Genomic DNA, 54,976 nt, shown 5'->3' with positions numbered 1-54,976 from the left:
GGCCCCCCCGCCACCCGGCGAAAATCACCTCACATACCGATCTTAACCGGCATCCCCGACCGACGTTCCAGCTCCGCTCCCGCGCCCTCGTTAATCAACTGTGTCCGCTGCGCGGCCGAAATGGGCAGAGGCACTTTTCGGGTTGACTCGAATTCCGCCCGATTGCGTGATAGCGGTTCGTGAACCTCCACCCACCGGCTACCGTCCGGCTCTGTCGTCACTTTAACGGGGCGATCGATAATCTGCACACGGGTGCCCACGGGAACATTATCGAAAAGATATTTGATATCGGCGTTACGCAGACGAATACATCCCTGGCTAACCCGTAGCCCGATACCGAAATTCGAGTTGGTGCCGTGAATCGCATACAGCCTGCCGATATATATCGCATACAGGCCCATCGGGTTATCCGGCCCGGCGGGCACGAAGGCCGGAAGCGTTTTCCCCTCTGCCGCATAGGCGCGCCGCGTATTCGGCGTCGGAGACCAGGTGGGGCCTTCCTGCTTACGCTCAACGGCCGTTACCCAGTTTCGCGGAGTTTCACGCCCGGCCTGACCGATGCCGATGGGCAATACGTCAACGGTATTACTGCCCGGTGGATAATAGTAGAGACGCATTTCCGCCACGTTAACGACAATCCCCTCGCGGACGGTGTCGGGCAAAATCAGTTGCTGGGGGATCACCAGCCGGGTGCCGGACTTAGGCAGAAAAGGATCCACGCCCGGGTTTGCTTCCAGCATATTGCTTAGGCCCTGTCCGTAGCGCGCGGCAAACGCCTCCAGCGGTAGCGTATTGCGATCCGGCACGATGATGACCTGCGAGCTGCCCACCAGACGACTGCCCGTCGGTGGTAAGGGATAACTCACCGCCTGCACGCTGTGGCCGATCAGTAATGCAGCAAGACAACCCAACACCTCTGTACGACGCATCTTCCCTTCCTCAGTCGCTTCGCTATTTGTTAAGCATAGCGTAGCCGTTTTGCATTACCCATCAGGAGATAAAATCAGTTTGCACAGGCTGCCTGTCGCGGTAGTCTCATAGGTTCCGTTTATATGACGGCTGCTATGTGAGTGACCTTTTCTTATACCAATAATTAAAATCAGTATGGACAGGACAACTATGGACTCCACCCTCATCTCCGAACGTCCCGGCGAGGAGACCCCTTCGCTCAATCGTGCCCGTCGCGCCGCCCTCGGCAGCTTCGCGGGCGCCGTCGTCGACTGGTATGATTTTCTGCTCTACGGTATCACCGCCGCGCTGGTGTTTAACCGTGAATTCTTCCCCCAGGTCAGCCCCACGATGGGCACCCTCGCCGCATTTGCCACCTTCGGCGTCGGGTTCCTGTTTCGTCCGCTTGGTGGGGTGATCTTCGGCCACTTCGGCGACCGGCTGGGCCGCAAACGCATGCTAATGCTTACCGTCTGGATGATGGGGATTGCCACTGCGCTGATTGGCATTCTCCCTTCGTTTTCCGCCATTGGCTGGTGGGCACCGGTATTGCTGGTGACACTGCGCGCCATCCAGGGCTTCGCCGTAGGCGGCGAATGGGGCGGTGCGGCGCTGTTATCCGTTGAGAGCGCACCGAAAAACCGGAAAGCGTTCTACAGCAGCGGCGTACAGGTGGGATATGGCGTGGGGCTGCTGCTGTCGACCGGGCTGGTGTCACTCATCAGCCATTACACCACCGACGAGCAGTTCCTGAGCTGGGGCTGGCGCATTCCGTTTATCTTCAGCATCGTGCTGGTCATTGCCGCGCTGTGGATCCGTAACGGGATGGAGGAGTCGGCAGAATTCGAAAAGCAGCAGGAAAAGCCTTCCGTCAAAAAACGCCTTCCGGTTATGGAAGCCCTCGTCCGGCACCCTGGCGCTTTTCTGAAAATTATCGCCCTGCGCCTGTGTGAGCTGCTGACGATGTACATCGTCACCGCGTTTGCCCTGAACTACTCGACGCAAAATCTCGGTCTGCCGCGTGAGCTATTCCTGAATATTGGTCTGGTGGTCGGCGGGATCAGCTGCCTGACTATCCCCTGTTTCGCCTGGCTGGCGGACAGATTTGGCCGCCGTCGCGTCTATATCACCGGCGCGCTGATTGGTACCCTCAGCGCCTGGCCGTTCTTTATGGCGCTGGAGGCGCAGTCTGTGTTCTGGATTGTCTTCTTCGCCATTATGCTCGCGAACATCGCTCACGATATGGTGGTCTGCGTACAACAGCCGATGTTTACCGAACTGTTTGGTGCGAGCTATCGCTACAGCGGCGCGGGTGTGGGCTACCAGGTTGCCAGCGTGGTCGGCGGCGGTTTCACGCCGTTTATTGCCGCCGCGCTGGTGACCTTCTCCGGGGGAAACTGGCACAGCGTGGCGATTTATCTGCTGGCTGGATGCCTGCTGTCAGCGGCGACGGCGCTACTGATGAAAGAGACGCGCCACAGCTGATCTCCCTTTTGTTTCACAGGCGTGTGACATACTATCGGGTAGAGTCGCACACCTGTGGAACAAGGAGACAGAGATGAATAATAAGGGCTCCAGCCTGACCCCGGCTCAGGCGCTGGAAAAACTCGACGCACTGTACGAACAGTCCGTCAACGCGCTGCGCAGCGCCATCAGCGAATATATCGAAACAGGGAAACTTCCCGACGAAAAGGCCAGAAGTGAGGGCCTTTTTGTTTATCCATCGCTCTCTGTGACCTGGGATGGCAGCGCCAGCACGACGCCAAAAACCCGCGCCTATGCCCGTTTTACCCACTCCGGCTGCTACAGCACCACCGTCACCCGCCCTGCACTGTTCCGCCCTTATCTTGAAGAGCAACTCACGCTGTTATACCAGGATTACGGCGCACACATTGCCGTAGAACCTTCACAGCATGAGATCCCGTATCCTTACGTGATTGACGGTTCGGCGCTAACCCTTGATCGTTCCATGAGCGCGGGACTGACCCGCCATTTCCCAACCACCGAGCTTTCACAGATTGGCGATGAAACGGCAGACGGGATTTATCACCCGGCAGAATTTTCTCCCCTCTCGCACTTTGATGCCCGCCGGGTGGATTTCTCGCTGGCACGCCTGCGCCACTACACCGGCACGCCCGCCGAGCATTTCCAGCCGTTCGTGCTGTTTACCAACTACACCCGTTACGTCGATGAGTTTGTCCGCTGGGGCTGCAGCCAGATCCTTGACCCGGAAAGCCCGTACATCGCGCTCTCCTGTGCGGGCGGGATCTGGATCACCGCAGAGACCGAAGCGCCCGAGCAAGCCATTTCCGACCTGGCATGGAAAAAGCACCAGATGCCTGCCTGGCACCTGATCACCGCCGACGGCCAGGGCATCACGCTGATCAACATCGGCGTGGGGCCGTCGAATGCCAAAACCATCTGCGACCATCTGGCGGTACTGCGCCCGGACGTCTGGCTGATGATCGGCCATTGCGGCGGCCTGCGCGAAAGCCAGCTGATTGGCGATTACGTGCTGGCCCACGCCTACTTACGCGACGACCACGTTCTCGACGCCGTGCTGCCGCCAGACATTCCGATTCCGAGCATCGCTGAAGTGCAGCGCGCGCTGTATGACGCCACCAAAGAGGTGAGCGGCATGCCCGGTGAAGAGGTTAAGCAGCGCCTGCGCACCGGTACGGTGGTCACTACCGATGACCGTAACTGGGAGCTGCGTTACTCCGCCTCCGCGCTGCGGTTCAACCTGAGCCGTGCGGTGGCGATTGATATGGAGAGCGCCACCATTGCCGCGCAGGGGTATCGCTTCCGCGTGCCTTACGGCACCTTGCTCTGCGTGTCCGATAAGCCGCTGCATGGCGAAATCAAGCTGCCGGGTCAGGCCAACCGCTTCTATGAAGGGGCGATATCCGAACATCTGCAAATTGGCATTCGCGCCATTGATTTGCTGCGGGCGGAAGGTGACAAACTGCATTCCCGTAAGTTGCGTACCTTCAACGAGCCACCGTTCCGCTGATAACAATTAAGGAAAATGCATGTCCACCTCATCACCCTTAGCGGCCCTGCGCCGGTGGCTTCAGGAAAACCATCTCGACGGGATGATCGTCCCGCGCGCGGATGCCTGGCAGAGTGAATACTGCGCGCCGTATGATGAAAAACTGGCCTGGCTGACGGGCTTTGACGGCTCGGCTGGCCTGGCGCTGGTTCTGAAAGACAAGGCGTTGCTGTTCGTCGACGGGCGCTATCAGGTGCAGGCCCGCGTTCAGGTCAACCTGGATGAGATTGAAATTCATCATCTGCACAATGAACCGCTGGCAGCATGGCTGGCGGCAAACGTTGAGCCCGCCACGCGCATCGGTTTTGATCCACTGCTGATGACAAATACCGAGTTTACGCAACTTTCTGCCACGCCGTGTGAGCTCGTCCCGCTGAATGCCTCACCGTTTGACACGCTCTGGATCGATCGTCCTGCCGCACCGGCGGGGCCGATCCGTGAAATGCCGGTTGCGGTAAGCGGTGAAAGCAGCGAAGACAAACGTCAGCGCGTTGCCGCCGTGCTGGCCGCGAACAATGCTGATTATCTGGCGGTTACGCTGCCGGATAACATTGCCTGGCTGCTCAACGTACGCGGGTCAGATATCCCCACCAGCCCGGTACCGCTCTCTTTTGCCCTGTTGCGTCGCGACGGTCACGTGGAGTGGTTTGTTAACGACATTAAGCTCAGCGCCCTGCCCGAAGCCGTGCGTAACACGCTCGCCACTGCGCCACAGGACACCTTTATCGAACGCTGCCGAGAAATTGCGGAAGGTAAACGAGTGATGGTCGATGCCGATTCCGCACCGGTAGCCCTGCGCTTCGCCATTGAACCCCAGGGGGAGATCGTCTGGCAGACCGATCCGATCACCCTGCTGAAAGCCACCAAAAACCCGGTCGAGCTGGCAGGATATCGTGAATGTCATCACCAGGACGGCGCCGCGTGGGTCAACTTCCTGGCCTGGCTGAGCCGTGAAGTGCCGCGACGTGAAGCGGCTGGAAATCCGTTAACCGAGCTCGAAGTACAGGCGCAACAGCTTGCGTTCCGTAAACAGCAGCCCGGCTTTATCGAGCAGAGCTTTGCGACCATTTCCGCCTCTTCGAGCAACGCGGCGATGTGCCACTATCACTCCAGCGAGGCCAGCAACAAACCCATCGGCCACGATCATTTTTACCTGAATGATTCTGGCGGTCAGTACACTAACGGCACCACTGACGCCACGCGCACGCTTGCCTGGGGTCATGTTCCCCCGCAGCAGCGTATGCATTATACCGCCGTACTGAGAGGCTTCCTGTCGCTGATAACCCTGCAGTTCCCATCCGGCACACACGGGCATCAGCTGGACGCTTTCGCGCGACGTCCGCTGTGGGAAATGGGGCTGGATTACGATCACGGCACGGGACATGGCGTGGGGCATCAGCTTCTTATCCATGAAAACCCACACCGCATCGCCAAAAAGGTTAACCCCTGGCCACTGGTGGCGGGCAATATCATGACCATTGAACCGGGGTATTATCTGGGCGGCAGCCACGGTATCCGCATTGAAAACCAGGTGGAAATTGTTGAAAGCCGCCCGGGGTTCTGCACGTTTTCTTCGCTAACGCTGATCCCGATTGATTTAAGCCAGGTGGAATTGCAGCTGTTGACCGGGCAGGAAAAGCAGTGGCTGGATGAATATCATCAGCAGGTTCGCGAGGCGCTGTCACCGCTGGTGAATAGCGAGGCGCGTCCGTGGCTGATTGAGGCGACAGCGCCGATTAATTTGGCTCGATAGTGCGGCTTTTGCCGGGTGGCGGCTTTGCCTAACCCGGCCTACGGAACAAGTAGGCCCGGTAAGCGCAGCGCCACCGGGCAATACTTCCAGAGATTAAAAAGCAAAAAGCCTGCTTTAAAAGCAGGCTTTTTAAATTTGGCTCCTCTGACTGGACTCGAACCAGTGACATACGGATTAACAGTCCGCCGTTCTACCGACTGAACTACAGAGGAATCGTGTGAACGGGGCGCATATTATCGACGTCAGCCGCGCTTGTCAAAGGGTGGATCAACGCCTTTTGATCGTTTGCTGACAAAATCGGCAATGTGATGTTTTTGACAGCGTAATGCACCGCTTTGGTGCGTATATACCTCTAATGGGGCAGATCATAAACTGCTGTTTCAGTAATAAAACCCCCCTCCATGATTAGGTTTCCTTATTTTCAGGCGCTTAGCGAGGAATTCAGACCGCCCGGTAAAAGTGGCATTCATATTGCAAAACCTGTTCAACAACGATAGCCAGTACCGGCAAAGCATTTCGAACAGGGGGCAAAATGAACTTAAGACGACTGAAATACTTCGTAAAAATCGTCGATATCGGCAGCCTGACTCAAGCGGCAGAAGTGCTGCATATCGCGCAGCCTGCGCTGAGCCAGCAGGTGGCTACTCTGGAAGGCGAGATGGATCAGCAATTATTGATTCGTACCAAACGCGGCGTCACGCCAACGGAAGCCGGAAAAATTCTTTATACCCATGCCCGCACTATTCTGCGCCAGTGCGAACAGGCGCAACTGGCGGTCAACAACGTCGGCCAGACCCTCAGCGGGCACGTTTCCATTGGTCTTGCGCCGGGCACTGCGGCGTCTTCTATCACCATGCCGCTGCTGCAGGCCGTTCGTGCTGAGCTGCCGGAAGTGCTGGTCTATCTGCACGAGAACAGCGGTTCGGTACTCAATGACAAACTGCTCAATGGCCAGCTGGATATGGCGGTCCTTTACGATCGTTCTCCGGTCGCCGGGATCACCAGCCAGCCGCTGCTGAAAGAAGATCTCTACCTCGTGGGCACCCGCGACTGTCCTGGGCAGAGCGTCGATCTTACCGCCGTGGCAGAAATGAACCTCTATCTGCCGCGTGATTACAGCGCCGTGCGTGTGCGCGTGGATGAAGCATTCTCCCTGCGTCGCCTGACGGCCAAAATCATCGGCGAGATCGACTCACTCTCCACGCTGACCGCGGCCATTGCCAGCGGAATGGGCGTCACCGTGTTGCCAGAATCCGCAGCGCGCTCGCTCTGCAGTGCGGCAAATGGCTGGATGGCACGGATCACCACGCCTTCGATGAGCCTGCCGCTGTCGCTCAACATGTCCGCACGCGGCTCGCTGACGCCACAGGCGCAGGCGGTAAAAGAGATTTTGATGTCGCTGGTCAGCAAGCCATCGCTTGAGAACCGTGAACTCCAGCTCGTGAGCTGATATTCCATAAAAGCATAAGTTGCGGGTTTTTATTATTTGTTCTGCAGTGCGGCTGACTCTAACAATAGCGTTATGTCAGATGCGCCGGAGTGAATCGTGAATTTCCAGCAACTTAAAATTATCCGTGAGGCGGCCAGGCGGGATTACAACCTGACCGAGGTCGCCAATATGCTTTATACCTCTCAGTCCGGCGTCAGTCGCCATATCCGCGAGCTGGAAGAAGAACTGGGGATAGAGATTTTTATCCGTCGCGGCAAACGTCTTCTTGGCATGACGGAGCCGGGCAAAGCCTTGCTGACCATTGCGGAGAGGATCCTCAACGAAGCCAGCAATGTGCGCCGCCTGGCGGATCTCTTCACGAATGACGCCTCGGGCGTCCTCACCATCGCCACCACCCACACCCAGGCGCGTTACAGCCTGCCGCCGGTGATTAAAGCCTTCCGTGAACTTTTTCCTGACGTCCGCCTGGAGCTTATCCAGGGGACGCCGCAGGAAATTGAAGTGCTGCTGCAAAACGGTGGGGCAGATATCGGCATTGCCAGTGAACGCCTGAGCAACGACCCGCTGCTGGTGGCTTTTCCCTGGTTCCGCTGGTATCACAGTTTGTTGCTCCCCGCCGATCATCCGTTGAATCAGGTTTCGCCCCTGACGCTGGAAGACATTGCCAAATGGCCGCTGATTACCTATCGCCAGGGCATTACCGGACGCTCGCGCATTGATGAAGCCTTCAACCGCAAAGGGCTCACGCCGGACGTGGTGCTGAGCGCACAGGACTCTGATGTAATCAAAACCTACGTCGAGCTCGGGCTGGGCATAGGTCTGGTGGCAGAACAGTCCAGTGGCGAACGCGAGGGGGGAGATCTGGTGCGTCTTGATACACGTCATCTGTTTGATGCCAATACCGTATGGCTCGGCCTGAAGCGTGGACAGCTGCAGCGCAACTATGTGTGGCGTTTTATCGAACTTTGCAACGCCGGGCTGTCCGTTGATGAGATTAAACGTCAGGTGATGGAGCCAGAAGAAGTGGCGATTGATTATCAGATTTAAGCCCTTTATAGCACCGTCTCCGTCGACAAGAAGCACAAGCCTGCAATTAAAGCAGGCTTTTTTATTGAAACCGTTTAATTTCCTGACCACTTATTCTTAAGAATACCCTGATTAACAACGATACCCTGTGACGTCATAAGGTTGTCTTATATTTAAATATTTCTCATATTTTCCATTGGGTTACATATAAGAATAAATAAAGAAATATGATTCTGGTAATATTTGCGTGCGGTAAAAACTCGCGGTTAAATAAAAGAGTCATTATTTTAATACTCAACTCATTTAATTGCCGTTATCTGCGGGAAATTTTCTGCCTTATTTATCATTTAATTTTATTAATTTAGATATTGATTTGTTAGCTGTGCTTACAGCTTATCCAGGAAATGCTTACTTAATTACCTGCTAAATTTCAGGTCAATTTTTTGTTATTTTTTCTGGACAAATTTGATTGGGTTGTAATATGTTTGTTTCACCCTGTGATGAAAGGCATGACATTGTGGAATCAAAAAGACTTATTACTTCCGGCAGCAGCTGGGAGGAGGCTTTCGGTTTCTCGCGAGCGGTAGAAGCAGACGGTTGGCTATATATTTCGAAAACGGGACCTCTTAATTCTTGTGGTGAGATTGAATCTGATGACATCTCACTGCAAACGGAATGCGTTCTGAATAAGATCAAGGGGATACTTGAATCCAGTGGTTATGCAATAGACGATGTAATACAAAGCAGGCTGTATCTGACTGAAATTGAAGAATGGCAGCAGGTAGCGCGTATCCATGGGCACTATTTCCGTGATACCCGACCTGCATTTACGTTATTGCATGTCTTACCGTTTCCCGAGAAAAAAATGAAAGTAGCAATTGATATTGTGGCAAAAAAAAGACAGGGGGCGATTAATGAGTGATATCGCGCAAGAAAATCCGGTTTCGCCGTTATTTATCTGGTTCGCCAGCATCGCGGCGGGTACGGCTATGGCAAATAACTATATTCTTCAGCCCGTATTGCCCGCTATCGCGGCATCTTTGCAGTTGCCTCTGTTTTATACCGGCTTCATTGCGGCGAGCATGCAAATAGGTTATATGCTGGGAATACTGTTTCTTGTTCCGCTTGGAGACAGCGTTAACCGTAAGAAACTGATTATTTCTCAGTTTATTCTCCTCTCACTTGCGCTCTTCGCCGCTTCCCTGACCCGTCAGCCGTTGCTCCTTTTTAGCGCGGGAATAGTGACAGGCGCCATGGCGACAAGCGCAGTGCAACTGAATGCGCTTGGATTTCACATTACGCCAAAAGGCGCTACGGTCGGACTGATCACCATGGGCATTTCGGCAGGAATATTGCTCGCGAGGCTCGTGGGCGGCAGTCTGGCCGATGCGCTTGGCTGGCGAGGGATGCTAGCCATCGTCGCAGCCGTTATGGCCTCCATGGCGCTACTGGCCATCAGATGCCTGCCTGATGTTAAACCCGCAAGGGAGACGGGGTATCTGAGCGTCATGGCGCAATTGCCGAGCTTGCTGCGTAACGTGCGGCTTATTGAATCTGCCGTCACCGGAGGGGCATGGTTTTTCGTCTTTAGCCTGTTATGGGTGACCATCATGCTTCATCTGCAAAGACCGCCACTCCATCTGCCAGCGGGAACAGCCGGATTATTTGGCCTGGCGGGTATCGTCGGTCTTGTACTGGCGAACTATGCGGGGAAACTGGCTGACCGCTTCGGGTGTCGCAGCGTGATTTTTGGCGGAATGGTATTTGTGGTTGCGGGAATATCCATACTGTTTCTTTTTCCTGCGTCCTTACCGGGAATTACGCTGGGCATTATATTATTCGATTTAGGGTGTTTTGCCGCGCAGGTGGCTAACCAGACGCGTGTTCTCGGATTACATCCGGATAAAAGAAGCAGCCTCTATGCGCTTTATATGTTCTTTTATTATGCATTGGGCGCAGCCGGATCCGTTACCGGTCCGTGGGTTTATGAAAGGTGGGACTGGCAGGGCATCTGTTTGCTGAGCCTCGTTATGGTGATGGTAGCGATGATAACCACCGCGATGGGGTATTTTAACGAGAACAGCGTCGCCCACGTTTCGAACTAAACACTTTTAATATCAATAAACTCAACGCTAGCATTGGCGGGGATACCCATGTTTATTATTCAGCTTTCGGTCATTGTTTTTGCCTGCTATGTCGTCGGCAAACTTATGGAGCAAATAGGTCAAACACAGGTTATTGGCCATATTGCTGCAGGCGTTTTATTGGGACCGACTTTCTTTCCCGGAATAATGTCTCTGTTCTCATTTCAAACGTCTTTATTTAGCCAGGAGTCGCTGATCACCATAGATAAGCTGGCGAATCTGGGCATGATTCTGCTCATGTTCGATATTGGGTTGTCGCATTTTCATGGTCATAATCATGGCCGTCGAAAGCAGACTATCGCTGCATTGAAAATAGCGTTCCTGGGCATGCTGCTGCCGTTTATCGGTGGCATGTTAGCGGGAAATTCGGTACATGCCGAACTGGCGCCACAAACCGATCGTCTTTTATTTAATATCTTTATGGGGACGGCGCTGGCGGTATCCGCTCTGCCGGTCATTGTGCGAATCATTGAAGATTTAAAAATGCTTCACCTGGCCATCATTCCTCCCGTCATTACCGCTGCCATTCTTACCGATGTGACAGGCTGGGGGATTTTGGCTTTGGACAGCGTATTTGCCGCGGTTGAAGGAAAATCTGATTTGCTGTGGTCGTATTTAGCGGTCGTGACGGCTGCACTGGTACTTTATGGGTTGGTGACCGGCAAAGTCGTGGTCCCCCTGCTTATACGGTATGCGCACAGGCCGGAGATGAGATTTCCGGCGATCATTTTTTGGATTTTGGTCAGCGCGTGGGGAGCGGAGTATCTTCACCTGCACAGTGGTTTCGGTGCCTTGCTGGCTGGCAGCATGTTCGCGCGGATCCCCGGGTTAGCGAAGCAATGGCATGCGAGTATGAACGGTTTCATGCACTATCTTTTACTTCCCGTGTTGTTTGTCAGCGCCGGTCTGAAAACGCATTTCGACTTCAGTATGGCAACGCAGGACATTGCCTGGATAATTGGGTTCACCTTACTGGCATTTATAACCAAATTCAGTGGTGCTCTGCTCGGGGCGCGTATTTCAGGATATTCCCTTCGTGAAGCCTCCATGATTGGCGCGCTCATGAATACGCGTGGTCTGATGGAGCTGGTTGTGCTGTCTATCGGGCTCGAATTGCATCTTATTTCACAACGAGTCTACTCCATTATGGTCATCGTGGCGCTCGTGGTAACGGCAACCACACCGCCAATATTACGTTGGTTAAATAAAGAATCATCTTCCGCTGTAGTAAATAAAACACTTGAAAACATTAAAGGGTAAAATTATGAAACTGGATACGCCTGTAATTGTCGATCGTATTAAAGAAATCATCGCTGAACGTATTGGTCTGGATGTCGAGCGCGAAGATATTGCTGACGAGACCGGTCTCGCCTCAATGGTAGGAATGGATTCTATTGGATTTGTAGAATTACGCTTCCAGTGTGAGGAAGAGTTTAATATTAAAGTTGAAGATAAAGAGTTTTCGCCCGCGAATTTTTATTCGTGCCAAACCCTTTCGCGTTTCATTATGAATAAGCTTGGAGCCTGAGAATGTTAACGCGAGCAGAAGAATGTGCCGCATTTTTTCCCTATGAGCCTGCCGGTTTATTTTCTCCGGTGCAGGCAACGTCTGCGGTGGGGACCAGCGGCACTGAAGGAGAGAGTTATCAATACTTTGTCGATTACTGGCAGCGGCAGAGTCTGGAACCCGGTCGGGTGGTGCTGATAGCGATGCCGAACTGCCCGGACTTGATGTATATGTTCTTTGCTGTCCTCAACAGTGGCTTTGTGCCTGCGCTGATCCCGCCGCTCACGCCAGCAGAACGCATCCTGCAGATGCTTGAGGACTTTGCGGCGGGGGCGCTGGTGCGTACGCCGGTTCAGCCAGGACGATGGCAGGAGCTGGGCGTAAGCGCAGCTGAACCCCTCGGGCGCTGGCAGGTGGGAAAATGCCGTGATGGCGGACCCGTACAGACACAGCCGGGGCAGGTCGTGATAGCCACGTCCGGCACGTCGTCGTCGTTCAGCAGCGGCTGTGTCCATCATTTTGATTCGCTGCGGCGTAACGCGCTGCGTCATGCCAAAAGTATCGGCATGAGCGCCAGCGACAGGGTATTGATCAGTTTGCCGATGTGCTATTCCACCGCGCTGGTTGCCCAGATGATTGCTGCCCTGGAGACGGGCTGCGAAATTGTTATCAGTGGACCTCCGTTTTCTGTACCCCATTATCTGGATGATTTACAGCGATACGGCGTGACCCTCAGTTCGCTCACGCCCGTATTGCTGCGACAGTTGAACGCCTGGGAAACAACGCTTCCGCCGGGGTTAAACAAACTGACGATTGGGGGCGATTTGGCTGCGCCGAATGAGGTGGAAGCCTTTTTACTCCGACAGCCATGGCTTGAGTTATATCTGACTTATGGCATCAGTGAGGCCGGACCGCGGGTGTCGACATGCCCGGTTCATCTGCTGGGGAGAGGATATTATGCGTCAGCCGGACGTCCTATTGACCAGACGGACGTTCGTATCCTGCCCGGTGCAGACGGCCAGAACGGGCAGGGGGAGTTGCTAATTAGTTCTGATACGTTGCTCGTCAAGCGCATTGGGCGCGGTAACCGACAAACGTTCATTGAGCTTGATGGCAAACGCTGGCTTCGTACCGGAGACATCTTCTTCCAGGACGCTGATGGGTTCCTGTTTTTCAAAGGCAGAATCAGTGATTTTATCGTTATCAGGGATGAGAAAGTCAATATCGGCGCCGTTAAGCAGCTGTGCCGGGAAATTAAAGGGGTGATGACCTGCAAGACCCAAATTGTCAATGAAGGGGATCAAATTGCGGGATTCGATATTGTTTTGACCTGCGATGAATCAGTGATCAATGAAACCAATTGCCAGCAGCACAGTGCCAGCCTGCTGAAAAAGCTCAAACGCCACGAACGGCCACGTAATATAAACTTTGTTTATTGTGGCGCGGCCTCTTTAACACAATATAAGTAAGGTGATGTTATGAATGATGAACTTCGGGAACTGGCACGGGCAGTCATTGAAAAATATCACCTGGCGAGCCTTGATGATATTCTACGTGAAGTTCCAAAAACAATGTGCCATGTCCTTCAGGAATCAGATGTGTTTGAAACATGGCCGGCAGACATCGTTCGCCTCAAATTTCCTGAGGAGCATTGGGATTATTATATTTCACGTTACGAGCATTTTCGCGACGAGGTCATACGTAACCTGACACCTCAGGATTATCTTCGTGAAATGCTGGGTCAAACACAGCGCTTGCCCTGCTTCTGTTCGGAAATGGCCGATGTCTCGGCAATACTGTATAGCCAGATAATCAACAAGCCAGTGTATTCTCTTCGGAATATTTTTGTGAATTATCTTTATTTGCCCCGCCCCTGGCATTGTATTAATGCAGTAGTGGAAGATGATCGCATTCGATATTTTGATATTTCTGCTTATGCACAGGTTTTGGACCGTAAAAGAAGGAAAGTGGTTAAGCCTGCCGAGCTCGAAGGATTTGATGCGACAGACATCGCATTTGATTTTATTGAAAGTCCACGCTGGCTACAAAAAGAACCTTATCAACGAAAGATAGAATTAACGGCAGGCGAGATTAAAGATAATTTTTCTCCTTCTCCGCTTGAAGATAAACCTTCAAACGAATTTTTGCGCGCGTTCCACTGATATATCGTTAATTCACTTTAACCAGCTTACCGTACTATTTTGCGGTAAAGGAAAAAATGATGACTACTACAACGTATGTCGCCAATGTTGTCGGCATGGCATGGACAACTGCGTCTGGCGATCGTATCGAGGATGTTTTCCAGACTTTACTGGAAAAACAAACCGGTATTGCGCCTGCGCCATCGGATCGAAGCTTGCGTACCGATCTGGCCGCCATGCTGCCGGGTGAATGGCCTGCCGAAATGCGCGAAAAATTGATCGCTCTGACGAAACGCACGGCCCGCCAGGCGCTAGAGGATTCGGGTGCAGCAGAACCTGTGCCGGAGGAGCGACGCTTTTTGATTGTCGGAACCAGTCTGGGATTCCGCCTCGACAGCGAGGCGTTTTGCCGGGAGCCGCTCGACGGCTGGGTCAACGAGGTGGCGGAGTCGCTGGGAATGGAAGGGATAGCCCTTTCTACCGCCTGCTCCTCGGGCTCGGATGCTCTTCTTCTGGGGGCGCATTTAATTGCAACGGGGCAAGCCGATCTGTGCGTGTGCGGCGGCGCCGATATTCTTACTGATTCAAAACGTCTGGCCCATAGCGCATTAGGCACGCTCTCACTTTCTACCCTGAAATCGTTCGATGCTACACACGAAGGAACCATTCTCGGAGAAGGGGCCGGTTTTCTGGTGCTGCAACGAGAAGGCGGCTCTGCACCACGCGTGCTGGCAAGGCTTGTCGGTGCTGGGGCGTCTAACGATGCGGCAGGCTTGACCGCGCCGGATGAGCAAGGCAATGGCATCCGCCTGGCATTGCAGCGTGCCCTGACGCAGGCGGGACTTGAACCTGGCGATATTGCGCTTATTAATGCGCACGGTTCGGGTACCCTGACCAACGATCGGGTTGAAAGCAATGCCTATAACCAGTTTTTCACACATGGTCCCTGGGTCTTCGCAACGAAGGGCAATTTTGGCCATACGCTGGGGGCGACAGGGGCGCTGGAAGCCATCGCGCTCATTCATAGCCTCAATGCGGGCACGATCCCCCCGGTGTATGAACTGAAAAAGCCAATTGATGGCCTGCGTTTTAATTTACCTGCCGCGCAGCCTCAGCCCTTAACGGGAAAGACCGGATTAAGCATGACGATTGGGTTTGGTGGTTTTAACACCTGCCTGATATTTACCGTAATGTAAAAGGTGGGGCAGATAATGAAGATCGTTTCTACGAGTACCGCACGCTCATTAATCTGGTCAGATTTAGATGAGACCTTGCGCCGGGGGCTAAAAACAGCCGACCCATTGTCTTTAAATGTGCTGTTTACTGTCGATGAACTTTATCAACAGCACCAGGCATTGCTGGATAATCATCTTGAAAGCGTCGGGGTTATTCAGTTTGGCACGGCATTCCCGGTGAATACCAGTGAGAAAATTATTCATGACATGGCAATAAAATCGCGTGTCTCTCCGGTCGATTTTATTAATGCCAATGTTGGGGCACCTATTTCCATTTGCTGTACGCGCTATCGCTTTCAGGGACCCACCATGGTACTGACAATGCCGCAGCGCACCGGCAAAGAAATTGCCCTGTCTCTGGCGAGAGAATGGTTAACACAACAGGCAACATATCTTTTTCTGATTCAGGCAGATCACACGCGTGAACATGAAATCGAAATAACAACTCAGTTAGTCACTCAGTAATATTATTAAGGGTAAAGCAATGAAACAAAGTCATTATGATGTGGCCATCATCGGGAGCGGTATTGCAGGAACCATGCTCGGCGCTATTCTGGCAAAACAGAAATTAAACGTGGTAATTATTGACGCCGGTACCCATCCTCGCTTTGCCGTCGGGGAATCGATGGTGCCGGAAAGTGCTGTACTGTTGAAAATTCTGGCGCGTCAGTACAATATTCCTGAGCTGGCGTGGCCGGGGGAAATTCACGCGCTGATGGAAAATATTGGTACGTCGAGCGCCGGTATTAAACTGGCGTTCAGCTTTGCATGGAACGGTAAGAATAAAGCGCATAATCCCCAGGACGTTGTGTCGACACCGGTATTGTCGCCGGAAGCGCATCTGTTCCGTCAGGATATTGATGCCTATTATTTGGCGCTGGCCGCACGTCTGGGGGCCGATATTCGCCAGCAAACCCGCATCCAGTCGATTGAAGAAACCGGCGACGGGATGCTGCTGGATCTGGGAAAAGAGCAGATAAAAGCCAGGTACGTCGTGGATGCAGCAGGCTATCGTTCACCGGTTGCCGATAAGTTTGGCCTGCGCGAGGGTGCACGTGAGATGCAGAGCCGTACGCGTTCGTTGTTCACCCATATGACAGGGGTCAAACTGTATGAAGACGTCATCGCCTCAACGGACGTGACCGGTTCGCCGACCCCGCTCTCACAGAGCACGCTGCACCACATGTTTGAAGGCGGATGGCTGTGGATTATTCCGTTCAACAACCACCCCTATTCGACCAATACCTTATGCAGCGTCGGCCTGCAGTTCGATATTGATAAACATGGTCCCGCAGGCGATCCGGAAGAAGAGTTTACCCGTTTTCTCGATGAGCACCCCTCCGTTGCCCGTCACTTTGAGAGCGCGGCACGGGTACGCGAATGGACCGTTGCACCTCGTCTGAATTACACCAGCCGCGAAAGCGTAGGGGAGCGTTATTGCCTTTTAGGCCATGCAGTGGGCTTTGTCGATCCGCTGTTCTCACGCGGGTTGGTGAATACGTTCGAATCGATTCTGCGCGTCGCGCCTAAAATTGTTCGTGCCGTCAGACAGGATGACTGGTCAGCAGCGAATTTCGCCAGCTATCAGGATTACAGCCTGGAAGTGGTGAAGGTAAACGACAGGCTGGTGGCAAATTCATTCACCGCATTTGATAGCTTCCCTCTGTGGAATGCGTGGTTCCGTATCTGGATTAGCGGCAGTTACATCGGCGTGTTGCGTCTGCGTAAAATCCTCAGCGACTATCAGCAGCACGGTGATGACGAGCGGCTTGAGAAGGAATTTGAAAGCGCAACCTATCCGGGACATCTTTCCATTGAGAGCCCTTACTATGAGGCTATTTTCGATAAGGCCTGCGAAACAATGGAAGCCTATCGCGCCGGTAACCTTCCAGAAAAAGAGGTAATCGCTACGCTTCATTCGCTTTTTGCTGACAACCGCGAGCATTTCCCCATCGATTTCTCTGATTTCACCAATCGTTACCTGTCCCGGGCAACGGAGGAATTTGCCGATTCTCTGTTCTACTGGGCTCATAACGCGCCTGGCGGAATCGGGCACTTGTTCGACCGCGGAGATAAACCGGTCCGTTTCGATTTCCTCGATCCTTACCGCTATGGCGATCGTCAGCAGTTAAACCAGCATGCAGATTCCATGTTGCAACAGGCGCGTCATCAATAACCTGACGGGCGGTTGTTCCGACCGCCCCCTGAGGAGAGCGTTATGGATACTGTAGTCGAGCAGCTTTTGCAGCGACGGGAGGGTGCCGTCGCCCGTGGTATTAACCAGATGCATCCGGTTTATATTCAACGAGCGGAAAATGCGGTGATGTATGACGTCAACAACCGTCGCTACATTGATTTTTCCGGCGGCATTGCCGCGCTCAATACCGGCCATCTTCACCCCAACGTCATCGCGGCCGTTGAACGCCAGCTGCACCAGTTTACTCACAGCTGTTTTGCCGCCACCCCTTATGAATCGTATATCGCGGTGTGTGAACGTATTAACGCCTTAATGCCGGGAGATTTTGACCGACGGAGTTTTCTCCTGACGACGGGGTCCGAAGCGGTGGAAAGCGCGCTTAAGGTTGCCCGCGTGGCCACGCGGCGAAGCGGTGTGATTGTTTTCAGCGGTGCCTATCACGGGCGTACGTTTATGACCCTCGCGATGAACGGCAAAATTGCGCCCTACAGCCAGGGGATGGGGATCATGCCCGGCCCGGTCTTCCGGGCACCCTTCCCGCAGGGAGAGACGGAGCGTGATATTGCTCAGGCGCTGGCGGGCCTCAAGACGATATTAACGAGCGACATTGCCCCCCAGGATGTGGCCGCCATCGTCATTGAGCCCGTTCAGGGAGAGGGCGGGTTTTACGTCGTGCCGCCTGCGTTTATGCGTGCTCTGCGTGAACTTTGTGACCGGGAAGGCATCGTGTTAATCGCGGATGAAGTTCAGTCTGGCGCGGGGCGCACGGGGACGTTCTTTGCTATGGAACAAACCGGTGTTGACGCCGATTTAATTGTGTTCGGTAAATCCGTTGCCGGCGGGCTTCCGTTGTCTGGCGTGGTGGGCCGTGAGTCGCTTATCAACCAGGTGGCACCGGGCGGTCTTGGTGGAACCTGGGCAGGCAACCCGCTTTCCTGCGCGGCGGCGCTGGCGGTACTTAAGCTCTTTGAAGAGACGGACCTGCTGGGCGCAGCCCGGCGTCTGGGTCAACGTCTGCGCTCCGCCTTAGTATCCATTGTCAGCCCTCTGTCGATTGGCTATGAGATACGCGGGACTGGCGCCATGATTGCGCTGGAGCTTTTTTCTCTGGAGCATGGAGAGCGAACGCCGGCGACCGGGCTTATCGATCGGTTAGTCAAAAGCTGTGCCCGTGAGGGGCTTATTCTTCTTAAATGCGGCAAACAGGCAAATGCTATCCGCTTTTTAATGCCGCTAACGATTGAAGACAGCGTTCTGGATGAAGGGCTGACAATTTTTGCCGGCGCGCTGCAGCAGCAGGTCGCGTCTTCAGGCTTAGCAGAGGTGAAATAAAATGGCGCAGTTTGATAGCCGAACATTACGGAACGTATTTGGTCAATTCGCAACTGGCGTGTGTGTCGTGACCATGATGGATAAAGATAACAATTTCCATGGGCTAACCATCAGCAGCTTTAACACCGTCTCCCTGGAACCCCCGCTGGTGCTCTGGAGCCTGCGCAAGCAATCCTGGTACGCTCAGCATTTTCTGGAGGCGGACGCCTTTGCGATAAATGTCCTGTCGGGCCAACAGCATCAGGTTAGCGATATTTTTGCCAGCGCGGGGAGCGACAAATTTCATCGCGTAGACCACCGGGTCAGCGGCTTTAAACTGCCTTTGATTGACGGGGCACTCGCGCATCTTGAATGCAAAATGTGGCGTCAGGTAGACGGTGGCGATCACTGGATATTCATCGGTGAGGTGGTGGATTCGTTACATACTGAAGGTGAACCGCTCATCTTTTTCAACGGTCGCTATGCCACCACCGCGGGTCTGTCGATTCCTGCCTAAAAAAAAAGGGGCTGAAAAGCCCCATAACACGCCGAGCGAAGCGTTAACTAAAAGGGTATTTTTTAAATGCCGCCTGGTTTTCGAAAACGTCGGCAACCGCCTGAATCTTTTTAAAATCCCCGGCGTTAACGACGTGAGGGATCATTGACTGAATAAATGTCCAGATAACCGTACTGGTGACAGCAACCTGATCGGCCACCGCATTTTCCGGACGGGCTTCCAGCAGCGCGTTCCATTCCCGACAGGCAGCCAGCAGCTGGACGGTAATACGTTCTATCCACGGATTATGTTGTTTCTCCGCCGGGCGCAGGTTGTGTTCGTACACATTTTGCACAGCTTTCTCCGCGGCGGCGAGGATAAAGCCCAGCGTCTGGAGATCGTTCGCCAGTGCATCCGGCGTCACGGGCAGGAGTCTCCGTTCAGGCGCGGCCTGAGCCTCAAAATAATTCAGTATGAGAGACGAGTCCATCAGACGTGTTCCATTCTCCAGAACCAGCGTTGGCGCTTTTACCGCAGGGTTAATCCGGGAAAATTCCTCAAATGTGCTGAATACGGACAACGGCTGGCTTTCAAACGCAACGCCATAAAGTTCCAGGGAGGCCGCCACGCGGCGTACATAAGGAGAATCCATCATGCCAATCAGCTTTATCATGATTCCAGTTTTCCTGTCTGTGTGAAAAAACGCTTCATTGAAGATGATAAACAGACATTACAATAAATTCGTTATGGCGAATATCATCAGTATCTTACGGCCTGAGTTAGTATTACTGACAGATTGGCCGGTTAGCGTTTATCAGATTCAGTCTATGAGGGAGTGGTTTCATGTCGGATTTTCCACCTATCGCAAGTTTGCGTAGTTTTGAAGCTGTGGCTCGCCTTGGCAGCGTAACGCTTGCGGCGAAAGAGCTTCACGTTACCCATTCCGCCATCAGCCAGCAGATTAAAGTGCTGGAGGAAATGGTGGGGGTGAAGCTGTTTATCCGTCATGGGCGAGGGGTGCAGATCAACGAAGAGGGGCGTCTCTACGCGTTACAGGTGCGCGAAGCGCTGAATCATATCGCAGATGCTACCCGGTTAGTGCAGGTGAAACCGAGAATACTGGAACTGACGCTGGCGATGGTGCCGTCTTTTGGTTGTCACTGGTTGTTGCCGCGTCTGGAGCGGTTTCGGGAAAAATATCCACACATCACGCTGCGGATCCAGGCCAGTCTGACGATCACCAGCATGCAGCAGGAAGGGATAGATGTGGCGATACGCATGGGGAAAGGTAACTGGGAAGGAAGCGACTGCCATTATCTGTTTTCAGATGAACTGATTGTGGTTGCAGCACCCGGTTATAACGGCGGCATCCTCCCGGCAACGCCAGCAGAGGTGGCAAAGAGTAAAATCATATTCTCCATGGAGTCGTGGAAAACCTGGTGTTTCAATGCGGGACTGGAAAAAGATATTGTGCCCGGCGGGTTATGCATTAACGACTCAAATTTAGTCCTTGAGGCTGTCAGACTCGGTAAAGGTATCGCGCTGGAACGTCGCTCTCTGGTACAGGATGCCATCACCCGGGGCGAACTGGTCCAGCTTACCCCTTTCACTGCACCTTATCCCTGGCCTTACTGGCTGGTGACATCGCAGTTAACGGAAGCGAAACCGGAGGTGGCTCTCTTTAGTGAGTGGCTGGATGAGGAAGTGGCGGCCTGGCGTCAGTTGACAGGGGCAGTGGAAAGTAACGGCTAACAGAAAAGCAAAAAGCCTGCTCTAAAAGCAGGCTTTTCAAATTTGGCTCCTCTGACTGGACTCGAACCAGTGACATACGGATTAACAGTCCGCCGTTCTACCGACTGAACTACAGAGGAATCGTGTGAACGAGGCGAATAGTAGCGACCTCAGTTCGTCTTGTCAAAGGGGGAAAACGTACTTTTCGTTCGTTTGCCGACAATTTCAGCAAATCGCTGATTTTATAGCAAATTCGTGCTGAAATTACGCAGCAAATTGCGCCGCCCGCAGGCGGCGCACAGGATTAGAACAGTACGGAGTAGTTCAGACCAAACGTACGGCCACGGCCTTTATAGGTATACAGACCTGGCGCACCGTAGGTTGGGCTATACAGCCCCGGCGCGCGCTGGCCCCAGGCGGTGGTGTAGTCTTTGTCCAGCACGTTTTCCACGCTGAAGCTCACTTTACCCACCGGCAGGGCGTAGCTGCCCAGGAAGTCGACCGTGTTATAGCCATCGATCTTCTTGCCGTCCGCATCTGACACGTCAAAGGTCTGCGTGCTCTGCACGCGCAGGGTCCAGTCGCCCGGCGCCCAGTTGACCCATGCGCTGGCTTTAGACGGGCTGGCGCTGTCTACCGTCAGCTTCTCCCATTTGCCGTTTTCGCGGGTTTCAGACTTAATGGCGTTAAAGTTCGCGCCCGTGCTCCAGTCGCTGTCGGTGAAGAAATAGTCCACCTGGCCTTCAATCCCGTAGATACGACGCTTGTCGTCTTCGAGGTTGATGGTCATGTCCGTCTTGTTGATGGTGATCGTTTTGTCCGAGAGCGAGTAATACGCCGCGACCTGGGTACGCAGGTTATCGCCGGTGTAGCGCCAGCCCAGCTCGTATGCGTTGACCTTGATGCCGTCAAGCGTCGAGTCGTTCACGTTCACGCTATTCAGCAGGCGATAGTGACCGTTGCTGAGCTGATAAGTCCCGGAACCGTAGTACTTCGCCAGATCCGGAATTTCAAAGCCCTGGGAGAAGTTAAACCACAGCTGCTGCTGTTCGGTCAGACGACCGAGGATCCCGGCGTTGAACAGGAAGTTATTGTAATCGGTTTTCCCGCCCGGCACCGCGTCTGCGGAGGTGGCTTTCCCGGTTGCAATGGCCTGCTGCTGGGCGTAACCCACAAAATCGTCCACCTTGTTTTCGGTGTACTGGTAGCGCACGCCGCCGCTCAGGGTGATGGCGTCAATGTCGTAGCTGGCCTGCAGGAACGGGGCGAGGTTGGTAATGCTGTAACCCGGGTAGCGGCCCACGTTATAGGCGTTATCAAGCTCCATGCCGCCGCTCGCCGCTGCTTTGCTCAGATCAAAGAACTGCTGATTGGCATCGAAGGTTTCATGGTCGGCATCCACACCCCAGGTCAGGGTTAAATCATCCATCGGTTTGCTGTTCAGCGTCAGCTTGCCGCCGTAAAAATCGGTTTTCTGCTGCGACGCACCGATGCTGCTCACGACGCCTTTGGTCAGGGTCGGGAAGGGGTAGTAGGTCAGGCTTTCGTCACGATAGTAAATCTGCGCAACCAGATCCTGGCCCCAGAAGTCGGTATTGGAGTATTGCAGGTTAATCAGATGACGCTCGGTACCCGGTATACGGTCAGAATCGAGATTACCTTTGTTATAGGCAGTCGCATCGCCCGTGACCGCCGAGAAGTTTTTCCCGAGGTACAGGCCATGCTTGCCGTCGGACTCGCTCTTATAGTACTGCGTCGTGAGCTGAAGCTGCTGGTGTTCATCAATGTTGAGGGTGCCGGTCCCCATCACATCAATACGGTCGGAATACTGTAAGCCGGTCTGGGTGTTATCAATGATCACCTCGTCGCCGTTGCCGTCATACCAGCCGCCGTAACGCTGATACGACACCGACAGACGACCCGAGGCGTTGTCGTTGCCGCCGCTGACCGCCGCCGACACGTTCTCATCGTGGTCGTTGTGGCTGTTAAAGCCGCTTTTTGCTCCGGTCTGGAACTCAACTTCGGTCTCCGGCTGGCCTTTTTTGGTGACGATGTTCACCAGGCCGCCGGTGCTGCCGCCGCCGTAGAGGGACGTGGCGCCGGAGATCACTTCGATACGGTCAATGTTGAACGGATCGATGGAGTCGAGCTGGCGGCTGTCGCTGCGGGAGGAGTTCAGGCGCACGCCGTCCACCATCACCATCATCGAGCGGCCGCGCAGGTTCATACCGTAGTTGGTACGCCCCTGGCTGCTGACGTCCATGCCCGGGATCAGCTGCGCCAGGACTTCTTTAATCTCCTTTCCGCCCTGAACCTGCTGCTCAATTTCAGACCGTTCAATAACCCACGTGGTCTGCGCCATCTCGGCCACGCTGCGGTGTGCACGGCTGGCGGAGACCACGATATTTTCTTCCTTTTGTTCTTCCGCCCACGCAGAGGTAGAAAGCATTGCAAGCAAGCAAGGATTTAAAACCCAAAGATGAGAACGTTTCATTGTTATGTTGATCCTGATTGTGTGTGTCAGTACTCGGTCGTTTTCTCTAACGCGTTAAAAACCGGGCTGCTGTCCTGGCTGGCGGTGGTGCGCCAGTGGATAACGCCGGGTGTGGTAGCCAGCTCAAATGGCTCGTCAGGATGCGCGCGGTTAAGAATGCGTGCGGCACGCCAGGCCATCAGGCTGAGCTGGGGTTCAGCAATGCCGAGACGGTGCATCCCGGCATTGACGGCAAACAGGCGGTTGCTCTGCGGGCCGTCCCATTCGAGGGTGAAATCGTTGTTGATGCAGAAGGCTTCGTCCGTATCCAGATGCAGGCGGTGAGACAGCGGGGCAAGGAACGCAGGCTGCACGGCGCGGTAACCGGTGGCAAAGATCACCACGTCGGTATCCAGCTGTTCGCGACCGCCGTCGAGATGATGCTGTATGCTCAGACGCTGACCGTTTTCCTGACGCGCCAGTGACGTCACCGAGCGGGACGGCAGAAGGTGCGCCCACGGTTTTTCGCGCAGCACCTCAAAGCGGTGATACATGGCGCGGTAAATTGCCAGCAGGGACTCGGTGGTAATGCCGTCAGAGGTCATCTTCTGCTCGTGCAGCATCTGACGACGGGCCTCTTCGCCGAGCGTGGAGAAGCTGTCCACATACTCCGGCGTGAAGTACTCGTTGGCGAAGGCGGCTTCATCCAGCGCGTTATAATTGTTACGGCGCGACACCCAGTTCAGGCTTAGCGGCTGGCCCCATTCCCCGCGGAAGATATTTAAGAACAGGTCGGCACCGCTCTGGCCGCCACCGACGACGGTCACGCGCTTGCCCGCTAAATTTGGCGTGCGCAGCATCATCTCGCTGGCGTGGAAACAGGTGTCGTCCTGCACCGTCACGCAATCCGGGAGGTTAATCTGTTTGCCAATCCCCACGCAGACGTGGCGGGCAAAGAACCGATCCCGCTGGGTCACGACCTCAAACAGACCGCTTGTCTCATCAAAGCTCACCTGTTGCACCTGCTGGCTGAAGGCGAGATTGGTGAGGTTTTCTGCCGCCCAGCACAGGTAATCGGCAAACTCTTCGCGAGACACCGTGCGCTGTTCGGTGGTCAGGAAGCGGTAGAACTTTTTACGCTGCACCAGGTAGTTCAGGAAGCTGTGGCGGTTGGTCGGCTCCACGGCGCTGACCAGATCCTTCAGGAAGCTGGTCTGCATGTGGCAGTCCGGCACCATCATCCCCGGGTGCCAGGAGAAGTGCGGCTTGCGCTCAAGGAACAGCGAGCTAAAACCGTCCAGCCCTTCTGCCAGGGCGGCGATGCTGAGGTTAAACGGGCCAATACCAATGCCGATGAAATCATAGGTTTTCATTGCGCTGACTCCCGGGAGGCCAGAAAAAGAGGGTTATCAAGGTCGGTAATGTAGTTCGGCAGCATGCGGCTGCCGCCGTCATGCTCGGAGAAGGTCAGTTTGACCGGGTTGAGGATCACGCGAATAATTTGCGGCTTAAACAGGTCGAACATCGCGAAACGTTCCGCAAGCTCGGGGTGCGCAGCCATATACCGGCGCAATACCCCCGCCAGGATTTGATAGAAACGGATTTCGCTCACGCCGCATTGCAGGGTGAGACGCGAGATAAAGCGCTGCACCGTCACAAAGTTGCCGGTTTGCAGGTCGTGGATGATGTAATCCGCGCTCAGACGTGCCGTAACGTCCTTCACCTGCGCCGGCAGGCTCTGCGCCTGCGGGAAATCTTCGTCCACCAGACGCATATCACCCTGGAAATCCTTCAGCAGGATGCGCTGCGGCACGTAGTTTTTCATCACCAGCGTCACGTTCTGACCGTGGGCGATCAGCGCCACGCCGTAGCGGCAGAGCAGGTGATAGAACGGGATCACCGTCGCGTCGAACAGCTTTTCAAGCCAGGCTTCGGCGCTTAGCCCCGAGCGCTTAATCCACGCGTCGATCAGCGGACGCCCGGCGTTATCGGTTTCCATCAGCGCCGCCATCAGCACCGCCTGTTCACCGTCTTCTAAATAACAGGACGGATTCTCGCGCCAGATAACCCCCAGCATCTCCTGATAGCGGTAGGGCGCTTTCGGTAATGCGGCATAGCCCGGATGCGACAGATATCCGGCGGCGGGTTCACCCAGTACCTGCGCGCCGCAGCGAATCAGCGTGGCGTCAGAGGCGAACTGCTGCTGCAGCCAGCGCGAGGCCAGCGGCCCGGCGGCAATGTATTTGCCCGGAATGCCGCGATAGCAGGAGGTGTTATAGATGGTCAGCGGCAGCTTGATGTCAAACGGCGCGCGACGGCTGGCGTTGGTGAGCGTGCGCAGGGACTGCTGCGCCAGATACTCATCGCCAAATTCGCCCAGCTCCACCATCTCACCGCGCGCCAGCTGCGCCAGGAAGTGAATGGCAATTTTCTGCTGCCACTGCCACGGGTGTAGCGGCACGGGCAGCCAGCTTTCGTCGAGCCCCAGCGCCTGCCAGCGATGCTCAAACCGGACGTGCTCGGCGTTGTCCATGGTACTGGCAAGCAGATTCTGAATGTCGCAATCGGCGTCGCTGCTCCAGACCAGGTGTTCACGCTGAACGGCAACCCAGTGCAGACGAAAACGTCCGCGATACTCAGGCGCGTACTGATGCAGGGCATCCAGCCCCCATCCGCGGCGGCCTTTGTTGAAAATAAACTTAGGATGACCGCTCATCAGACACTGTAATTCATCCGGGTCGAGGTGGATCAGCGCGTCGGCATCCAGCGCTTCACGCGCCTGGAGCAGCTGAATATCACCGCGCAGCGTGGCGTAAAGATCTTCCATATGCTCCGCCGTTTGCGCGTCGCTCATCTCCAGCACGGTCGCCAGCTGCAGCAGCGCGCTTTCCGCTTCCACGGCGGCGCCGCTGGCGGTGGTCAGGGTATCAGGATCGATATGCAGCCAGCCCCAGATCCCGCGCGTGGCGCGAAACTGCCAGGACTCCGTGCCCATGGTGATGCGCCAGCCGTCCGATGAAACCGGCTCAGCGCGCAGGGTACGTTCGTATTCCAGCTCGGCGAGGATCTTCGCCACCATCTCGCGGTTTACTTTCTGCCAGAGCGCGTTCACAGTTCCACCTCATGGAAGAAGCGGTGACGCTCGCTCACGATCAGGCGCGAGCGCTTGTGCGGGAAGTCGAACTCTTTTGCGGTGTCGAAACCGGCGGACGCCAGGTGGCGGAACAGGCGTTGGTTGTCGAAGCGCGGCTCGGCCACAATGCGCGTCGTGCGCGGTTCATCCAGATACAGGTAGTGGCTCAGACCGCGCAGCCAGCTGCGGATGTACTGCGCGCCGCGCCAGCGCTCTTCGCCCACCAGCATATGCAGCCCGCGGTCGAACGGCTGCCAGCGGTAGTGGCGGCCAATGCGGTCTTCTGGCGCCCAGTAGAGTTCAAAGTAGCCGAACGGCTGGTCGTCGAAGCAGCCGATAACCGGGTAGCAGTACGTCGAGTCAAGCTGACGGCGCAGGTAGTTTTCCTGTTCGGCCTGCGGGCCGGCCATCTCCCAGAAGGCGTTCACGCGCGGGTTGTTCATCCATTGAGTGAATCGTTCGCCGTCCAGCGCCACGTCGGCCACGCGGAAGCTCAGCGTGCGTTTAATTTGCGGATCGTAACGGCGATACACCTCACCCTGCGGGCGGCGAGGGCGCTGCGGGAAGTACAGCTGACGGCTCTCATCAAACTGCATACCGTTGCTCGCCTGCGGTCGTTCACCTTTCAGCCAGAGCGGCAATTGCCAGAAGGTTTCACGCGCCAGGTAATCCCCGTGGGCCAGGCTAAACAGCGCCTTTGCCTGAGGTTCATCCTGCCAGGTTGCCCACGGCAGCGTAATGCCGGTCAGCGTGGGGGCGGCGACAAACAGCTGATCCAGCGCTTCCACCAGCCAGCCCGCCGGGATAGCCCCGAGACGCTCCAGCACCGCGCTGCCGTCGAGACCTAACGTCAGCGGCAGCGCGGTATCCGTTGCGGTGCAGCGAAAGCCGAAGCCAGAATGGACGATATTCGCGATGGCCATTACGCCTTCTCCTTGTAGAACGGGTTGCTAAAGTCGAAATAGATCACCGCCGGATCGGCGATGGTGTTTTCGTTGCGATCGTGCAGATAACAGAAGAAGTTGCCTTTGCAGTTCCAGGTCGGGCTGTCCAGCACGTAGTCAAGGCAGCGGGTCTGCTTCGCCGTACGGCGCAGCGCGATTAGCGCGTCACGCACGCGCGCCATCAGGCGCTCTTCACTGTCGAAACCGGCGGCGGCAAGGGCGGCAGTCACCGCAAGGGTGGAGTTCAGCAGCAGGTAGTAAGGGAAGTAGCGCAGCAGCTGGCTCTCACCGAAGCGGTTTTCCACGTCAGTTTCACCCGCCTCTTTCAGCCACCCGTCGGCTCCTTCGGTCCAGGCGCTGCCCTGGCAGTCACGGTAGATAAGCCCGACGGGGAAATCCTGCTGCATCTCAACGAGGATATTTTGCTGGTGGGCGAGCAGCACCAGGCCGTAGTCCGCCTCGGCGCTGAACAGGGGGAGTAACACGCGGTCGCAATAGGCGTCCAGCCAGCAGCGTGCGGCCTGAGCGAGGGGTAAATCCAGACGCTGGCTCAGACGACGCACTGCCGCAGCCAGCAGGCTGTCACCGCCATCCGGGGCGGCCTGGGTCAGGCTGACCAGCACGTTGGTCTGCGTGTCCGGCGTATCAAACAGCAGATTGACGCGCAGGGCCATCAGGCTCTCTTCCTGCACCACGCCGTTTTCGTCACGCAGCCCCGCCCAGCCGTCTTCCTGCATCACGCGCATCGTCGGGTAGCGTGCCTGAAGCGTTTGCCAGCGTTCCGTTTTCGCCAGGCGCGCCAGGCGCATCCCGCGCTTAACTTCTTTCACCGACAGCGTGCGCACGGAATTGGTCAGGCGCACGCTGAGGGAGAATTTAATCATGTCGCTGTTGGTTTCGCTGTACAGCGAGCGGGACGAGCTGGTGGGCAGCCACTGTGCGCCCGCTTCGCCCAGATCCTGCAATGAACCGTTTTCCACCAGACGCTGGCACCAGGCCTGACCCAGCAGATGCTCTGCCTGCCATGGGTGCATAGGCAACAGCCAGCGCGTGTCGGTGAAGTGGCCGAGCAGCTCAGGCGCGCTCTGGGCGGCGAAGCGCAGCAGACGTTCGCGCAGGGAGACGTTCAGGCTGTCACCAGCAATGCGCGTGCTCTCAACGGCAAACCAGCGCAGCGGGAAACGGGAGGCAAAATCAGGCAGATAGCGACGCGCTTCGGTTTCGTTGAATGGCTCGTGCGACTTCGGTGCCGGGTGAAATGCGTGGCCGACCAGCAGCGCCTGTTCCGCTTCAGCAAACGTCAGCGGTTTATCACGCAGCGTGGACCAGCTGTGGCGCAGGTCGATCGCCTGCCAGGTATGCGCATGACTTTCCAGCACGCGTTGCTTAAAACGCGCCAGCGTATCGGCATCAAGAACGCCTTTTACTGATGGTTTTTCAAGAAGTAAATCAACCAGTTGGGTATATGTGACGGCGTCACCGCAGTCGCTATCGCTCTGGATAAGCGTTGCCGGGAAACAGTACTGATGGTGCTGGGTGGGGGAGAAATAGCGTACCGGAACCCGCAGGGCCTGAGCGGGAGAAAGCGGGATATGAATATGCGCCAGCTCATCCGCAGCGGCTGCGGGGAGATAGCGCCAGTCCGTCGTTTCGCGCAGCAGGGCGTTTAAAAAACACTGGGCCGCAACGTCTGTACCGGCGGAGCGGGGCAGAGTACGCATAGATGTACCTCATTCCATGATTGATAATAATTCTCGTTATGATATTCATTCTATTTACACTCGCAACCATTTTTGCAATATTTGTTTTCATAAACTTCATAATTTCCACACATTTATTGACACTATGTTCACATTCTCATGCGCGCTAATTCAGAAACGCTGACTGAAAACGTCACCTCTAAAGCCAACTGGCCGCTGGCACTCTGTGCAGGTTTATTGGGCATCGGGCAGAACGGTTTGCTGGTCATGCTCCCGCAGCTGGTGAACCTGACCGGGCTGTCGCTCTCGGTCTGGGCCGGGCTGTTAATGTTCGGCTCCATGCTTTTTTTACCGGCATCGCCCTGGTGGGGGCGTCAGAGCGAGCGACGCGGCTGTAAGGTCGTGATGGTGGCCTCGCTCAGCGGCTATCTTGCCAGCTTCGCCGTGATGGCCGTGGTGGTCTGGGCAATGGCGGCCGGGTTGCTCCAGAGCACCTGGGGGCTGGCGGGGTTGATCTTTTCGCGCCTGCTCTACGGTTTAACCGTGTCGGGGATGGTGCCTGCCGCCCAGACCTGGGCTATTCAGCGTGCGGGGCTGGACAAACGCATGGCGGCGCTGGCCACCATCAGCTCCGGCCTGAGCTGCGGCCGTCTGCTGGGGCCACCGCTGGCAGCAATGATGCTCAGCATTAACCCGGTGGCACCGCTCTGGCTCATGGCGATTGCGCCGTTTATCGCTCTGCTGCTGGTGCTGCGAGAAGTGGCCGACCCTCCACTGCCGCCGGTGGCGCATCAGGCGACCCGTCTGCAGGTCTCTATGCTGCCGTTCCTGCTGCTGGCGATGCTGCTGGCGGCGCTGGTGAGCCTGATGCAGCTTGGCCTCACGCCGCATCTCAGCCCCTTGCTGGAGGGCAACGCCCGTGAGATCAGCCACCATGTTGCGCTCCTGCTGAGCCTGGCCGCGCTGGCCACGCTCGCGGCGCAATTTTTGATTGTTCGCCCGCAACACTTCAGCCCGCTGACGTTGCTCTGTATGGCGGCGGTATTGATGGTGGCAGGACTTGGGTTGATGTGTATTGCCGGGCTGGCGCTGTTTTACGTGGGAATTGCTGTCACCTCGCTCGGCGCGGCGATGGCTACACCGGGCTATCAGCTACTGTTGAACGATCGGCTGACCACGGGGAAAGGCGCGGGCGCGATCGCCACCAGCCATACGTTAGGCTACGGCATCAGCGCGCTGCTGGTGCCCGTAGTCACGCGCTTTTTCGGTGAGCAGTATTTAACGATGGCGGCAGGGGGAATGGCGGTGCTGTTTCTCGTACTGAGCATCGGGGTACGGTTAACCGGGCGCACCCCTGTCGAAAAAAATTAATGTACCTGGTGAGGGGAAGGGCCGACCGCCTCATTTTGACGCAGACGCTTAAGCGGATCCTGCTGATAAAACTGGGTAAAACGCTGCCATAGCGCCGGGAAACGCGGGGCGAAGAGTTCGGGGGCGCTGAAGAAGTACTCTGAAAGCACCGCGAAGCACTCTGCGGGGTCGGTCGCCGCGTAGGCATCAATGCTGGCGGCACTTTCGCCCACGAGATCGATCTCGTCCTGGATGTTATCCATCGCCGCATGCAGATCGTGCTCCCATCCTGCGACTTCACGCAGCGGGATCAGCGGAACGCCGCTGGCGCGGTCGCCGTTGCGGGTATCCAGCTTATGCGCGACTTCATGAATAATCAGATTAAAGCCTGACGCGTCGAACGAGTCCTGAATGTCGAGCCAGTTCAGGATAATCGGCCCTTGCTGCCAGCTTTGTCCGGACTGTACCACCCGCTGGTTGTGTACCAGGCCGATGTCATCCTCCCACTCATCGTCGACGATGAAGGGCGCCGGGTAGATCAGCACTTCGTGGAAGCCGTCCAGCCACTCGATACCCAGTTCAAGCACCGGCAGGCAGAAAAGCAGGGCGATACGCGCGTTTTTCAGGGGATCCAGCTCGAAGCCCTGCAGAGGAACCAGGCGTTTTTGCTGCAAAAAACGATCCGCCAGCTGAACCAGTTTTGACTGTTCGTCCGGCTGGAGATTCGCCAGAACAGGGATCGCCAGCGCGTCATCCCACGGCAGCGCCATATCCCGGCCAGCCTCATTCGTTTTCCAGGGCCACTTAATCATCGCTTTGCTCGCAAACTCGTCACTTGAACAAAAATGGGAAAGTCAGGTTCAGTTAAGATGCCAGAAAATGGCTTATTTCTACACTTCCAGCCTGAATAAACTATCATTTCGTACAGAGCAGTGGGTAGCGCTTTGCAGGCATCACCTTCATTTTGTGATGTCTGTCGTAGCCTTTATCCGCAGCCCGAGTGAATAAATCAGTCCGGTATTGAAAAGATGAGTGATTTCAAAGGTAACAAGCAGAACCTGCCCAGTCGAGCGTGTGTGCACTGCCAGCGGCCCATGACGTGGCGCAAGAAGTGGGCGAAATGCTGGGATGAGGTCAAATTCTGTTCTGAGCGCTGTCGCAGGAGCCACCGTTGACCGAACTACGCCTGATTCTGGGCGATCAGCTCAATCCACATCACAGCTGGTTTGATACCTGCAGCCCGAATGTCATTTACGTGATGCTGGAACTGCGGGCAGAAACCGCGTATGTCCTTCATCATGCTCAGAAAATCATCGCTATCTTCGCGGCCATGCGCGCGTTTGCCGCTGAGTTAAAAGAGAAGGGGCATCGGGTAAGGTATGTCCGGCTCTCTGAGGGTTCAAATCGCGGCGCGCTGGAAGATAATCTCAACGCGCTTATCGCACATTACCATGCTGGCAGGGTGATGTGGCAGGAGCCCGATGAATGGCGCCTTGATGCGCAGTTGCAGGCGTGGGCGAAAACGGCGACCATCGAGACGACCTGCGTCAGCAGCGAGCATTTTTTCTCCTCCCGAGAGCAGGTGAGCGCGTTCTTTGCATCGCGTAAAAGCTGGCGAATGGAATATTTTTATCGGGAAATGCGTCGTCAGCATGGCGTGCTGTTGACCCCGGAAGGCGAGCCCGAAGGGGGGAAATGGAATTTCGATGCTGAAAACCGCAAGCGCTGGTCCGGCGAACCGCCTGCTCCGGATGACTCTCGCGTCTGCCACGATCGCTCAGCATTATGGGAAGAGATCCAACGCTGCGGCGTACGCACCTTTGGCGAACCGCAGGCCAACACTTTTCGCTGGCCAGTCGACCGTGCTGAAGCTAAAGCCCGGCTGGATGCGTTTATTTCGCACGTCCTGCCCCAGTTTGGTAACTGGCAGGATGCAATGCACACGGAAGAACCTTTTCTTTTCCACTCCTTAATTTCATTTGCGCTGAACACCAAAATGCTCAATCCCCGTGAAGTGGTTGCCGCCGCCGAGCAGGCATGGCGCTCGGGTGATGCGCCGTTGCCTGCTGTCGAAGGGTTCATCCGGCAAATTCTTGGCTGGCGGGAGTATGTGCGCGGGATCTACTGGTCGCAAATGCCGGGCTATCGGGAGCTGAATGCGTTAGAGCAGCACACCCCGCTGCCGGAGTGGTTCTGGACGGGCGAGACGCAAATGCGCTGCCTGGCGCACGCCATTGGACAGTCGCTCACTGAGGCTTACGCTCACCATATCCAGCGCCTGATGATTATCGGGAATTTTAGCCTGCTCGGTGGTCTCTCGCCGCAGGCGGTACATGAATGGTATCTGGGCGTGTATATTGATGCGTTTGAGTGGGTGGAATTGCCCAATACTCTCGGCATGAGCCAGTTTGGCGATGGCGGTTTACTGGCCAGTAAGCCTTATGTTTCAAGCGCGTCTTACATCCATAAGATGAGTAACTACTGTCAGGGATGTCGGTATCAACACAATCAACGCACCGGCGAGCTGGCGTGTCCCTTCAATGCGCTTTACTGGGATTTCTTTGTGCGTAACCAGGCACGTCTCGGTCACAACCCCCGGCTGGGCATTGTCTTTAAACAACTCGCGGATATGACGGAAGAGGAACGGCACGCTATTGCTGAGCGCGCCGGACACATTCGTCTCAATCTCAACGACCTTTGAACGGCATTCCGACACCGCGCCGGTTGCGGCAGGTTAATAAGCCGTTATTATTTTGGACTTTGTAACGTATTCCCTGACAGGACCGCCAGATACTATGCCCGTGAATTTTGACCTCAACGATCTCTATGCCTTCAGAGCGTTAGTGGAATACGGTAACTTCCGTGTCGCCGCTGAATCTATCTGCCTGTCCCAGTCAGCGCTGAGCCGCAGGATTGAAAAGCTGGAAGCCGCGCTGGGAAACCGACTCTTTGACCGAACCACACGCCGCGTCTCGCTGACGTTATACGGGCAAAACTTTGCTGAACGCTCCGCGCAGCTGCTCGATAACGTAGAGTCAATGCTGGCTGATGTCGATAAAGCCAGCGAAGAGCGGACGGGGCTGATCACGGTGGCCACGGTACCTTCCGCAGCCTGTTACTTTATGCCCGATGTGATCCGTCGCTTTCAGTCTCGCTATCCGCGCGTTCGCATTAAGCTCATCGACAGCAGCGCGGGCAACGTGATGGACGCCGTGGCCCGAAGCCAGGCGGATTTTGGTATTTGCTTCGCAGGAAACTTGTCGTCTGAAATCGAATTTTTCCCGCTGGTGGAGGATGTGTATGTTGCAGCATGCAGAAAGGATCACCCGCTGGCGCAGAAGAGCCAGCTGACGTGGCAGGCATTTTTTCAGCAGGATTACATCTCTCTCGATAAAACGTCCGGCAATCGCAACCTGCTCGATCGCCTGCTGGGGGATATCATTCCCGAGCGTCCCAGCGTCTGCGAAACGCGTCATGTCACCACGATGCTCGGTATGGTAGAGGCGGGGATCGGCATTGCTGCCGTTCCTGCCATGTCGATGCCGACGTCAGAGCACACGCTGCTGACCCCTTTGCCGCTGGTGGCGCCGGAGGTGAAGCGTACCGTGGGGCTTATCCGGCGCCGGGGGCGCATCCAGTCCTATATTGCGGCTGAGCTTGAAAAACAGATCACCGAGCAGTATCGCCGGACGTAACGGGGATCATCCCCGTTACGCGGATGACTTCCCTTGAGGGCGGTGAGGCGAGATAGTTCAGCAGCGCTTTTCCCTCCGCGGGATGTTCCGCGTCACGGGTGACCGCGCCAGCGAAGCGCGTGGTGTATTGCAAATCATCCGGGATTTTACCGATAAAGGTGACGCCCTGAATCGGCAGCAGCTCGCTGACCTGCTGGAACCCGACGGCGTATTTTCCTTTCGCCACTTCTGATGCGACCGGAATGCGCTCGACTTTTGTCGCTTTGCCCGTCACCTCCTTTTCAATCCCCAGCTTTTTGAACAATTCTTCACTGACATACCTGCCGCTGGCGCTGTCTGAGTAGGCGATGGAGCGAGCCTGCAGCAGGGTATTACGCAGCGTCGTCTCGCTGCTGATATCAGGGATATCCGCACCTTTTTTCACGACCATGCCGATGGGAGAGTCCGCGAGTTCAGTCCGCGTACCCGGCCGGGTCAGACGGGCCTGTTCAAGCTTCGCCAGTGCATTGCCCACCATAATCACCACGTCGGCTTTCTCTCCGCGCGCGAGCCGGTTTGGGATTGCCTGCGGCGTAGTGCCCATTGAGGGTCCGGGGATGATCACAATGTTATCCCCGGTCCGGCGTTCATACTCCGGAGCCAGCTTTTCCAGGGCGGCCTTGAATCCGCCCGAAATCATGACCTTCACGTCCTCTGCGCAGGCATTGACGCTCAGGAACATCGTCATTAGCGCGATGGCGGTAGAGCGAGACGTACGTTTCATGCGGCCCCCTGTGACTTAACGGTGTTTTGCAGCGATGCCGCGCGGCGACGGTAGAGGTAGAGCGTTGCCAGCAACGCGCAGACCGCCGCAAAGCTCATCCAGTATCCCGGCGAGGCTTTGTCACCCGTGTATTCAATCAGCGCGGTGGACATCACCGGGGTGAAACCGCCAAAGACGGCGGTAGCCAGGCTATAAGCCAGCGAAAACCCCGCCACGCGGACTTCAGCAGGCATGATTTCCGTCAGCGCCGGGATCATCGCGCCGTTATACAGGCCGTAGAGGAAAGAGAGCCACAGCAGGACGCTCAGCATCATGGAGAAGCTGGGGGCCGCCGCCAGCATCGTCAGTGCCGGGTAGCTGGTGGCGAGCGCCAGCAGCGTCATGACAACCAGCACCGGTTTACGCCCGAAGCGGTCCGAGAGGGCTCCACCTATCGGCAGCCAGATGAAGTTAGAGACGGCCACCAGCAGCGTGACCAGCAGGCTGTCCGACGCGCTCAGCATCAGCACTTTTTTGCCGAAGGTTGGCGCGTAAACGGTGATCAGGTAGAACGCGGTGGTGGTCATCGCTACCATCAACATACCTGCGACCACCACCTGCCAGTTTGTCAGCAGCGTTTTGAAAACCTGGCGCATCGCCAGATGATTGCGCCGTGCGTTGAACGCTTCGGTCTCCTCCAGCTTACGACGCAGGAAAAAGATGAACGGCACGATTAAACAGCCAAACAGGAACGGGATGCGCCAGCCCCACGCGCGAATGGCGCTCTCCTCCATCAGGGCATTCAGGGCAAAGCCCATCGCCGCGGCAACCATAATGGCAACCTGCTGGCTGCCGGACTGCCAGCTGGTGTAAAAACCTTTGCGGCCCGGCGTGGCGATTTCTGCCAGATAGACCGAGACGCCGCCAAGCTCCGCACCGGCGGAAAAGCCCTGCAGCAAACGGCCCGTCAGCACCAGCAGCGGTGCCCACAGCCCAATGCTCTGATACGACGGAATAAGCACAATCAGGAATGTTCCGGCAGCCATGATCGACAAGGTGACAATCAGCCCTTTACGACGACCCACTTTATCGATGTAAGCGCCGAGCACAATAGCGCCGATCGGACGCATCAAAAAGCCCGCGCCAAAGACGGCAAAGGTCATCATCAGCGAGGCAAATTCACTGCTCGCCGGGAAGAACGTATGCGCGATGTAGGTGGCATAAAAGCCGAACAGAAAGAAGTCGAATTGCTCAAGAAAGTTGCCCGAGGTGACGCGAAAAATCGCGCCCGCTTTCGCACGGACCGTTGCAGGTGAGGTTGAGGAAACCATGATTATCTCCAGTTTTTATCGTGACGTTATGCTCGTCTGTTTTTGAAAACTGGATCAGGAAACGGGAATTAATAAGCGCAAAGAGTGAATGAACTGATGCGCGTTGTGCATCAATGACAGGATGTTGACCAGGATTTACATACCTAACAATAACTTAACAATCGTGTGATTTTTTATTCACGCTAATTCGCTAAGTTGCTGATATCGCTGTTTTGTGACATCGCGCAGAGGAGACGCCAGGCAGCGCCTGGCTCTAAAAATCAGCGCAGCGCGTTCGCGATTGCGCTAAACATTAACGATGCTTCCAGCGGCTGAGCGCTGAAGGACGGTTCCGCCTGCGGCCAGGTGGACCACTGGACGATAACCAGGTTCTCTTTCTGATTCACCATAATCATCTGTCCAAAGATCCCCAGCGCCCAGAGCGACCCTTTAAGTGAGTTGTCGACCTTTGGCGCGACGTCGGTGGCATTAACCGGCACTTCGTTGTTCCACCACTGATAGCCATACAACCCGTTCGGATGCGCGGCGGACACCGAACCTTTTGCCTGCGTCCAGTCTGAGGACTGTTTTACCCAGCCTTCGGGCAGGATCTGCTTCCCGCCGGGCAATGTGCCGTTATGAAGGATGAACTGACCGAAGCGGCCCCAGTCTTCCAGCGTGGCGTTAAAGCCGTGGGCGCCGACATCATGCTGGCCTTTGCTGTAGGCATGCCACACGCCGTCGCTGGCCATGCCGTAGGGTTGCCAGATGCTTTTCTCCAGATACGCCGCGAGCGTCATGCCGGTTGCGCGTTCAAGCACGTCACCCAGCAGCCACGCGCCGCCCGAGGAATAGGACCAGTTTTCGCCCGCAGGGTGCGCGCGGTGTAACCCTTTTACTAATGTCCGTACGCAGTCATAGGTGCCCGGTTTGGCTTCGCACTCTGTCAGCTTTGCGAAATCGGATCCCGGATTCGTATAGTCCTCATTCCACGCCACGCCGGAGGTGTGGGTAATAAGCTGTCTCAGCGTCACACCGTCCCAGGCGGTGCCTTTCAAATCAGGTTCATATTGGGTAATAAGATCGTCGAGGGAGTGGATTTTTCCCTCTTTAATCGCTACCCCAACCAGCGCAGAGACCACCGATTTACCGACAGAGCGTGAGGTCCAGAGCGTGCTGTCGGTATTCCCTTCACCCAGATACTTATAGGCAACGTGGCCGTTTTTTAATACAAGCATGCCGCTGACGTTCTGGCGTTTCAGGTAATCATGGAGATCGTAGGTCTTGCCATTCACCTGATAGCGGGCATCGGTCAGCGGTTTTTCTGCGGCCAGCAACGGCGAGGCGTTGCCGTGATGGAACACGTCGCCCGCATAGTTGCGGTAGTCGTTGCGGAAACCCACGACGCGGTCGGCCTGGCTCCAGGTGAGCATCGTATGTGCGTCCGGCAGTTTTGTATCAAAAGGGGCAGGACAGGTGTCGAGAACGGTACCGTTGCAGGCAGCCATGGCGGCAGGAGAGAGCAGGCTGCTGACAATCAGCGCCGCGAGCAGAGTGCGGTTTGTTTTGTTTTTCATGTTTTTCTCGTATGGCTCAGGAAGGACTTCAGTTTACGAACCCGCGGCCTATAATAAAAAACGCGTTATGGGGGAAAATCCCCCGAAAAGGAACTGTGGAGGATCGCGTGGCGTCATTGATCTATTCGTTTGCCCAGCTTGAGGCGTTCACCGCCGTGGCTGAACATGGCAGTCTGGTGAAGGCGGCCACTAAACTGGGTAAAGACCGCACGACCCTGCGCGATCTGATTGATTTTCTGGAAGATGGTCTGGGTTACGCGTTGTTCCTGCGCGAGGGGCGAACCCTGCGGTTAACGCTGGAGGGGGAGCAGTTACAGCGGCAGGCGCATCTGTTGATGCGTCAGGTAAAAGCCTTTGAGGCGTTCGCCAGAGCCGTTCCGCAAAGCGCGACGCAGGATATTGCGCTCGTCTACGATCCGTTCACCCCGCGCGCTTTTTTGCAGGCGCTGATAGCAAAAATGGCGAGCCAGAATATTCGGCTGAGCCTGACCAGCACCTCGCGTGATGAAGCTGAAGCGATGCTCGCCAGCGGTGGGGCCGATGTGGGGATCTGTCAGGCACGTAATCGCAGCGTAGGCAATGAGATGGAATGGCGGGCGTTAGGGTCCATAGAGATGGATTTTTACGCCTCGAAAGCGCTGTTCCGGAATAACGCCTCCCCGGTTTCGCTACTCGATCTCTCTCTGGTGCCGCAGGTCGTTATGCATGCGGCGTCTGACGAGCCGGTCGCGCGCCGTCTGCAAATCTCCGGACATACCCTTTTTACCAATGAACTTGAGATGCTGCGCGGTCTGCTGGAAAAGGGGTGCGGCTGGGGATTTTTGCCGACGCATCTTCATGCGGCGCAGTGGAAGGATGTAAAAAGGCTGCCCACCGAGGTGGGCAGTCAGGGGATAGCTCAGACGATGGTGACCATCTGGAAACCGGGTAGCGACAAGCGCGGGCTTATCAACGAAACGCTGTCGCTGTTACCGGCGTTGTGGAAGGCCTCAGCGCTGTGAGCAGCCTTTGCACTGTTGATTCTGGATCTGCTGGAAGAAATCGTTGCCTTTGTCATCCACCAGGATAAACGCCGGGAAATTTTCCACTTCAATTTTCCAGATGGCTTCCATACCCAGTTCAGGATACGCCACGCACTCCAGGCTCTTAATGCTGTTTTGCGCCAGCACCGCCGCCGGACCGCCAATGCTGCCGAGGTAGAAGCCGCCGTGCTTATGGCAGGCGTCGGTTACCTGCTGGCTGCGGTTGCCCTTCGCCAGCATGATCATGCTCGCACCGTGGGATTGCAGTAAGTCTACGTACGAGTCCATACGTCCCGCGGTGGTCGGGCCGAGTGAGCCAGAGGCGTAACCTTCCGGCGTTTTTGCCGGACCTGCGTAGTAAATCGGATGATCTTTAACGTACTGCGGCAGTTCCTCGCCGTTATCCAGCAGCTCTTTCAGCTTCGCATGGGCAATATCGCGCGCCACGATGATGGTCCCGTTCAGCGACAGACGGGTAGAGACCGGGTGCGCGGAGAGCTGGGCCAGGATTTCATTCATCGGCTTGTTCAGGTTGATGCTCACCACGTCGCCTTCACCCTGCTGACGCAGTGATTCAGGAATATACTGGCCCGGGTTGTGTTCCAGTTTTTCAATCCAGATCCCGTCGCGGTTGATTTTCGCTTTGATGTTGCGGTCTGCGGAGCAGGAAACCCCCATGCCGATCGGGCAGGACGCGCCGTGGCGCGGCAGGCGAATCACGCGGATGTCGTGGGCAAAATATTTACCGCCAAACTGTGCGCCCAGGCCGAGGTTCTGCGCTTCCTCGAGCAGTTCCTGTTCCAGCTTAACGTCGCGGAACGCCTGGCCATGTTCGTTGCCTTCGGTTGGCAGCGCGTCATAGTAGCGGGTAGAGGCCAGCTTCACGGTTTTCAGCGTGGCTTCAGCCGACGTTCCCCCAATCACAAACGCGATATGGTAAGGCGGGCAGGCCGCGGTACCCAGGGTACGCATTTTCTCCACCAGGTAGTTTTTCAGCTTCGCAGGGGTAATCAGCGCTTTGGTTTCCTGATAGAGATAGGTTTTATTCGCGGAACCGCCGCCTTTTGCCATGCACAGGAATTTGTACTCGTCTCCGTCCACGCTGTAGAGGTCAATCTGCGCGGGCAGGTTGGTGCCGGTATTCACCTCTTTATACATATCCAGCGCGGCGTTCTGGGAATAACGCAGGTTGTCTTCAATGTAGGTGTTATACACGCCCTGGCTCAGGGCGGCTTCGTCACCGCCGCCTGTCCAGACGCGCTGGCCTTTCTTGCCCATGATGATCGCGGTGCCGGTATCCTGACAGGTCGGCAGGACGCCTTTTGCGGCAATTTCAGAGTTGCGCAGGAACTGCAGGGCGACGTACTTATCGTTCTGGCTGGCTTCCGGGTCGTTAAGAATGGCGGCAACCTGCTTCTGATGAGAAGGACGCAGCATAAAGGCGGCATCGTGGAAGGCCTGCTGCGCCAGCAGCGTCAGGGCTTGCGGCTCGACTTTCAGGATTTCCTGCCCCTCGAACTCGGCAACGGAGACGTGCTCTTTGGTGAGCAGATAATATTCTGTGTCGTCATGGGAAAGAGGGAAGGGGTTCTGGTAGATAAACGGTTTGTTTGACATAGCTTGCTCCACAAAAATAAAACCGCCGGAGGAAGACCCCGGCGGTCAGAAATCAGAACATCATGGACATCCACGGATAACCAATCAGCAGCAGGGCCGCCAGGAAGATGGCACCGAAGATAGTGCCCAGGCGCCAGTAGTCTTTGGTTGGCAGGTAGCCGCTACCGTAGTAAATCGGGCTTGGGCCGGTACCGTATGGGGTGATGATCCCCATTACACCCAGCGAGGTCACCATCAGCAGGACGAACACTTCCATATTCATGCCCGGAATGGTGGAGGCGATGGTCAGCATCGCGGGCAGCAGCGCGGTGGTGTGTGCGGTGGTGCTGGCAAACAGGTAGTGTAGCAGGTAGAACGCCAGCAGCAGGACGATAGTCGCCACGCCCGGAGAGATACCGCTCATCAGCAGACCGCCTTCTTTACCTAACCAGCTGATAAAGCCGGTAGAGGAGAGGCCATCCGCCAGCGCCACCAGGGTGGCGAACCAGACGAAGGTGTTCCACGCGGCTTTGTTACCGGTGATATCGTTCCACTCCAGCACACCGGTCCACAGCATCAGACCGACGATGAGCAGGGCAGCCATGGCCGGTTCAATCCACGCGGCGGCGAAGATCCACATCAGCAACGCACAGCACACGAAGACCAGCAGCAGGATCTCATTGCGCGACAGTTTGCCAAGTTTTTCCAGCTCGCGGGTCGCCCACAGCGGTACTTCGTTATTCACTTTCACTTCAGGCGGGTAGAACCAGTAGGCCAGCAGCGGCATGGTCAGAATCAACAGGATGCCCAGCGGCAGGAACGCGAGAAACCAGGTGCCCCAGGAGATATCAATCCCAACGGTGCTTTTCACCAGCGCCAGCGCCAGCAGGTTCGGCGCCAGAGCGGAGAGGAACATAGAACTGGTGATATAGGCCGCGGTGATAGCCACCCACATCAGATAAGAACCAATTTTGCGCGCGCTTGGGTCGTTGGGTTTTGAGCCGTACAGCGGCGGCAGGTTAGCGATAATCGGGTAGATGGTCCCGCCGCTGCGCGCCGTGTTGGACGGGGTAAATGGTGCCAGCAGCAGGTCCGCAAAGGTAATAGCATACCCGAGCGTCAGGCTGCGACGGCCGAGATATTTTACCAGAATCAGCGCCAGACGGCGGCCGAAGCGGGTTTTGTCATAGCCTGCGGCAAACATAAAGGCACCGAAAATCAACCAGACCGTTGAGTTACCGAACCCGCTCACCGCCCATTTGAAGGAGGCGCCTGCCAGCTTGAATTTTGGATCTGCCAGCTGGTCCGGGCTGAAGAGCACCCACTGGCTACACAGCGCAATGGCGACCACGCCGGTCAGGCCAATCACCGCGCCAGGCAGTGGTTCGAAGATCAACCCGACGATCACGCCAACGAAGATAGCGAAGTAGTGCCACGCGTAAGGCGGTAAACCTTCCGGTACCGGAACAAACAGCAGCAGTACGGCGACGATGACGGGCAACGCCATCATCAGCAGTCGTTTCGCTTTTCCATTTGATGCCTGGTTCGCCACTTGGGGCGTTACAGCAGTTTTTGTATTCATAGTTTCACGTCTTAAGTTGTCAAAAATTCGGTGGTGCAGAAAAAACCAAATGCGTTTTTTTAAGTTTCTTTGATTTTTTTAGTTATTAAAGGTGCGGTTTGATTTTTCATTAATAACGATTTAACGCCTTTCTGTGTGCGTTAAATTAAAAATTGATGATGTTTTTATATTGCGCTTTTGGATGCTGCAACTATTGATCAGGATCAAAAAAACAGAAGTGCGGCGTTATTTTCGTGCTTTTATTAATAACCACTCTGGCGTATGGGGTTATTATTTATTTTTATCCTTTTCTTTATCATTCTTGTAACAATTCAAAATCTGGTATTCTTTTTATTATTTGATTTTATTGAATTTTTTATGGTTAAAGGAAATTGGTATGACCAATATTTATTTAACGTATTTTAAATTATTGTAAACGGGTGAATTATTATCACTAACACCATTGTGTTATTTCTGTTATCTCAGGGATTAAATAGTTTTTTAACTAACGTAATGGCTTTAGAAACTAAAAAAATCATTATATTAGTATCATGACATCGGCAAATAACAACCAATTTAAAAATTAAACCCGATAACGAATTCTTAATTTTAAAAGTTTGGAGTTTCTATTATGAGCACTAACGAACGCATTCTTAGCCCCTTCACATTACCGAATGGCACTGAACTGAAAAACCGTTTGTTAATGGCCCCGATGACCACCTGTACCGGCTACTATGACGGTACTGTCACCAGTGAGCTGGTGGAGTACTACCGGGCTCGCTCCGGCAGCATCGGTACCATCATCGTGGAGTGCTGCTTCGTTGACGATCTCGGTCTCGCCTTCCCGGGCGCCATCGGTATTGATAACGACGAGAAAATTGCCGGGCTGGCGAAAATCGCAGAGGCGATTAAATCCAAAGGTTCGAAAGCGCTGCTGCAGATCTACCACGGCGGCCGTATGGTTGACCCAAAACTGATTGGTGGCCGTACCCCGGTTGGCCCAAGCGCGGTGGCCGCACCGCGTGACGGTGCCGCAACGCCGGTTGCACTGACCGCCGAAGAAGTAGAAGGAATGATCGGCAAGTTTGGGGAAGCTGTGCGTCGCGCCATTCAGGCCGGTTTCGACGGCGTGGAAATCCACGGGGCCAACACCTACCTGATTCAGCAGTTCTACTCACCGAACTCTAACCAGCGCGATGACGAGTGGGGCGGCAGCCGCGACAACCGCGCGAAGTTCCCGCTGGCCGTGCTGGACATTACGCACAAAATGGTGCGCCAGTACGCGGATGATGCCTTCATCATTGGTTACCGCTTCTCCCCTGAAGAGCTGGAAGTCCCGGGCATCCGTTTTGAAGACACCATGTACCTGCTGGAGAAACTGGCCGCGCGCGGCGTGGATTACCTGCACTTCTCCGTCGGTGCAACCCTGCGTCCTTCGATTGTTGACACCCAGGACCCGACCCCGCTCATCGAAAAATACTGCGCGATGCGTTCAGAAACGCTGGCGCAGGTTCCGGTCATGGGCGTGGGCGGCGTGGTGAATGCTTCAGACGTGAATGACGCGCTGGACCACGGTTACGACCTGATTGCCGTTGGCCGCGCCACCATCGCTTATCCGGACTGGACAGACCGCATTGCGGCTGGCGAAAGCCTTGAACTGTTTATGGACAGCACCAAACGCGAGGAGCTGAGCATTCCGGAACCGCTGTGGCGCTTCTCGCTGGTGGAAGCGATGATCCGCGACATGAGCATGGGCGAGTCTAAATTCAAACCGGGAACCTTCGTCGAGAAAGTGCAGGACGACGCTAACGAGCTGGTGATTAACGTCAGCCTGGAAACCGACCGCATTGCGGATATCGCGCTGGCCTCCGGCCCAAGCGAAGACGTTGAGTTTGTGACCAGCTTCGAAGAGATCCGTACCCGCATTCTGGATGCCAACACCCCGCACGTGGATGCCATCACCGGCGCAACCAGCCAGAGTGAAGCGGTGAAAAAAGCGGTTTCTAAAGCGATGCTGAAATCCAGTAAAGCGCTGGCGGCAGAGGAGGGCGTTGACCCGAACGAAACCCGCAGCGTTGACGTGGTTGTCGTGGGCAGCGGCGGTGCCGGTCTGGCGGCGGCGATTCAGGCGCACGACGAAGGCGCAAGCGTGCTGATTGTCGAGAAAATGCCAACCATCGGCGGTAACACCATCAAAGCTTCTGCCGGGATGAACGCCGCTGAAACTCGCTTCCAGCGCGTGAAGGGTATTCAGGACAGCAAAGAGCTGTTCTACCAGGAAAGCCTGAAAGGCGGCGGTAACAAGAACAACCCGGAACTGCTGCGTCGCTTTGTCGAGAACGCACCGGAAGCAATTGAGTGGCTGGCAACCCGCGGCATTATGCTCAACGACATCACCACCACCGGCGGGATGAGCATCGACCGTACTCACCGTCCAAAAGACGGTTCTGCAGTAGGCGGCTATCTGATCAGCGGTCTGGTGCGTAATGTCAACAAACGCAACATCGAGGTGATGCTGGATACCTCCGTCAGTGACATTATTTTCGAAAACGGCGAAGTGAGCGGCGTGCGCCTGACGACCGAAGAGAATGAAACCGTCATCGTGGCAACCAAAAGCGTGATTGTGGCGACCGGCGGCTTCAGCGCCAACAGCCAGATGGTGGTGAAATACCGTCCGGACCTGGAAGGATTCGTCACCACCAACCATAAAGGGGCCACCGGCGGCGGTATCGCACTGCTGGAGCGCATCGGGGCGGGCACCGTGGATATGGGCGAAATTCAGATTCACCCCACCGTGGAGCAGAAAACCTCGTACCTGATTTCCGAATCCATCCGCGGCGGCGGGGCGATTCTGGTCAATCAGAAAGGGGAGCGCTTCTACAACGAAATGTCGACCCGCGACAAAGTCTCCGCGCAGATCATCGCGCTGCCAGAGAAATACGCTTACATCGTCTTTGATGAACACGTACGCGCCAAAAACAAAGCTGCGGATGAGTACATCGCCAAAGGGTTCGTGACCAGCGCCAGCTCACCAAAAGCCCTGGCCGAAGCGCTGGGCATGGATCATCACGCCTTCCTGGCAACGCTGGAACGCTACAACGGCTTTGTCGAGAAACAGCACGACGATGATTTTGGCCGTACCACCGCGCTGCGTGCGCCAATCAATGAAGGGCCGTTCTACGCCATTCAGATTGCGCCGGGCGTGCACCACACCATGGGCGGTGTGACCATCAACACTGAAACCTGCGTGCTGGACAGCAACCACAACGTGCTGCCAGGGGCATTTGCTGCGGGTGAAGTGGTCGGCGGGATCCACGGCGGTAACCGTATCGGCGGTAACGCGGTGGCAGACATCATTATTTTTGGTACCCTTGCCGGACATCAGGCGGCGATGCGCGCAAAAATGGCATAAAGCACCTGTGTTGTAGGCCGGATAAACGCAACGTTATCCGGCGATTTCCCCGGCGGCGCGGTGCTTGCCGGGGCTACATCTGAGGAAACATGCATGTCAGATAACCGTGTTTACAGTTACTCCGCCGTCCTGATGGGTTCCCCCATCCTCCTGAAACTCTTCTCCCATGACGAAGCCCTCGCCTCCCGCGTGTTTCGACTCATCAAACAGTATGAAGATCTGCTTACCGTCAACCGTGCCCACTCGCAGGTGATGGACATCAACCACGCGGCTGGTCAGCATCCGGTCATCGTCAGCCGACCGGTGTTCGAGCTGATCCGCTGTGCAAAAGCGGCAAGCCTGCTCAAGGACAGCGCTTTTAACCTGGCGATAGGCCCGCTGGTGAAGCGCTGGAAAATTGGTTTCCGGGGTGACAGCGTTCCGCCTGCTGATGACATTGCGGCGCTGCTGGCGATTACCCGTCCTGAGGATGTCATCCTTGATGAGGCGCAGAGCAGCGTGTTTCTGGCGAGAGCAGGCATGGAGATCGACCTGGGCGCCATCGCCAAAGGCTATATCGCTGACCGGGTGCGGGATTACCTGCACAAAGAGGGGACCGAGCGGGGACTCATCAACCTGGGGGGAAATATCCAGACGTTGGGCTCACCGGAAGGGGGCTGGAGCGTCGGGCTGAAAAAACCGTTCGTCAGCGACGCGCTGATTGGCGCGATGACGGTGGAAAACCGCTCCGTGGTGACGTCAGGAACCTACGAGCGCTTCTTTGAGCAAAACGGCAAGCGCTATCACCATATTCTCGATCCGCGCACCGGATACCCGCTGGACAACGCGCTGGACAGCGTCACCATCGTGTCAAAAGAGTCTATCGACGGCGATATCTGGACCACGCTGATGTACGGCATGGGCGTGGAGAAGGGCTGCGCGGCGCTGCGCTCTCGCCCGGATATTGAAGCCATTTTTGTGACCAAAACAAAAGAAGTGGTGATCTCATCGATGCACCACTTCCGCTTTACGTTGCTGGATAATACCTACCGCGTTACTGACAGTACTGCTTAAGCAGCCCCGTCTGTTCCGGCTGGAGACGGTAACGATACACTGGCCGCCCGGTGGCACCGTAGTGAATGCTGGTGAACAGAATGTTGATTTGCGCCAGCCAGATCAGGTATTTGCGGCACGACACGCGGGAGATATTCACCGCGCTCGCCAGGTCATCGGTGGAAAACTCCATTTCCGGGTGGGCGTCAATCCACTGGCAGATCGTGCGCAGCGTCTGCGGCGTTAACCCTTTCGGCAGTTTTTTGCTGTCCGCCAGCTCCGGCGCTCCGCCGTGGATCAGGCGGTCAACGTCGGCCTGTTCATAATACGGATGCGATTCCATCAGGTTATGCTTCGCTTTCCAGCCGTTGAGCGCCTCTTCAAAGCGCGGGAACTGGAAGGGTTTGATCAGGTAATCCACCACGCCGTAGTGGATAGAGGTCTGGATCGTGGCGGCATCGGCGGCCGAGGAGATCATAATGACATCGATCGGGCGGCCGGACGCGCGAATCACGGGCAGCAGATCCAGCCCGTTATCCTGCTGCATATAGACATCCAGTAGCACCAGATCGACCGGCTGACCGGGGTCGTTAATCATGGCCTTCGCCTGGTTGAGCGTGGAGGCGACACCGCAGCAGCTAAAGCCTTCAACACGGTTGACATACAGACGGTTGAGGTCGGCCACCATGGCGTCATCATCGACAATTAATACATTTATCACGCGATATTCCTCTCGCTATCCCAGGGGATGTGAACAAAAAATTGGGTAAAGACGCCAGGCTCAGACTCCACGGAGATCTCTCCGCCCAGGTTCTGAATCTGCTGGCGAGCAAGGAACAGCCCAACGCCGCGGTTTTCACCTTTCGTTGAGAAGCCCTTAGTAAAAATAGCCTCCAGCTGAGTGGGATCAATGCCGGGGCCATCGTCGCTGACTTCGCAACTAAGCCAGCCATTCTGATAATGCAGCAGCAGGCCGATCTCGCCTTCCTGCTGTCCTTCCATCGCGTCGAGCGCGTTTTCAATCAGGTTACCCAGCGCGGTGATCAACACCGCGACCTGCTCTTCGCTGGCGGTATCCGGTATCTGGCTTTCGTCCGCCAGCGTCAGGGTGACGCCCGCCTCTTTTGCCCGGTTGATTTTACCCAGCAGGAACCCGGCAATGACCGGCGATTTTACCTTGCTCTGGATCGTACCGATATCCGTCTGGTAATTATGCGCCGTCTGGATGATGTACTCCTCCAGCTTGTCGTAGCGCTTCATATGAAGCAGGCCAAGGATCACATGCAGTTTATTCATAAACTCGTGCGTGTGGCTGCGCAGGGCATCGACGTAGTTGACCATGCCATCAATGCGCTGCATCAGCTGGCTGATTTCCGTTTTATCGCGGAAGGTGGCGATCGCCCCGATGACCTGCTCCTGGCTTTTGACCGGCACCATGTTGCACAGCAACAGCCGACCGTTACAGCTGATCTCCTGATCCTGGCGCGCGACGCCGGTTTTTGAAATCTCACGCAGGCTGGCTAAAAGTGGTGCGCTGGCGTTTTCCGTTTGCTTGCCGGAGGGCAGGAGTAAAATTTCTCTGGCGGTGTGGTTGATCATCGTCACGCGCCCGTGAATATCGACGGCCAGTACGCCTTCGCGAAGCGACTGCAGCATCGCCTGACGTTGTTCGAAAAGGGCGGATATCTCGTAGGGTTCGAGGCCGAACAGAATGCGCTTCAGCACCCGCACCAGGCCCCAAATCGCCATCGAACTCATAAAGATACTGAATAATATCGTCCAGAGCGCATTCAGCCGCCCGCGGGCAATCTGGTCTTCCACCTTTTTGAGGGAGATACCGACCACCACCACCCCGATCTGATCGTGCTGGCTGTCATAAACCGGGGTAAAGACGCGAAGCGCTTCGGCGAGGGCGCCCCGGTTAACCGAGACATTCTCTTTACCTTCCAGGGCGGGTTCCAGATCGTTACCAATAAAATGCAGGCCAATCAGTGCTTCGTTTGGGTGCGAGTAGCGAATACCGCGCATGTCGGTCACCACGGTGAGCAGCAGATCGTTACGTTGGGTGACCGCTTTGGCGATGGGCTGAATAATGTCGGCCTGCGGGGACTGCATCAGACCTCGCTGGATCTCCGGGCTGTCGGCCAGCGTGCGGGCGATACCCAGTGCGGTGTCTTTGACATCATCGCGGGTGGCCCGGGTGATCTGAACGGAGTAGAGCGCAAAGACCAGAAGCAGCACAGAGGCAATAATCGCGCATACCATCAACGTGACCAGCGTGTTCAGTTTCATGGGGCGCTTGCGCGTCAGAAGGAAAGGCTGCAAATCGCTCATCAATACTCCGCGATGATTAACAAAGGGGTAATTATCGCTGATGACGCGCGTTTCTTAAAGCCATGTAAAGGCGTGGATTTGGTCCTCTTTTCGTGACCCTCCTCGCAGGTCATCCATATAAAACACTTTATAGTGTGTGGGTACTCATAATAAGGAGGCTGTTTATGAGCATTATGCTTACCGGTTCGGTCAAGGAAAGACGGCACGCCAGCACGATGAATATTGATAGATTGTCCACGCTGGACATGCTGAAGGTCATTCACCAGGAAGATGCACTCATTTCCGCTGCAATATCCCCCTGTTTAACGACGATCGCCCGCGTGGTGGATAACGCCGCGGCGACTCTTAGTCACGGGGGCCGTCTGGTTATTGTTGGGGCGGGGCCGTCTGGCCGTGTCGCACAACAGGCTGCCGATGAATATGCGCCGGGCAAAACCCCCGTGATTGCCGTGACGGCACAGGAAGGGGAAGGGAGCTACGAGCGTGGCGTTGCCGATCTGCAGGCCATTAAGTTTGGTGAACACGATATGATGCTGGCGGTCACCGTTAGCGGAAAAACGCCGTGGGTCTGGGGTGCAATGCGCCATGCATGGTCGCTGGGCTCTATGGTCGCCATCATTACCGGTGATGCACAAAGTGAAGCGGCGCAGCTGGCAAGCATGGTGATTGCCCCGGCGCTGGGAGCTGATGTGGTGGCAGGCTTTAGCAATACCAAAGCGGGGATTGCGCAAAAAATGATCCTCTCGATGGTCACCACCGGGCTGGCCGTGCGGACCGGGCGCGTTTACAGCAACCTGCGGGTGGATCTGGAGGCACGCAATACCAAATGGGCCGAACGACAAATTGCCATTGTGATGGAGGCGGGGGGCTGCACCCGGGCGCAGGCAAAAGCCGCGCTTGAGAGCTGTAACCATAACTGTAAAACGGCAGTCCTGATGGTACTGACCGGGCTGGATGCATGGAAAGCCCACGAACTGCTGGCGCAGAATAACGGGTTTATTCGCGTGGCGTTGCAGGAAGCGCCGTAAATTCGGCTCTTATAAATGAAAAAAAGCCCGCGAGTGCGGGCTTTAGTATTTTTGGGGATTAGAACTGGTAGGTCATGCCTACGCCAACGATGTCGTCGGTAGAGATACCGTACGCATCATACAGCGCTTCATCCTGATCCAGCATGTTGATTTTGTAATCAACATAGGTGGAGAAGTTTTTGTTGAAGCTGTAAGTCATGCCCAGGTCAATGTAGTTAACCAGATCCTGGTTGAAGCCCTGACCATCCAGGTCTTTACCTTTTGAGTAAACCCATGCCAGGGAAGGACGCAGACCGAAGTCGAACTGGTACTGTGCAACCGCTTCGAAGTTCTGAGTCTGGTTGGCGATACCAAAGTTGCCGATTGGCGTCATGTTGCGGGTTTCCGCATACATCATCGCCAGGTAAACGCTGTTTGCATCGTATTTCGCGCCAACGGTCCAGGCTTCAGCTTTTTCCCCACCGGCATAGCCCATATCTTCCATGCCTTTACCGTACGCAACCTGCTTGTTAGTACGGTCTGAGGAAGAGTACGCCGCACCCAGGCTCAGGCCAGACAGGTCGCCAGAGAAATCATAGGAGGTAGACATACCGAAGCCGTCACCGTTCTGGAAGCGAACGTCTTCATGACCGTTTTTGGTGCCTTCCTGATCTTCCTGAGCAAACTGGCCTTCATTCGCCCCCTGATACTGCAGTGCGAAATTCAGACCTTCAACCAGACCGAAGAAATCACTATTACGGTAGGTTGCCAGTCCGTTAGCACGGCCGTTCATGAAGTTATCGGTCCAGGTGTAAGAATCACCGCCGAATACTGGCAGCATATCGGTCCAGGCTTCAACGTCATACACCACGCCATAATTACGGCCATAGTCAAATGAACCGTATTCGCCATATTTCAGGCCAGCGTACGCCAGACGGTTGAAAGAGTTACCACCTGCGTTTTCAGTATCGTTGGCGTAGGTTTTATATTCCCACTGGCCGTAACCCGTCAGCTCATTTGTAATCTGAGTTTCGCCTTTGAAACCCACCTGTACATAGGTTTCATCGCCGTCGTCACCAGGGTTGTCAGAGAAGGTATGACGCGCATCAACTTTGCCATACAGGTCAACTTTGTTGCCGTTTTTATTATAAATTTCAGCCGCATTTGCTGCGCCAGCCATTAATAATGCGGGTACCAGAATTGCCAGAACTTTTCTTTTCATTATATATTCCCTTTAAAGATAATTTATATGAATATATGTAATCACCCTCCGTAATTACGATTTTGATACTATTCTATGGATTGTTATTTTGGTTCAAAAATAAATGTAATTAAATCGGTAAAAATATTGCAAAATATTTCTAAAGCTCTCATTATTTTTCATGTGAATTAATGAACTGAATACATTGCGCATAATTATTATTAAGTATTTCTCATTTCTATTTTTTAAATCATTTAATTCGGCTGTGTTATAATCCATGGCCTGTTTTCGTCACAGGATAGAATGATGGAACCCATACAGTGGCAGCAGCGTTTTGAATCCTGGCTTGATGAACATCACGCCAGCGAAGACAGTGCGCATGATATTTCGCACTTCCGACGCGTCTGGATGACGGCCCGCAAAATAATGATTCATCATCAGGCCGATCCGCTGGTGGTCCTGACCGCCTGCTATTTTCACGACATAGTTAGCCTGCCGAAAAATCATCCTGAACGCAGTCAGTCATCGCGTCTGGCGGCGCGCAAAACGCGGGACATTCTGCACCGCGATTTCCCGGACTTTCCACCGAATCGCTTTGCCGCCGTGGAGCACGCCATCGAGGCGCACAGTTTCAGCGCGGGTATTGCGCCGCAAAGTATCGAGGCCAAAATTGTCCAGGACGCCGATCGTCTCGAAGCGCTGGGCGCGATTGGCCTGGCGCGCGTGTTTGCCGTCTCGGGGGCGCTGGGCGTGGCACTGTTTGACGCGGAAGATCCCTTTGCCGATGCGCGCTCGCTGGATGACCGGGCATTTGCCCTCGATCATTTTCAGACTAAGCTGCTGCGCTTGCCTGATACAATGCAAACCGACGTCGGGCGCGAGCTCGCGCAACATAACGCCGATTTTCTCGTTCACTTTATGGCGAAACTCAGTTCCGAATTACAGGGCGACTGCATCGGGCTGGATAGCCAGATTCAGCACCGCTTCTGTCGCAGTTTGCCCAACTGAACTGTGGTAATCTGTTCCCAGTCTTTATTCTCCGGTTAAAAGAATGCAGGAAAATCGATCAGTGACAGGGCCCGCGCCAGAGCAGGCTGAGAAATCAACGGCAACGGTGCAGGCATTACTGCGCCAGCTGCTGGATATTTATGATGTCAAAACGCTGGCGAACCAGCTGATAGCGCACGGTGAGAGCCACTGGAGCCCGGCCATCCTTAAGCGACTGCTGACCAGCGAGCGGGCAGGGCGCCGCCTGAGCGACGGTGAGTTTCGTTATCTGCAAAACCTGCTTCCGCGTCCGTCTGCCGCGCACCCGGACTATGCATTCCGCTTTATCGATCTATTCGCCGGTATCGGTGGGATCCGGCACGGTTTTGAAGCCATCGGCGGTCAGTGCGTGTTTACCAGCGAGTGGAACAAACATGCGGTACGCACCTATAAAGCGAACTGGTACTGCGATCCGCACGAACATCACTTCAACGCCGATATCCGTGATGTCACCCTGAGCCATAAAAGCGGCGTCACGGATGAGCAGGCCGCCGGGCATATTCGTCAGACGATCCCGGCGCACGACGTGCTGCTGGCTGGCTTCCCCTGCCAGCCTTTCTCGCTGGCCGGCGTATCGAAAAAGAATGCCCTCGGACGCGCCCACGGTTTCGCCTGCGATACGCAGGGAACGCTGTTTTTTGATGTGGCCCGCATCATTGACGCCCGCCGCCCGGCCATCTTTGTGCTGGAAAACGTCAAAAACTTAAAGAGCCATGACGGCGGAAAAACTTTCCGCATTATTATGCAAACCCTGGATGAGCTGGGTTACGACGTGGCCGATTCTGAGGATATGGGCGCGGATGACCCAAAAATCATTGACGGGAAACATTTCCTGCCCCAGCATCGCGAGCGCATTGTGCTGGTCGGCTTCCGCCGCGATCTCAATCTGAAGGGAGATTTTACCCTGCGGGATATCCCGTCTCTGTATCCCGAGCGTCGTCCAACCGTCGCCGACCTGCTGGAGCCTGTGGTCGACGCGAAATTTATCCTTACGCCCGTTCTGTGGAAATACCTCTACCGCTATGCCAAAAAGCATCAGGCAAAAGGCAACGGCTTCGGATTTGGCATGGTTAATCCTCACGATCCGCACAGCGTGACCCGCACCTTGTCCGCCCGTTATTATAAAGACGGCGCGGAAATCCTGATCGACAGAGGCTGGGATAAAGCGCTGGGCGAGAGGGATTTCGACGATCCGCAAAACCAGCTCCACCGTCCACGACGCCTCACGCCACGGGAATGTGCCCGGCTGATGGGCTTTGAAACGCCGCAGGGCTACAGTTTCCGTATTCCGGTGTCGGACACTCAGGCATACCGTCAGTTTGGTAACTCGGTGGTGGTGCCCGCATTTGCGGCGGTGGCAAAACTGCTGGCCTCACGTATCCGGCAGGCGGTGGCACTCCGCCAGAGTGAGGCCGTCAATGACGGACGTTCACGATAAGGCAACGCGCAGCAAAAACATGCGTGCCATCGGCACGCGTGATACCGCCATTGAAAAGCGTCTGGCCGGGTTGTTGACGCAGGCGGGGTTTGATTTCCGCGTGCAGGATGCCGCGCTGGCGGGGCGACCGGATTTCGTCATCGACGCGTATCAGTGCATTATCTTTACCCACGGCTGTTTCTGGCATCATCACGACTGTTACCTGTTTAAAGTTCCGGCAACGCGCACCGATTTCTGGCTGGAGAAGATTGGCAAGAACGTTGCGCGCGACGCGCGGGATCTCACCACGCTTATCGCGCAGGGCTGGCGCGTGCTGATCGTCTGGGAGTGTGCGCTGAGAGGGCGGCTAAAACTGAACGATGCCGATCTGCGCGAACGGCTGGAAGAGTGGATCTGCGGCGGCGGACACACCGCGCAGATCGACACACAGGGGATCCACGCGCTTACGGTTTCTCCACCCCGCAAGGCGTAACCACGGGCTTCGCCGGCAGTAAATATTTGCCCAGCGTCACCAGCACGACGGCAAAAACAATCACCCCTAATGCTAACCACTCAACCGGAGAGAGCGTTTCCCCGCCGAGCCCGGTACCGAGCAGCACGGCCACGACCGGGTTGACGTAGGCATAGCTGGTGGCAACCGCCGGAGACACATTGCGGATCAGGAACATGTAGGCATTGATTGCAATGAGCGAACCAAACAGCGCCAGATACCCGACCGCCAGGAAGCCCGACAGATCCGGCATGGTCGTCAGCCTTTCCCCCGTCAGCATGGAGGCAATCAGAAGCACGATCCCCGCGGCAAGCATCTCAATCGCCCCCGCCATCATGCCGGTTGGCAGTTCGATACGCGAACCGTATACCGAACCAAACGCCCAGCTCATTGAGCCGATAAGAATAATGATCGCGCCCCACGGATTGCCGCTCAGGTTACCGCCGCTGTTGAGCAGAATAATGCCCGCCAGGCCGATGCCAATCCCCAGCCATTCCAGCTTGCGGGTACGGATGCCAAAAAGACGGCTGAAGCAGAGGGTAAACAGCGGTACGGTGGCAACGACCACGGCGGCGATCCCCGACGGTACGTTCTGGTGCTCGGCAATGGTCACAAACCCATTCCCTACCGCCAATAGCAGCAGGCCAATCAGGGCTGCGTTGAGCATCGGGCGCAGCGGCGGTAGCTTATGACCGCGCAGCAGCAGAAAGGCCAGCAGCAACACGCCCGCCGAGAGGAAACGAATGCCCGCCATCATCAGCGGCGGCCAGCTTTCCACGCCGATGCGAATGACAAAGTAGGTCGAACCCCAGATGATATAAAGCGAAAAAAGTGCCCCGATGAGCGGTAGCAGTTGCCGGAAACGCATAATCCCTCACGACGAAATAAAAAGGTCGCTGATAGTAAACGCGAAAACTATCG

The 54,976-nt window shown here is 55.6% G+C and carries 45 protein-coding genes and 2 tRNA genes; 28 read left to right on the top strand and 19 right to left on the bottom strand.

Annotated features, from left to right (window positions below):
• Window positions 1–29: 29 nt before the first annotated feature.
• Entirely contained in the window at window positions 30–929 is a 900-nt protein-coding gene (gene ldtA, locus ACOTYN_RS16265) for a L,D-transpeptidase (protein ID WP_332957454.1), read from the bottom strand.
• Window positions 930–1,119: 190 nt separating this feature from the next.
• Between ldtA and shiA the strand changes: the two genes are divergently transcribed.
• From shiA to ACOTYN_RS16250, 3 genes are all read left to right on the top strand, one after another.
• Window positions 1,120–2,433 carry a shikimate transporter gene (gene shiA, locus ACOTYN_RS16260; protein ID WP_332957452.1) on the top strand — a complete coding sequence of 438 codons (1,314 nt, stop codon included), beginning with the start codon at window positions 1,120–1,122 and terminating at the stop codon, window positions 2,431–2,433.
• A gap of 73 nt (window positions 2,434–2,506) precedes the next feature.
• A complete protein-coding gene (locus tag ACOTYN_RS16255; RefSeq protein WP_014884456.1) occupies window positions 2,507–3,961 on the top strand; it encodes an AMP nucleosidase in 1,455 nt (484 codons plus the stop codon).
• Window positions 3,962–3,980: 19 nt separating this feature from the next.
• Complete coding sequence (locus tag ACOTYN_RS16250; protein WP_023330851.1) at window positions 3,981–5,753, top strand: aminopeptidase P family protein; 1,773 nt, start codon at window positions 3,981–3,983, stop codon at window positions 5,751–5,753.
• A 136-nt stretch (window positions 5,754–5,889) separates the two neighbouring features.
• Here the strand turns inward: ACOTYN_RS16250 and ACOTYN_RS16245 are convergent.
• A tRNA-Asn gene (locus ACOTYN_RS16245) sits at window positions 5,890–5,965 on the bottom strand.
• A gap of 320 nt (window positions 5,966–6,285) precedes the next feature.
• Here ACOTYN_RS16245 and nac point away from each other — a divergent pair.
• The 13 genes from nac to ACOTYN_RS16180 all read left to right on the top strand — a co-directional run bounded on the left by nac (window position 6,286) and on the right by ACOTYN_RS16180 (window position 19,281).
• Complete coding sequence (nac, locus tag ACOTYN_RS16240) at window positions 6,286–7,203, top strand: nitrogen assimilation transcriptional regulator NAC (protein ID WP_014884446.1); 918 nt, start codon at window positions 6,286–6,288, stop codon at window positions 7,201–7,203.
• Window positions 7,204–7,299: 96 nt separating this feature from the next.
• The gene (cbl, locus tag ACOTYN_RS16235; protein WP_023330849.1) at window positions 7,300–8,250 is read left to right on the top strand and encodes an HTH-type transcriptional regulator Cbl; all 951 of its coding nucleotides are present in this window, start codon (window positions 7,300–7,302) and stop codon (window positions 8,248–8,250) included.
• 460 nt (window positions 8,251–8,710) lie between these two features.
• A complete protein-coding gene (locus ACOTYN_RS16230) occupies window positions 8,711–9,151 on the top strand; it encodes a Rid family hydrolase (protein ID WP_244996282.1) in 441 nt (146 codons plus the stop codon).
• Window positions 9,144–10,334, top strand: coding sequence for an MFS transporter (locus ACOTYN_RS16225; RefSeq protein WP_332957447.1), 1,191 nt, complete (start codon window positions 9,144–9,146; stop codon window positions 10,332–10,334). The genes ACOTYN_RS16230 and ACOTYN_RS16225 overlap by 8 nt, the downstream gene beginning before the upstream one ends.
• 48 nt (window positions 10,335–10,382) lie before the next feature.
• Window positions 10,383–11,633, top strand: a complete 1,251-nt coding sequence (locus ACOTYN_RS16220; protein ID WP_081367661.1) for a cation:proton antiporter — start codon at window positions 10,383–10,385, stop codon at window positions 11,631–11,633.
• A 4-nt stretch (window positions 11,634–11,637) separates the two neighbouring features.
• Window positions 11,638–11,901 (top strand): acyl carrier protein, encoded by a 264-nt coding sequence (locus ACOTYN_RS16215; protein ID WP_071922077.1) that lies wholly within the window; start codon window positions 11,638–11,640, stop codon window positions 11,899–11,901.
• 2 nt (window positions 11,902–11,903) lie between these two features.
• A complete protein-coding gene (locus tag ACOTYN_RS16210; RefSeq protein WP_332957443.1) occupies window positions 11,904–13,349 on the top strand; it encodes a class I adenylate-forming enzyme family protein in 1,446 nt (481 codons plus the stop codon).
• A 9-nt stretch (window positions 13,350–13,358) separates the two neighbouring features.
• Window positions 13,359–14,042 (top strand): hypothetical protein, encoded by a 684-nt coding sequence (locus tag ACOTYN_RS16205; RefSeq protein ID WP_014884440.1) that lies wholly within the window; start codon window positions 13,359–13,361, stop codon window positions 14,040–14,042.
• A 59-nt stretch (window positions 14,043–14,101) separates the two neighbouring features.
• Window positions 14,102–15,217, top strand: a complete 1,116-nt coding sequence (locus ACOTYN_RS16200; RefSeq protein WP_248185729.1) for a beta-ketoacyl synthase N-terminal-like domain-containing protein — start codon at window positions 14,102–14,104, stop codon at window positions 15,215–15,217.
• Between the two features lie 15 nt (window positions 15,218–15,232).
• Window positions 15,233–15,721, top strand: a complete 489-nt coding sequence (locus ACOTYN_RS16195; RefSeq protein WP_045269270.1) for a hypothetical protein — start codon at window positions 15,233–15,235, stop codon at window positions 15,719–15,721.
• A gap of 19 nt (window positions 15,722–15,740) precedes the next feature.
• The gene (locus tag ACOTYN_RS16190; protein ID WP_071922079.1) at window positions 15,741–17,432 is read left to right on the top strand and encodes an NAD(P)/FAD-dependent oxidoreductase; all 1,692 of its coding nucleotides are present in this window, start codon (window positions 15,741–15,743) and stop codon (window positions 17,430–17,432) included.
• Window positions 17,433–17,474: 42 nt separating this feature from the next.
• Window positions 17,475–18,785 carry an aminotransferase class III-fold pyridoxal phosphate-dependent enzyme gene (locus tag ACOTYN_RS16185; RefSeq protein WP_045269268.1) on the top strand — a complete coding sequence of 437 codons (1,311 nt, stop codon included), beginning with the start codon at window positions 17,475–17,477 and terminating at the stop codon, window positions 18,783–18,785.
• Between the two features lies 1 nt (window position 18,786).
• Window positions 18,787–19,281, top strand: coding sequence for a flavin reductase family protein (locus ACOTYN_RS16180; protein WP_023330841.1), 495 nt, complete (start codon window positions 18,787–18,789; stop codon window positions 19,279–19,281).
• 43 nt (window positions 19,282–19,324) lie between these two features.
• On the opposite strand, the gene ACOTYN_RS16175 is transcribed toward ACOTYN_RS16180, so the two are convergent.
• Window positions 19,325–19,933: a glutathione S-transferase family protein gene (locus ACOTYN_RS16175; protein ID WP_071922080.1), complete on the bottom strand. Its 609-nt coding sequence runs from the start codon at window positions 19,931–19,933 to the stop codon at window positions 19,325–19,327.
• A 170-nt stretch (window positions 19,934–20,103) separates the two neighbouring features.
• Between ACOTYN_RS16175 and ACOTYN_RS16170 the strand changes: the two genes are divergently transcribed.
• Window positions 20,104–21,012: a LysR substrate-binding domain-containing protein gene (locus ACOTYN_RS16170; RefSeq protein ID WP_014884433.1), complete on the top strand. Its 909-nt coding sequence runs from the start codon at window positions 20,104–20,106 to the stop codon at window positions 21,010–21,012.
• Between the two features lie 43 nt (window positions 21,013–21,055).
• Here the strand turns inward: ACOTYN_RS16170 and ACOTYN_RS16165 are convergent.
• From ACOTYN_RS16165 to ACOTYN_RS16140, 6 genes are all read right to left on the bottom strand, one after another.
• A tRNA-Asn gene (locus tag ACOTYN_RS16165) sits at window positions 21,056–21,131 on the bottom strand.
• 164 nt (window positions 21,132–21,295) lie between these two features.
• Complete coding sequence (locus ACOTYN_RS16160) at window positions 21,296–23,485, bottom strand: TonB-dependent siderophore receptor (protein WP_023330840.1); 2,190 nt, start codon at window positions 23,483–23,485, stop codon at window positions 21,296–21,298.
• A gap of 26 nt (window positions 23,486–23,511) precedes the next feature.
• Window positions 23,512–24,837 (bottom strand): lysine N(6)-hydroxylase/L-ornithine N(5)-oxygenase family protein, encoded by a 1,326-nt coding sequence (locus tag ACOTYN_RS16155; protein ID WP_059372591.1) that lies wholly within the window; start codon window positions 24,835–24,837, stop codon window positions 23,512–23,514.
• Window positions 24,834–26,576 carry an aerobactin synthase IucC gene (gene iucC, locus ACOTYN_RS16150; RefSeq protein ID WP_332957431.1) on the bottom strand — a complete coding sequence of 581 codons (1,743 nt, stop codon included), beginning with the start codon at window positions 26,574–26,576 and terminating at the stop codon, window positions 24,834–24,836. The genes ACOTYN_RS16155 and iucC overlap by 4 nt, the downstream gene beginning before the upstream one ends.
• Complete coding sequence (locus ACOTYN_RS16145; protein WP_045281557.1) at window positions 26,573–27,520, bottom strand: GNAT family N-acetyltransferase; 948 nt, start codon at window positions 27,518–27,520, stop codon at window positions 26,573–26,575. The genes iucC and ACOTYN_RS16145 overlap by 4 nt, the downstream gene beginning before the upstream one ends.
• Window positions 27,520–29,262, bottom strand: coding sequence for an IucA/IucC family protein (locus tag ACOTYN_RS16140; RefSeq protein WP_023330836.1), 1,743 nt, complete (start codon window positions 29,260–29,262; stop codon window positions 27,520–27,522). The genes ACOTYN_RS16145 and ACOTYN_RS16140 overlap by 1 nt, the downstream gene beginning before the upstream one ends.
• Before the next feature lie 138 nt (window positions 29,263–29,400).
• Here ACOTYN_RS16140 and ACOTYN_RS16135 point away from each other — a divergent pair, with 138 nt between their 5' ends.
• Window positions 29,401–30,612, top strand: coding sequence for an MFS transporter (locus tag ACOTYN_RS16135; protein ID WP_045281555.1), 1,212 nt, complete (start codon window positions 29,401–29,403; stop codon window positions 30,610–30,612).
• On the opposite strand, the gene mtfA is transcribed toward ACOTYN_RS16135, so the two are convergent.
• A complete protein-coding gene (gene mtfA, locus ACOTYN_RS16130; RefSeq protein WP_014884426.1) occupies window positions 30,609–31,403 on the bottom strand; it encodes a DgsA anti-repressor MtfA in 795 nt (264 codons plus the stop codon). The genes ACOTYN_RS16135 and mtfA overlap by 4 nt on opposite strands.
• A gap of 216 nt (window positions 31,404–31,619) precedes the next feature.
• Between mtfA and ACOTYN_RS16125 the strand changes: the two genes are divergently transcribed.
• The 3 genes from ACOTYN_RS16125 (at window position 31,620) to ACOTYN_RS16115 (ending at window position 34,286) form a co-directional block, all read left to right on the top strand.
• Entirely contained in the window at window positions 31,620–31,766 is a 147-nt protein-coding gene (locus ACOTYN_RS16125) for a DUF2256 domain-containing protein (RefSeq protein WP_074171532.1), read from the top strand.
• Window positions 31,763–33,292: a cryptochrome/photolyase family protein gene (locus ACOTYN_RS16120; RefSeq protein ID WP_332957428.1), complete on the top strand. Its 1,530-nt coding sequence runs from the start codon at window positions 31,763–31,765 to the stop codon at window positions 33,290–33,292. The genes ACOTYN_RS16125 and ACOTYN_RS16120 overlap by 4 nt, the downstream gene beginning before the upstream one ends.
• Window positions 33,293–33,386: 94 nt before the next feature.
• Window positions 33,387–34,286: a LysR family transcriptional regulator gene (locus ACOTYN_RS16115; RefSeq protein WP_045134964.1), complete on the top strand. Its 900-nt coding sequence runs from the start codon at window positions 33,387–33,389 to the stop codon at window positions 34,284–34,286.
• Here ACOTYN_RS16115 and ACOTYN_RS16110 read toward each other — a convergent pair.
• From ACOTYN_RS16110 to ACOTYN_RS16100, 3 genes are all read right to left on the bottom strand, one after another.
• On the bottom strand, window positions 34,261–35,049 hold the full coding sequence (locus tag ACOTYN_RS16110; RefSeq protein WP_071922088.1) for a substrate-binding domain-containing protein: 789 nt from the start codon (window positions 35,047–35,049) through the stop codon (window positions 34,261–34,263). The two genes, ACOTYN_RS16115 and ACOTYN_RS16110, sit on opposite strands and share 26 nt — an antisense overlap.
• Window positions 35,046–36,359 (bottom strand): MFS transporter, encoded by a 1,314-nt coding sequence (locus ACOTYN_RS16105; protein WP_071922089.1) that lies wholly within the window; start codon window positions 36,357–36,359, stop codon window positions 35,046–35,048. The genes ACOTYN_RS16110 and ACOTYN_RS16105 overlap by 4 nt, the downstream gene beginning before the upstream one ends.
• Window positions 36,360–36,619: 260 nt before the next feature.
• A complete protein-coding gene (locus ACOTYN_RS16100; RefSeq protein ID WP_014884421.1) occupies window positions 36,620–37,915 on the bottom strand; it encodes a serine hydrolase domain-containing protein in 1,296 nt (431 codons plus the stop codon).
• Between the two features lie 95 nt (window positions 37,916–38,010).
• On the opposite strand from ACOTYN_RS16100, the gene ACOTYN_RS16095 reads away from it, so the two are divergent.
• A complete protein-coding gene (locus ACOTYN_RS16095; RefSeq protein ID WP_071922090.1) occupies window positions 38,011–38,916 on the top strand; it encodes a LysR family transcriptional regulator in 906 nt (301 codons plus the stop codon).
• Here the strand turns inward: ACOTYN_RS16095 and fumA are convergent.
• Window positions 38,905–40,554 carry a class I fumarate hydratase FumA gene (fumA, locus tag ACOTYN_RS16090; protein WP_032636107.1) on the bottom strand — a complete coding sequence of 550 codons (1,650 nt, stop codon included), beginning with the start codon at window positions 40,552–40,554 and terminating at the stop codon, window positions 38,905–38,907. The genes ACOTYN_RS16095 and fumA overlap by 12 nt on opposite strands.
• 52 nt (window positions 40,555–40,606) lie before the next feature.
• A complete protein-coding gene (locus ACOTYN_RS16085; protein WP_332957421.1) occupies window positions 40,607–42,115 on the bottom strand; it encodes an anion permease in 1,509 nt (502 codons plus the stop codon).
• A 610-nt stretch (window positions 42,116–42,725) separates the two neighbouring features.
• On the opposite strand from ACOTYN_RS16085, the gene ACOTYN_RS16080 reads away from it, so the two are divergent.
• Both ACOTYN_RS16080 and ACOTYN_RS16075 read left to right on the top strand, forming a co-directional pair.
• On the top strand, window positions 42,726–45,506 hold the full coding sequence (locus ACOTYN_RS16080; protein ID WP_332957419.1) for a flavocytochrome c: 2,781 nt from the start codon (window positions 42,726–42,728) through the stop codon (window positions 45,504–45,506).
• Between the two features lie 93 nt (window positions 45,507–45,599).
• On the top strand, window positions 45,600–46,559 hold the full coding sequence (locus ACOTYN_RS16075) for an FAD:protein FMN transferase (RefSeq protein ID WP_096217924.1): 960 nt from the start codon (window positions 45,600–45,602) through the stop codon (window positions 46,557–46,559).
• Here the strand turns inward: ACOTYN_RS16075 and dcuR are convergent.
• A complete protein-coding gene (dcuR, locus tag ACOTYN_RS16070; RefSeq protein WP_014884414.1) occupies window positions 46,540–47,259 on the bottom strand; it encodes a two-component system response regulator DcuR in 720 nt (239 codons plus the stop codon). The genes ACOTYN_RS16075 and dcuR overlap by 20 nt on opposite strands.
• Window positions 47,256–48,872 carry a sensor histidine kinase gene (locus ACOTYN_RS16065; RefSeq protein WP_014884413.1) on the bottom strand — a complete coding sequence of 539 codons (1,617 nt, stop codon included), beginning with the start codon at window positions 48,870–48,872 and terminating at the stop codon, window positions 47,256–47,258. The genes dcuR and ACOTYN_RS16065 overlap by 4 nt, the downstream gene beginning before the upstream one ends.
• Before the next feature lie 164 nt (window positions 48,873–49,036).
• Between ACOTYN_RS16065 and ACOTYN_RS16060 the strand changes: the two genes are divergently transcribed.
• Window positions 49,037–49,900, top strand: a complete 864-nt coding sequence (locus ACOTYN_RS16060) for an N-acetylmuramic acid 6-phosphate etherase (RefSeq protein WP_014884412.1) — start codon at window positions 49,037–49,039, stop codon at window positions 49,898–49,900.
• Window positions 49,901–49,958: 58 nt separating this feature from the next.
• Here the strand turns inward: ACOTYN_RS16060 and ompC are convergent, their stop codons facing one another.
• Complete coding sequence (ompC, locus tag ACOTYN_RS16055; RefSeq protein WP_023338500.1) at window positions 49,959–51,101, bottom strand: porin OmpC; 1,143 nt, start codon at window positions 51,099–51,101, stop codon at window positions 49,959–49,961.
• A 285-nt stretch (window positions 51,102–51,386) separates the two neighbouring features.
• Between ompC and ACOTYN_RS16050 the strand changes: the two genes are divergently transcribed.
• The 3 genes from ACOTYN_RS16050 (at window position 51,387) to ACOTYN_RS16040 (ending at window position 54,037) form a co-directional block, all read left to right on the top strand.
• Window positions 51,387–52,088: a phosphohydrolase gene (locus ACOTYN_RS16050; RefSeq protein ID WP_071922093.1), complete on the top strand. Its 702-nt coding sequence runs from the start codon at window positions 51,387–51,389 to the stop codon at window positions 52,086–52,088.
• A gap of 61 nt (window positions 52,089–52,149) precedes the next feature.
• A complete protein-coding gene (locus ACOTYN_RS16045; protein ID WP_014884409.1) occupies window positions 52,150–53,565 on the top strand; it encodes a DNA cytosine methyltransferase in 1,416 nt (471 codons plus the stop codon).
• Window positions 53,546–54,037, top strand: coding sequence for a very short patch repair endonuclease (locus ACOTYN_RS16040; protein WP_023330822.1), 492 nt, complete (start codon window positions 53,546–53,548; stop codon window positions 54,035–54,037). Before ACOTYN_RS16045 ends, ACOTYN_RS16040 begins: the two co-directional genes overlap by 20 nt.
• Here ACOTYN_RS16040 and yedA read toward each other — a convergent pair.
• Entirely contained in the window at window positions 54,009–54,923 is a 915-nt protein-coding gene (gene yedA, locus ACOTYN_RS16035; protein ID WP_071922094.1) for a drug/metabolite exporter YedA, read from the bottom strand. The two genes, ACOTYN_RS16040 and yedA, sit on opposite strands and share 29 nt — an antisense overlap.
• Window positions 54,924–54,976 lie beyond the last annotated feature (53 nt).

The organism is Enterobacter cloacae complex sp. IR5458, assembly GCF_049238025.1.
Lineage (GTDB): Bacteria > Pseudomonadota > Gammaproteobacteria > Enterobacterales > Enterobacteriaceae > Enterobacter > Enterobacter kobei.
Note: the sequence above shows the minus strand (reverse complement) of the source record. Positions and strands in the feature narration are given on the sequence as shown.

Coding starts and splice junctions, on each gene's coding strand:
- ACOTYN_RS16210 (WP_332957443.1), top strand. CDS start 11,904: ATGTTAACGCGAGCAGAAGAATGTGCCGCATTTTTTCCCTATGAGCCT.
- ACOTYN_RS16080 (WP_332957419.1), top strand. CDS start 42,726: ATGAGCACTAACGAACGCATTCTTAGCCCCTTCACATTACCGAATGGC.
- ACOTYN_RS16100 (WP_014884421.1), bottom strand. CDS start 37,915: ATGAAAAACAAAACAAACCGCACTCTGCTCGCGGCGCTGATTGTCAGC.
- ACOTYN_RS16085 (WP_332957421.1), bottom strand. CDS start 42,115: ATGAATACAAAAACTGCTGTAACGCCCCAAGTGGCGAACCAGGCATCA.
- ACOTYN_RS16115 (WP_045134964.1), top strand. CDS start 33,387: ATGCCCGTGAATTTTGACCTCAACGATCTCTATGCCTTCAGAGCGTTA.
- ACOTYN_RS16195 (WP_045269270.1), top strand. CDS start 15,233: ATGAAGATCGTTTCTACGAGTACCGCACGCTCATTAATCTGGTCAGAT.
- ACOTYN_RS16220 (WP_081367661.1), top strand. CDS start 10,383: ATGTTTATTATTCAGCTTTCGGTCATTGTTTTTGCCTGCTATGTCGTC.
- ACOTYN_RS16040 (WP_023330822.1), top strand. CDS start 53,546: ATGACGGACGTTCACGATAAGGCAACGCGCAGCAAAAACATGCGTGCC.
- ACOTYN_RS16050 (WP_071922093.1), top strand. CDS start 51,387: ATGGAACCCATACAGTGGCAGCAGCGTTTTGAATCCTGGCTTGATGAA.
- yedA (WP_071922094.1), bottom strand. CDS start 54,923: ATGCGTTTCCGGCAACTGCTACCGCTCATCGGGGCACTTTTTTCGCTT.
- ACOTYN_RS16230 (WP_244996282.1), top strand. CDS start 8,711: ATGTTTGTTTCACCCTGTGATGAAAGGCATGACATTGTGGAATCAAAA.
- shiA (WP_332957452.1), top strand. CDS start 1,120: ATGGACTCCACCCTCATCTCCGAACGTCCCGGCGAGGAGACCCCTTCG.
- ACOTYN_RS16060 (WP_014884412.1), top strand. CDS start 49,037: ATGAGCATTATGCTTACCGGTTCGGTCAAGGAAAGACGGCACGCCAGC.
- ACOTYN_RS16135 (WP_045281555.1), top strand. CDS start 29,401: ATGCGCGCTAATTCAGAAACGCTGACTGAAAACGTCACCTCTAAAGCC.
- ACOTYN_RS16140 (WP_023330836.1), bottom strand. CDS start 29,262: ATGCGTACTCTGCCCCGCTCCGCCGGTACAGACGTTGCGGCCCAGTGT.
- ACOTYN_RS16075 (WP_096217924.1), top strand. CDS start 45,600: ATGTCAGATAACCGTGTTTACAGTTACTCCGCCGTCCTGATGGGTTCC.
- ACOTYN_RS16205 (WP_014884440.1), top strand. CDS start 13,359: ATGAATGATGAACTTCGGGAACTGGCACGGGCAGTCATTGAAAAATAT.
- ACOTYN_RS16155 (WP_059372591.1), bottom strand. CDS start 24,837: ATGAAAACCTATGATTTCATCGGCATTGGTATTGGCCCGTTTAACCTC.
- ACOTYN_RS16160 (WP_023330840.1), bottom strand. CDS start 23,485: ATGAAACGTTCTCATCTTTGGGTTTTAAATCCTTGCTTGCTTGCAATG.
- ACOTYN_RS16170 (WP_014884433.1), top strand. CDS start 20,104: ATGTCGGATTTTCCACCTATCGCAAGTTTGCGTAGTTTTGAAGCTGTG.
- mtfA (WP_014884426.1), bottom strand. CDS start 31,403: ATGATTAAGTGGCCCTGGAAAACGAATGAGGCTGGCCGGGATATGGCG.
- ldtA (WP_332957454.1), bottom strand. CDS start 929: ATGCGTCGTACAGAGGTGTTGGGTTGTCTTGCTGCATTACTGATCGGC.
- ACOTYN_RS16185 (WP_045269268.1), top strand. CDS start 17,475: ATGGATACTGTAGTCGAGCAGCTTTTGCAGCGACGGGAGGGTGCCGTC.
- ACOTYN_RS16125 (WP_074171532.1), top strand. CDS start 31,620: ATGAGTGATTTCAAAGGTAACAAGCAGAACCTGCCCAGTCGAGCGTGT.
- ACOTYN_RS16215 (WP_071922077.1), top strand. CDS start 11,638: ATGAAACTGGATACGCCTGTAATTGTCGATCGTATTAAAGAAATCATC.
- ACOTYN_RS16180 (WP_023330841.1), top strand. CDS start 18,787: ATGGCGCAGTTTGATAGCCGAACATTACGGAACGTATTTGGTCAATTC.
- nac (WP_014884446.1), top strand. CDS start 6,286: ATGAACTTAAGACGACTGAAATACTTCGTAAAAATCGTCGATATCGGC.
- ACOTYN_RS16250 (WP_023330851.1), top strand. CDS start 3,981: ATGTCCACCTCATCACCCTTAGCGGCCCTGCGCCGGTGGCTTCAGGAA.
- ACOTYN_RS16255 (WP_014884456.1), top strand. CDS start 2,507: ATGAATAATAAGGGCTCCAGCCTGACCCCGGCTCAGGCGCTGGAAAAA.
- fumA (WP_032636107.1), bottom strand. CDS start 40,554: ATGTCAAACAAACCGTTTATCTACCAGAACCCCTTCCCTCTTTCCCAT.
- ACOTYN_RS16105 (WP_071922089.1), bottom strand. CDS start 36,359: ATGGTTTCCTCAACCTCACCTGCAACGGTCCGTGCGAAAGCGGGCGCG.
- ACOTYN_RS16200 (WP_248185729.1), top strand. CDS start 14,102: ATGACTACTACAACGTATGTCGCCAATGTTGTCGGCATGGCATGGACA.
- ompC (WP_023338500.1), bottom strand. CDS start 51,101: ATGAAAAGAAAAGTTCTGGCAATTCTGGTACCCGCATTATTAATGGCT.
- ACOTYN_RS16225 (WP_332957447.1), top strand. CDS start 9,144: ATGAGTGATATCGCGCAAGAAAATCCGGTTTCGCCGTTATTTATCTGG.
- ACOTYN_RS16175 (WP_071922080.1), bottom strand. CDS start 19,933: ATGATAAAGCTGATTGGCATGATGGATTCTCCTTATGTACGCCGCGTG.
- ACOTYN_RS16110 (WP_071922088.1), bottom strand. CDS start 35,049: ATGAAACGTACGTCTCGCTCTACCGCCATCGCGCTAATGACGATGTTC.
- ACOTYN_RS16145 (WP_045281557.1), bottom strand. CDS start 27,520: ATGGCCATCGCGAATATCGTCCATTCTGGCTTCGGCTTTCGCTGCACC.
- ACOTYN_RS16065 (WP_014884413.1), bottom strand. CDS start 48,872: ATGAGCGATTTGCAGCCTTTCCTTCTGACGCGCAAGCGCCCCATGAAA.
- ACOTYN_RS16190 (WP_071922079.1), top strand. CDS start 15,741: ATGAAACAAAGTCATTATGATGTGGCCATCATCGGGAGCGGTATTGCA.